Below are 55,141 nucleotides of genomic sequence, written 5' to 3'. Positions count from 1 at the left end.
GAAAAACCAGCGCCCGGAGCTGTGGCACAACTACAACGGCCAGATCAACAAGGGCGAAAGCATTCGCGTCTTCCCGCTCTCTAACTGGACCGAGCTGGATATCTGGCAGTACATCTATCTGGAAAACATCGAGATTGTTCCGCTGTACCTGGCCGCCGAGCGCCCGGTGCTGGAGCGCGACGGCATGCTGATGATGATTGACGACGATCGTATCGATCTGCAGCCGGGTGAAGTGATCAAAAAACAGATGGTCCGTTTCCGTACCCTCGGCTGCTGGCCGCTGACCGGCGCGGTGGAATCGAACGCGCAGACGCTGCCGGAGATCATCGAAGAGATGCTGGTGTCCACCACCAGCGAGCGACAGGGGCGCGTGATTGACCGCGACCAGGCAGGCTCCATGGAGCTGAAGAAACGTCAGGGTTATTTCTAAGGAGCCGCCATGAACACCACTATTGCTCAACAAATTGCCAACGAAGGCGGCGTGGAAGCGTATCTGCACGCCCAACAACATAAAAGCCTGCTGCGCTTTCTGACCTGCGGCAGCGTGGATGACGGGAAAAGTACCCTGATTGGCCGCCTGCTGCACGACACGCGCCAGATTTATGAAGATCAGCTCTCTTCCCTGCATAACGACAGCAAGCGTCACGGCACCCAGGGCGAAAAACTTGACCTGGCGCTGCTGGTGGACGGCCTGCAGGCGGAGCGCGAGCAGGGCATCACTATTGACGTGGCCTATCGCTATTTCTCCACCGAGAAGCGCAAGTTTATTATTGCCGACACCCCGGGGCACGAGCAGTACACCCGCAATATGGCGACCGGCGCATCCACCTGCGATCTGGCGATCCTGCTGATGGACGCCCGTAAAGGCGTGCTGGATCAAACCCGTCGCCACAGCTTTATCTCCACTTTGCTGGGGATCAAGCACCTGGTGGTGGCGGTCAACAAGATGGATCTGGTGAACTTCAGCGAAGAAAAATTCGAGGAGATCCGCCAGAGCTACCTGACCTTTGCCGAACAGCTGCCGGGCAACCTGGATATTCGCTTTGTGCCGCTCTCGGCGCTGGAAGGGGATAACGTCGCCTCCCAGAGCGCAAACATGCCGTGGTACAGCGGCCCGACGCTGCTGGAAGTGCTCGAAACCGTTGAAATTCATCGCGTGGTCGACACTCAGCCAATGCGCTTCCCGGTGCAGTACGTGAACCGTCCAAACCTCGATTTCCGCGGCTTCTCCGGCACTATTGCTTCCGGTTCCGTGAAGGTGGGGCAGCGCGTGAAGGTGCTGCCATCCGGCGTGGAGTCAGCAATTGCACGTATCGTGACCTTCGACGGCGATCTGCAGGAAGCCGGGGCAGGGGAAGCGGTCACGCTGGTGCTGAAAGACGAAATTGATATCAGCCGCGGTGACCTGCTGGTCGACGCGCAGGAGACGCTGGCGGCGGTGCAGGGCGCGTCCGTGGACGTGGTGTGGATGGCCGAACAGCCGCTGACCGCAGGCCAGAGCTACGACATCAAAATTGCGGGCAAGAAAACCCGCGCCCGCGTGGACGGCATTCAGTTCCAGGTGGACATCAACAACCTGACCCACCGTGATGTGAGCGAGCTGCCGCTGAACGGTATTGGCCTGGTGGATCTGACCTTCGACGAGCCGCTGGTGCTGGATCCGTATCAGCAGAACCCGGTGACGGGCGGGCTGATCTTTATTGACCGCCTGACCAACGTTACCGTCGGCGCGGGCATGGTGCGCGAGCCTAACGCGCAGGCGAGCGTGACCTCTGAGTTCAGCGCCTTCGAGCTGGAGCTGAACGCGCTGGTGCGTAAGCACTTCCCGCACTGGGGCGCCCGCGATCTGCTGGGAGGCAAGTAATGGCCGCCCATGATGAGAACGTCGTCTGGCATCCTCATCCGGTCACCGTCGCCCAGCGCGAACAGCTTCATGGCCACCGTGGGGTGGTGCTGTGGTTTACCGGGCTGTCTGGCTCCGGTAAATCCACGGTGGCGGGCGCGCTGGAAGAGGCGCTGCATCAGCAGGGAGTAAGTACCTACCTGCTGGATGGCGACAACGTGCGTCACGGCCTGTGCAGCGATTTGGGGTTCAGCGACGACGACCGCAAAGAGAACATTCGCCGGGTAGGTGAAGTCGCCAGCCTGATGGCAGACGCCGGGCTGGTGGTGCTGACGGCGTTTATCTCGCCACACCGCGCAGAGCGCCAGATGGTGCGCGAGCGCGTGGGTCAGGATCGCTTTATCGAAGTGTTTGTCGATACGCCGCTGGAGATCTGCGAAGCGCGCGATCCGAAAGGGCTGTACAAAAAAGCGCGTGCCGGCGAGCTGCGAAACTTCACCGGAATTGACTCGGTTTACGAAGCGCCTGAATCGCCTGAGATTCACCTGGAAGGTCAACAATTGGTAACAAATTTAGTAAGCCAATTATTAGACCTGCTCAGACGGGACGATATTATCAGATCCTGAGGCGGTATCGTTCGGGAGCTGTCTTCCCGAACGATGAGTCACGGTCACAGGATTAGCTATGCGCAACAGTGAAAACTACATTATCACCACCGGGTCGGAACCGTTAACCACCGACAATGAGACGACCTGGTCCTTCCCTGGGGCGATAGTCGGCTTTGCGTCGTGGTTACTGGCGCTGGGTATTCCGTTTTTGATCTACGGTGGTAACACCCTTTTCTTCTTTCTCTACACCTGGCCCTTCTTCCTGGCGCTGATGCCCGTTGCGGTCGTTGTCGGGGTTGCGCTGCACTCCCTTTTCAACGGCAAGCTCCTGTACAGTACGGTTATCACGATTGCCACCGTTGTCGTCATCTTTGGCCTGCTGTTTTTATGGCTAATGGGCTAACTTGCGACATAATTAAAACCCCGCAGTAGAGTCGAACGGAAAGTTATGGGATGATGATGCCGTTTTTTCAGGGGGCAGGATGGGTAAACTAACGCTGCTGTTGCTGGCTTTGCTGGTCTGGCTGCAATATTCGTTGTGGTTCGGTAAGAACGGGCTGCACGACTACAGCCGGGTGAGCGATGACGTCGCGGCTCAGCAGGCAACAAATGCCAAACTTAAGGCGCGTAACGATCAACTCTTTGCTGAAATTGATGACCTCAATGGCGGCCAGGAGGCGATTGAGGAGCGCGCACGCAATGAACTCAGTATGACTAAGCCGGGCGAAACCTTTTATCGTCTGGTTCCGGATGCGTCTAAACGCAATCAGGGCTCAGCACAAAACAATCGATAATCAGGCCCAGGATTACGACATGGCAGCAACTTTTTCGGACGTATGTGCCGTGGTGCCGGCCGCAGGTTTTGGCCGGCGCATGCAGACAGAATGTCCCAAGCAGTACCTCTCAATTGGCGATAAAACGATCCTTGAGCACGCCGTGGCGGCGCTGCTGGCGCACCCGCGGGTGACGCACGTGGTCATCGCCATCAGTCCCGGCGATGCCCGCTTTGCGCAGCTGCCGCTGGCAAACCACCCACAGATTACCGTAGTTGATGGCGGCGCCGAGCGCGCCGATTCCGTGCTGGCGGGCATTCAGGCTGCCGGAAGCGCCCAGTGGGTGCTGGTCCATGACGCGGCACGTCCGTGCCTGCATCAGGACGACCTGGCACGCCTGCTGGCGCTGAGCGAAACCAGTAAAGTGGGCGGCATTCTGGCCGCGCCGGTGCGCGACACCATGAAGCGTGCCGAGCCGGGCAAGCGTGCTATCGCCCACACCGTTGAGCGCGTCGACTTATGGCACGCGCTGACGCCGCAATTTTTCCCCCGCGAACTGCTCCACGACTGCTTAACGCGTGCCCTTAATGAAGGCGCGACCATCACGGACGAAGCCTCCGCGCTGGAGTATTGCGGTTTTCACCCCACGCTTGTTGAAGGGCGCGCTGATAATATAAAAGTGACGCGCCCGGAAGATTTACAGCTCGCGGAATTTTATCTTACCCGTTCGACCCATCAGGAGAAGGCATAATGCGAATTGGACACGGTTTTGATGTACACGCCTTTGGCGGAGAAGGCCCAATTATCATTGGCGGCGTACGTATTCCTTACGAAAAAGGGCTGCTGGCGCATTCTGATGGCGACGTGGCGCTGCATGCGCTGACCGACGCGCTACTCGGCGCTGCCGCGCTGGGTGATATCGGCAAGCTGTTCCCGGACACCGACCCGGCCTTTAAAGGGGCGGACAGCCGCGAATTGCTGCGCGAAGCGTGGCGCCGTATTCAGGCGAAAGGTTACACCCTCGGCAACGTCGACGTGACGATTATTGCCCAGGCCCCGAAAATGCTGCCGCACATTCCGCAGATGCGCGTATTTATCGCTGAAGATCTGGGCTGCCATATGGACGACGTCAACGTCAAAGCCACCACCACGGAGAAGCTGGGCTTTACCGGTCGTGGCGAAGGGATTGCCTGTGAAGCCGTGGCGCTGCTGGTGAAGGCGGCAAAATGACGGACTTCGATAACCTGACATACCTGCACGGTAAGCCGCAGGGGAACGGGGTGCTGAAAGCCAGCCCGGAAGATTTCCTCGTGGTTGAGGATCTGGGCTTTGAACCCGATGGCGAAGGCGAACATATCCTGGTGCGTATTCTGAAAAACGGCTGCAACACCCGCTTTGTGGCCGACGCGCTGGCAAAATTCCTCAAAATTCACGCCCGGGAAGTGAGCTTTGCCGGGCAGAAAGATAAACACGCTGTCACCGAGCAGTGGCTCTGCGCCCGCGTGCCCGGCAATGCGATGCCTGATTTAAGCAAATTTGAGCTTGAAGGCTGTAAGGTGCTGGAGTACGCCCGCCACAAGCGCAAGCTGCGCCTGGGGGCGTTGAAAGGCAACGCGTTTACGCTGGTGCTGCGCGAAGTGACCGATCGAGAAGACGTTGAAAAACGTCTCAACGCCATTAATGAACGCGGCGTTCCGAACTACTTTGGCGCGCAGCGCTTTGGCATTGGCGGCAGCAACCTGCAGGGCGCGCTGCGCTGGGCGCAAAGCGATGCGCCGGTGCGCGACAGGAATAAACGCAGTTTTTGGTTGTCGGCGGCCCGCAGCGCGTTGTTTAATCAGATTGTGAGCGAAAGGCTGAAAAAACCGGACGCGAATCAAGTTGTTGTTGGCGATGCGCTACAATTAGCGGGACGCGGAAGCTGGTTTGTGGCAACGGCCGAAGAAATGGCCGATGTGCAGTCGCGCGTGGATGCCAAAGCGCTGATGATTACCGCAGCTTTGCCGGGCTCAGGCGACTGGGGCACCCAGGGCGACGCGTTGAGCGCTGAGCAGTCCGCCGTGACGGATGCGCCGGAATTACAATCCTTGCTGGTGCGGGAAAAAGTCGAAGCAGCGCGCCGCGCGATGCTGCTCTATCCGCAGCAGTTAAGCTGGAACTGGTGGGATGACGTGACCGTCGAGTTACGCTTCTGGCTGCCGGCAGGTAGCTTTGCCACCAGTGTTGTCAGGGAACTAATCAACACCTCGGGTGATTATGCGAATATTGCTGAGTAACGATGACGGGATCCACGCGCCGGGCATTCAGACCCTGGCGAAGCACCTCCGTGAATTTGCGGATGTGCAGGTCGTGGCCCCCGATCGTAACCGCAGTGGAGCGTCTAACTCACTGACGCTGGAGTCGTCGCTTCGCACCTTTACCTTTGAAAATGGCGATATTGCCGTGCAGATGGGCACGCCGACGGACTGCGTGTTTCTGGGCGTGAACGCGCTGATGCGCCCGCGTCCGGATATCGTCGTCTCCGGCATTAACGCCGGGCCGAACCTCGGCGATGACGTGATTTACTCCGGAACGGTAGCGGCGGCAATGGAAGGGCGCCATCTGGGGTTCCCGGCGCTGGCGGTCTCGTTAAACGGCCACACGCACTACGATACCGCCGCCGCGGTGACCTGCTCGATCCTGCGGGCGCTAGGCCGCGAGCCGCTGCGTACCGGGCGCATTCTCAACATCAACGTGCCGGATCTTCCTCTCAATGAAATTAAGGGCATTCGCGTTACGCGCTGCGGAAGCCGGCATCCGGCCGATCAGGTGATCCCGCAGCAGGATCCTCGCGGCAACACGCTTTACTGGATCGGGCCTCCTGGCGATAAGTGCGATGCGGGTCCGGACACCGACTTTGCCGCCGTGGATGATGGCTATGTCTCGGTCACTCCGCTGCACGTAGATTTAACCGCGTATAGCGCGCATGATGTGGTGTCGGGCTGGCTGGATCGCGCAGGAGTGAACGCGCAATGGTAAGCAAACGTGTACAAACTCTTCTGGAACAACTTCGCGCACAGGGGATCCGCGACGAGCACGTGCTTGAAGCGCTCGCTCAGGTCCCGCGTGAGAAATTTGTAGACGAGGCGTTTGAACACAAAGCGTGGGAAAACGTAGCGCTGCCCATCGGGCAAGGCCAGACGATTTCGCAGCCTTATATGGTGGCGCGGATGACGGAGCTGCTGGAGCTCACGCCCGACTCACGCGTGCTGGAGATTGGCACCGGGTCGGGTTATCAGACCGCCATCCTGGCGCATCTGGTACACCATGTCTGTTCCGTAGAGCGGATCAAAGGTTTGCAATGGCAGGCGCGTCGTCGCCTGAAACAACTTGATTTACATAATGTTTCGACACGACACGGTGATGGATGGCAGGGTTGGCAGGCTCGCGCCCCGTTTGACGCTATCATCGTGACGGCGGCTCCGCCTGAAATTCCCGCAGCGCTCTTGTCGCAGCTGGATGAGGGGGGCATTCTTGTTCTGCCCGTCGGGGACGAGCAGCAGCTATTAAAGCGCGTTCGTCGGCGCGGCGGCGAGTATATTATCGACACCGTGGAAGCCGTGCGCTTTGTGCCTCTGGTAAAGGGGGAGTTGGCCTGAGACTCGGATTTATCCAGGGTTATTAAGGCAAATTCAGCGTATGGTGTGGCGCGAAAGATTCGTGTCATCACGGTAAATTTTAAGTCACTGGTAGTTAACACATTCCTGGGGGATAAATGAGCGCGGGAAGCCCTAAATTCACCATCAGCCGTGTTGCGGCATTATCACTGGTTTCGCTCTGGCTGGCAGGCTGTACAAGTTCCAACAACGCGCCTGCGCCCGTCAGTTCCGTCGGGGGAAACAGCGGCTCCGGTAACACGTCCAGCGGAATGTTGATCACGCCTCCGCCTAAAATGGGTACTGCTGCGCCGCAGCAAACACCACAAATTCAGCCTGTGCAACATCCTGTTACACAGCCAACGCAGATTCAGCCAGTTGAACAGCCTGTTCAGACCCAAAATGGCCGCATAGTCTATAACCGCCAGTATGGGAACATTCCGAAAGGCAGCTATACCGGCGGCAGCACCTATACCGTGAAGCGCGGCGATACGCTGTTCTACATTGCCTGGATCACCGGGAACGATTTCCGTGACCTCGCGCAGCGTAATAACGTCCAGGCCCCGTATGCTCTGGAAGTTGGCCAAACGCTCCAGGTGGGCAACGCAACGGGTACGCCACTGACGCCTGGTAATACGGTTTCAGCGGCCGATGTGACGGCTCAAAATAACAGCGTTAAGCCTGCACAAAAATCCACCACGGTGGTTGCTTCACAACCTGTAATTACGTATTCTGAGGATTCAGGTGATCAGACTGCTAACAAAATGTTGCCGAATAATAAAGGGACTGCGACTGTTGTCACAGCACCGACCACGGCACCTGTGGTTAGCTCTACTGAACCGACTGCAAGCAGTCAGAATGCCAGTTCGTCCATCACCGCATGGCGCTGGCCAACCGACGGCAAGATTATCGAGAACTTCGCAACCTCTGAGGGTGGGAACAAAGGGATCGATATCGCAGGCAGTAAAGGACAGGCTATCATCGCGACCGCAGACGGACGCGTTGTGTATGCCGGTAACGCGCTGCGCGGTTACGGTAATCTGATTATCATCAAACATAACGATGATTACCTGAGTGCCTACGCCCATAACGACACAATGCTGGTCCGGGAACAACAAGAAGTTAAGGCGGGGCAAAAAATCGCTACCATGGGTAGCACCGGAACCAGTTCTACACGCTTGCATTTTGAAATTCGTTACAAGGGGAAATCCGTAAACCCGCTGCAGTACTTGCCGCAGCGATAAATTGACGGGGCATGCCAGCCAGGGTGTCTCGTTCAGGGATCACGGGTAGGAGCCACCTTATGAGTCAGAATACGCTGAAAGTTCATGATTTAAATGAAGACGCGGAATTTGATGAGAACGGAGCAGAGGCTTTTGACGAAAAAGCCTTAGTAGAAGAGGAACCCAGTGATAACGATTTGGCTGAAGAAGAGCTGTTATCGCAGGGCGCCACACAGCGTGTACTGGACGCGACTCAGCTTTACCTTGGGGAGATTGGTTACTCCCCACTGCTAACGGCCGAAGAAGAAGTCTATTTCGCACGTCGTGCTTTGCGTGGTGATGTTGCCTCGCGTCGTCGCATGATCGAAAGTAACCTGCGACTGGTCGTGAAAATTGCCCGCCGTTACGGCAATCGTGGTCTGGCTCTGCTGGATCTGATTGAAGAGGGCAACTTAGGTCTCATCCGCGCAGTTGAGAAGTTTGACCCGGAACGCGGGTTCCGTTTCTCAACCTACGCGACCTGGTGGATTCGTCAGACCATCGAACGGGCTATTATGAACCAGACCCGTACGATCCGACTGCCGATCCACATCGTCAAAGAGTTGAACGTTTATCTGCGTACCGCGCGCGAGTTGTCCCATAAACTGGACCACGAGCCAAGCGCAGAAGAAATTGCCGAACAACTCGACAAACCGGTTGATGACGTAAGCCGTATGCTGCGTCTCAACGAGCGCATTACCTCGGTTGACACCCCGCTGGGTGGCGACTCCGAAAAAGCGCTGCTGGACATCCTGGCCGATGAAAAAGACAACGGCCCGGAAGACACCACGCAGGACGATGACATGAAGCAGAGCATCGTCAAATGGCTGTTCGAACTGAACGCCAAACAGCGTGAAGTGCTGGCACGTCGTTTCGGTTTACTGGGGTATGAAGCTGCGACACTGGAAGACGTCGGCCGCGAAATTGGCCTGACCCGTGAACGTGTTCGTCAGATTCAGGTAGAAGGTCTGCGCCGCCTGCGTGAAATCCTGCAGGGGCAAGGTCTGAATATCGAAGCGTTGTTCCGCGAATAAGCATCCTTTCGTCAAAAAAGGCCCGTCGTGAGACGGGCCTTTTTCTTTTGTGCTACGGCTGGGCCGTTTCGTGCAGCAGACGCCATGTAATCCCGCCGCCTTCCTGATTAAGCACCGCGGTTGACCAGCGCACGTTGACGGGCAGGTCCGGCCGGGTTTGCGTCTCCCGGTAGTGCAGTAGCGCGCCACGATCCCAGCGCTCGATCGTGGATAATTCGTCAATGACGATCTTCAGTCCGGGGCGGCTTCCTCGCTGACTGTGCAGAAAGTCCACAAGGCCGTGATAGTCGATATGAACGCCACCCGGTGGGATCATCAGAAAATCTGGCCGGAAACGGGCGAGCAGGGCGTCGGAGTCGCCTTCGCCTTTGCCTAACCAGTTTTCAAGCGCAATGTGGAGGTCGATAATGTCGTGTTCAAAAGGCGTCATGAATTCTCCTGTCGCAGCTGGGCGAGCACCTGCGTATTGTTAAGTCGGAAAACGTACAGTAAAGGCAATAGGGTCATGCCTGCGGCAAAAAGAAACATTCCGTGCCAGGCGGCGAGTGGCGCCAGATAACTCTGCGCCAGACTCAGCACCTCTGCCAGCAGCAGGGCACCGGCAAAAAAGCTCAACTGACGATTGAGATTCCACAGCGCGCTGGCATCCGGCATCTCTTCCCTGCGCGTTGTCAGAAAAGCGCTGCTCTGAGCGGTACTGCTGCACAGGCTTCCCCCCGCGCCCATCAGGGTAAACGCAACGACAGGAAGCAGCGTAGCCGAACTGACGTTAAGCAAAAGCAGAATGCCCGTCGCCTGCAGCAGGCAGCCGATAACAATCAGCGGCTGTGGGCCGATACGGTTAAAATAGCGTCCCGTCGCCGTGATGGCGATAAACGATGCCACGGACCACGGCAGCATGAGCATACCCGTTGCGGCTGGACTCATGTTCGCCTCGTGCTGAAGATAAAACATGCCCGTAACGTTCACCCCGATAAATACGCCAGGAACGCATACATAGACAAGCATGGCAAAACGCAAAAGCGGGTCCGCGAGCAACCGCAGGTTGAGCAGCCTGGCCGCTTTCATCGCGGGTATTTCATGTTTAAGCCACAGGCAGGCCAACACAAAGGTCACGATGGCCACCGGAAGCGTCGCGAAAAATATCCACCGCCAGCTTAGCATCTGCACCAGCAGGCCCCCGATAGCGGGGGAGCAGGCGGGAGCAAGCAGCGCGACCAGCATGACCGCCGAGGAGAGTCTGGCTCGCTCGTGAGGCTGAAACAGTTGCCAGGTCAGCGCCTGTCCGACGGGGATCAGTAAGCCACCGCCCACGCCCTGCAGCACGCGCCAGGCAATAAGGCTTTCCAGCGTTGCAGACAAGCCTGCCGCAGCAGAAGCCGCGCTGAACAGAAAAAGCGAGATCAGGATGACCCGCTTTGGTCCGAAGCGGCGCGTGAGCATGCTGCTAAACGGGATCGCCAGCGTCAGGCCGGCAATGTACCCGTTACTGACCCAGGCAAGCGCTGAAGGCGTGGCGTTAAGAGCTTGCGCCATCGCCGGAAAAGCGACGCTGGCAATAAACATGTTGATCAAATCAAGAAAAAAGCCCAGCAGATAGACAGCGGCGACTTTGCTGCGATATGTCATGGTGGATCCTCCCGTGAGGTGGCGTATCGTATCGACCCCGGAAGCACGGATAAACCTGACAAAGCGCGATATACTGTCAAAAAAATTTTGACGGTAAAAGGCGTAATGATGATTAACCTACAGCGGACGCAGATGTTTGTTGCGGTGGCCGATACCGGCAGCTTTACTGCCGCAGCCGATGCGCTGGGTCTGACAAAAGCCGTGGTCAGCTTCAATATTCGCCAGCTCGAAGCCGAGCTGGGGGTGACGCTGCTGCTGCGCTCCACCCGCCGCCTGACGTTAACCGAGGCGGGAGCGCTTTTTCATCAGCGCAGCGTGGCGCTTCTGAAGGACGCAGAACGGCTGCAGGATGATGTTCGCGCGAATCATGCAGGACTCACGGGGGAATTGCGGATCACCACCACGCCTGAGTATGGTTCGCGGGTCGTGGTACCGTTGCTGGCAAGGTTTAGCCAGCTGCACCCGGAGCTTCGCGTGCGTCATGTTTCGTCTTCACTCCATGCCGACCTGATCTCAGAGCGCTTTGACGTGGCTATTCGGTTGGGAACGCTTACCGACTCGCGCTACCACGCCGCATTGATTTCACATTTTTCCATCCTGCCCGTCGCGACGCCGGAATGGCGGATGAATCATCCGGTTGAATCGCTTGCACAGCTGGCGCAAGCCGACTGGATTATTCACGAGCGCTTAGCGTCGCCGCTGCGCTGGCAGGTGAAAGATGCCAGCGGTGCGCCTGAAATGCTTGAGATAAAAAAAGCGCCGCGCCTGTTTGCCGACAGCGCGCAGGCGCTTATGGCTTTTGCGCTCGCGGGAAGTGGCGTGGCGTTACTGCCGGAATGGCTGGTGCGCGATGCGCTTGATGCGGGAAAACTGGTCCCGGTTTTACCGGAATATACCTTCGCGCGGCAGGGCATCCACGCGGTTTATCCGGATGCCCGGCACGTGCCTGCGAAAGTGCGCACCTTTATTGATTTTATGCGCGCCAGGGTGAATTAATCGTGCATCATCTTTTTGATGAGCGCAGAGAACTGCTCCCGTTCGGCCTTATTAAGACGCCCTAAAAACGCCTCATCCACCTCGTTGCCGACCGGCTGGCAGTCTGCAAGCAGGGCTTCGCCTTCCGGCGTCAGGAAGACAAACCGGCGGCGCTTGTCTGCGGGATCGTGCTCGCGTTTGACCAGCCCGCGCGCCTCCATTCGGCTGAGCATCTCCGCCAGCGTCGCCTTCGTGCTGACCGCCACTTCGGTCAATGCCACCTGCTCAATGCCCGGGTGCTCGGCAATGGAGCGCATAACCGCATACTGCGGCTTGGTCAGTTCCGGCAGGGAATGTTGCCACTTAGCGGTATGCTGTTGAAAAAGCTGACGTAACAGGTGGAACGCCTCTTGTCTTAGTTCCATGAACACTCCGACAGAAAAAATCACCCCCTATGATAGCCGCTAAAGCCCGGGATGATAACGCGGGATTTTTTAGCAATTAATGTGATCGTGTACGAACGATCTTGTCAGTAGAGCGATCCGGGAGTAGTTTATCTGTAAATGTTCGTACACGAACAAAATGATTGAGGTGATGAATGAGATTGATCGTGGGAATGACAGGAGCAACGGGGGCTCCGCTGGGCGTGGCGCTGCTGCTGGCGCTGAGGGAAATGCCGGAGGTAGAGACCCATCTGGTCATGTCGAAGTGGGCAAAAACAACCATTGAGCTGGAAACGCCTTACAGCGTACAGGACGTTGCTGCGCTGGCTGACGTTGTTCACAGCCCGGCTGACCAGGCCGCCACCATCTCCTCCGGCTCGTTTCGCACCGACGGCATGATAGTCATTCCCTGCAGCATGAAAACGCTGGCGGGGATCCGCGCGGGCTACGCCGAAGGGCTGGTGGGCCGTGCGGCAGATGTGGTGCTGAAAGAGGGGCGCAAGCTGGTGCTCGTTCCCCGCGAAACGCCGCTCAGTACCATTCATCTGGAGAACATGCTGGCGCTTTCCCGCATGGGCGTGGCGATGGTGCCGCCCATGCCTGCGTATTACAACCACCCGCAAACCGCCGATGACATCACCCAGCATATCGTCACCCGTGTGCTCGACCAGTTTGGTCTGGAGCACAAAAAGGCGCGCCGATGGAACGGGTTGCGGGAGGCGAAACATTTTTCACAGGAGAACAAAGATGGCATTTGATGATTTGAGAAGCTTCCTGCAGGCGCTCGATGAGCAAGGGCAATTGCTGAAAATTGAGGAAGAGGTGAATGCGGAGCCGGATCTGGCGGCGGCAGCCAACGCCACAGGTCGTATTGGCGACGGCGCGCCCGCGCTGTGGTTCGACAATATTCGTGGCTTTACCGATGCCCGCGTGGTGATGAACACCATCGGCTCGTGGCAAAACCACGCCATATCGATGGGGCTGCCAGCGAATACCCCGGTAAAAAAACAGATCGACGAGTTTATTCGCCGCTGGGATAAATTCCCCGTTACGCCGGAGCGCCGCGCTAACCCGGCCTGGGCGCAAAATACGGTCGACGGTGAAGACATTAACCTGTTCGATATCCTGCCGCTGTTTCGCCTGAACGACGGTGACGGCGGTTTTTATCTCGATAAAGCGTGCGTTGTCTCGCGCGATCCGCTCGACCCGGACCATTTCGGCAAGCAGAACGTCGGGATCTACCGCATGGAGGTCAAGGGCAAGCGCAAGCTCGGCCTGCAGCCGGTACCGATGCACGATATCGCCCTCCATCTGCACAAAGCGGAAGAGCGCGGACAAGATCTGCCGATCGCGATTACTCTCGGCAACGATCCGATCATCACGCTAATGGGCGCGACGCCGCTGAAATACGATCAGTCCGAGTATGAAATGGCGGGCGCACTGCGTGAAAGCCCGTACCCGATTGCCACCGCACCGCTGACTGGCTTCGATGTGCCGTGGGGTTCTGAAGTGATCCTTGAAGGGGTGATTGAAGGCCGCAAGCGTGAAATCGAAGGGCCGTTCGGCGAGTTTACCGGACACTATTCCGGTGGCCGTAATATGACGGTGGTCCGTATCGACAAAGTTTCTTACCGCACCAAACCGATCTTCGAATCCCTTTACCTCGGCATGCCGTGGACCGAGATTGACTATCTGATGGGACCAGCCACCTGCGTGCCGCTTTACCAGCAGCTGAAGGCAGAATTCCCGGAAGTGCAGGCGGTGAACGCGATGTACACCCACGGTCTGCTGGCAATTATCTCCACCAAAAAACGCTACGGTGGTTTTGCCCGCGCGGTCGGTTTACGCGCCATGACCACGCCGCACGGTCTGGGCTACGTGAAGATGGTGATTATGGTGGATGAGGATGTCGATCCGTTCAACCTCCCGCAGGTGATGTGGGCGCTCTCATCGAAGGTCAATCCGGCAGGGGATCTGGTGCAGCTGCCGAACATGTCAGTGCTTGAACTCGACCCTGGCTCCAGCCCGGCGGGCATTACCGACAAACTGATTATTGATGCCACCACGCCTGTTGCACCGGACACCCGTGGCCACTACAGCCAGCCGGTACAGGATCTGCCTGAAACTAAAGCCTGGGCTGAAAAACTGACCGCGATGCTGGCAGCACGCCAATAAGGAGGAAAAGATGATTTGTCCACGTTGTGCCGATGAGCATATTGAAGTGATGGCGACGTCACCGGTGAAAGGGGTCTGGACCGTTTATCAGTGCCAGCATTGTCTTTATACCTGGCGCGATACCGAACCGCTGCGTCGTACCAGCCGCGAGCATTACCCGGAAGCGTTCCGCATGACGCAGAAGGATATTGATGAAGCACCGCAGGTGCCGACGATCCCGCCGCTGTTGTAATAATAGGCCCGGTAGCGCTGCGCTTACCGGGCCTACGGGTTTTGTAGGTCGGGTAAGGCGAAGCCGCCACCCGACAAAACTGACCGCAGAAAACTAAACCAGACTCTTCAACCGATAAATCCACTCCAGCGCCTGACGCGGCGTCAGTGAATCCGGGTCGAGGTTCTCCAGCGCTTCCACCGCAGGCGACGTTTCTTCCGGTGGCGCCAACAGCGACATCTGGGTGCCATCGATCTGCGTCGCCGCCGCATTCGGCGAGAGGCTTTCCAGCTCACGCAGCTTCTGGCGAGCGCGCTTGATCACCTCTTTTGGTACACCTGCCAGCGCCGCAACGGCCAGGCCATAACTCTTGCTCGCCGCGCCATCCTGCACCGTGTGCATAAAGGCAATGGTATCGCCGTGCTCCAGCGCATCAAGATGAACGTTAGCCACGCCTTCCATTTTCTCCGGCAGCTGCGTCAGCTCGAAGTAGTGGGTGGCGAACAGCGTCATGGCCTTGATTTTATTCGCGAGGCTTTCAGCACAGGCCCAGGCCAGTGACAGGCCGTCATAGGTTGAGGTTCCGCGTCCCACTTCGTCCATCAGCACCAGGCTGTGCTCCGTCGCGTTATGCAGAATATTAGCCGTTTCGGTCATCTCGACCATGAAGGTTGAGCGACCGCTCGCCAGATCGTCCGCTGCCCCAACGCGGGTGAAGATACGATCGATGGGGCCAATCTCCACTTTTTGCGCCGGGACGTAGCTGCCGATATAGGCGAGCAAAGCAATCAGCGCCGTCTGGCGCATATAGGTACTCTTACCGCCCATGTTCGGGCCGGTAATGATCAGCATTCTTCTCTGCGGCGAGAGGCTCAGCGGGTTGGCGATGAACGGTTCGTTCAGCACCTGCTCAACGACCGGGTGACGGCCTTCCGTAATGCGAATGCCGGGCTTGTCGGTAAAGGTCGGGCAGGTATAGTTCAGCGTTTCAGCTCGTTCTGCCAGGTTCACCAGCACGTCCAGCTCCGCCAGCGCGCTGGCGCTGAGCTGCAGGTCAGCAAGGTGCGGCATCAGCATGTCGAACAGCTCGTCATACAGCTGTTTTTCCAGCGCCAGGGCTTTACCTTTCGAGGTGAGTACTTTGTCCTCGTACTCTTTCAGCTCGGGAATGATGTAACGCTCGGCGTTTTTCAAGGTCTGACGACGTACGTAGTGAATCGGCGCCAGATGACTTTGCCCGCGGCTGATCTGAATGTAGTAACCGTGTACCGCGTTATACCCCACTTTCAGCGTGTCGAGCCCAAGACGCTCGCGTTCGCGAATTTCCAGCTTATCGAGATAGTCCGTCGCGCCGTCGGCCAGCGCGCGCCATTCGTCCAGCTCCTCGTTGTAGCCTGGGGCAATCACACCGCCGTCGCGCACCAGAACCGGAGGCGCATCAATAATGGCGCGCTCAAGCAGCTCGCGAAGTTCAGTGAATTCGCCCATCGTTTCGCGGAGTTTCTGTACCGGCGCGCTGTCAACGTCACTCAGCTGCGCACGCAGTTCCGGCAGCTGCTGGAAAGCATGACGCATCCGCGCGAGGTCACGCGGGCGCGCGGTGCGCAATGCCAGACGGGCCAGGATACGCTCCAGATCGCCCACCTGACGCAGGACCGGCTGCAGCTCGGTATAGCGATCCTGCAACGCAGCAATCGTCTGCTGGCGGCAAACCAGCGTATCGGTATCGCGAATCGGCATATGCAGCCAGCGTTTCAGCATGCGACTGCCCATTGGCGTCACCGTGCTGTCGAGCACCGACGCGAGCGTGTTTTCAACGCCACCTGCCAGGTTCTGGGTGATCTCCAGGTTACGGCGCGTGGCGGCATCCATGATGATGCTGTCCTGCTGGCGCTCCATGGTGATAGAACGGATATGCGGCAGGGCGGTGCGCTGGGTGTCTTTCACGTACTGCAGCAGGCAACCTGCGGCACACAGCCCGCGTGGAGCATTTTCCACGCCAAAGCCAATCAGATCGCGGGTACCGAACTGCAGGTTCAGCTGCTGGCGCGCGGTATCAATTTCGAATTCCCACAGCGGGCGACGGCGCAATCCGCGACGGCCTTCAATCAGCGCCATTTCGGCGAAGTCTTCGGCGTAGAGCAATTCTGCCGGGTTGGTGCGCTGCAGTTCGGCAGCCATCGTTTCGCGGTCAGCCGGCTCACTCAGGCGAAAACGCCCGGAGCTGATGTCCAGCGTGGCGTAGCCAAACCCTTTGCCGTCCTGCCACAGCGCCGCCAGCAGGTTATCCTGGCGCTCCTGAAGCAGGGCTTCATCACTGATGGTGCCTGGCGTGACGATGCGTACGACTTTGCGCTCAACCGGGCCTTTCGAGGTTGCCGGATCGCCGATTTGTTCGCAGATGGCAACGGACTCACCCTGATTCACCAGCTTGGCCAAATAGTTTTCAACCGCGTGGTGCGGGATACCGGCCATCGGGATGGGCTCGCCTGCGGATGCGCCACGTTTGGTTAGCGAGATGTCGAGCAACTGCGACGCACGTTTAGCATCGTCATAAAACAGCTCGTAAAAATCGCCCATGCGGTAAAACAGCAGGATTTCCGGATGCTGTGCCTTCAGCTTCAGGTACTGCTGCATCATCGGCGTATGTGCGTCGAAATTGTCGATTGTGCTCATGGAGTTATGATGTCCATTTCTTTGAAAATAAACCGTTTTGAGCGGCTCAGTGGCCGTTTGTTCGTTCTATTGTCGCATGAAAAAAAGGTACGGCGCAGAAAAATGTGGCGGCTTTACGAGGCGCCTTCAGACATTAACTCAATGACGATTTTTCCATGCTCAACGCCCACCCTGACCTGGGAGTTGGTGGTAAAGCCCGCCTTTTCAAGCCAGTCTCCTTTTAAGCTCAGCGCCGCATGCACGCTGTATCGCTTTGGTATCTTCGTTTTTCGATCCTCGTGACGTTTTCTGAAATATCCCACTTTTAAATGGCGGTAGGGTTTGCCGATCGCGATCTCTTTCATAGGGTCTCCAGACTATACGGACAACGGTCATTCCTGATGCCTGTATAAAATACCAGTGATTTTCAGGAGGTGCAGGGTTAATAGTGGAATCAGGCTTCAGAAAACGGAATGCAACACCTGAAATCCACAGTTTTAAAGTGTATTATTGATGCATCTTATTATTTGGTAAGTCGCTATGACCGGTAAACGCATATCACGTGAAAAAGAGACCATCGCGAAAATGATCGCGTTGTACGCAAAGCAGTGTCCACAGGCTTCTCAGGAAGCGGGGCATTATCAGGCGCTCAACGCGTATGCTGATAAGCGCCTGGATAAGTGCGTTTTTGGTGAAGAAAAGCCCGCCTGTAAACAATGCCCGGTGCACTGCTACCAGCCTGCCAGACGTGAAGAGATGAAGCAGATTATGCGCTGGGCAGGCCCGCGTATGTTATGGCGTCACCCCATTCTGACCGTCCGCCATCTGATGGATGACCGTCGTCCGGTGCCGGAACTGCCGGAGAAGTATCGACCGAAAAAGTGAACCGATCAGCTTCGTAGCGGGCGGCAAATCACGTTCAGGGCCAGCGCGCTGCAGAGTGGAAAGAGCGCCAGCAGCAGCCACGGGTAAATCGCCTGCGTTGAAGGCACCAGCGCGCGATCCAGCAGGCTGCCAAATAACAAATTTCCAGCCAGTACCGCAATGCCTCCGGCGGTGGAGAGTGCGCCATAGTGCGCGCCCAGCGTGGATTCATCGGCGAAACGCGGAATGAGATCTTTTGCCGAGGGCACCAGCAGCATCTGCCCCAGCGTCAGCAGCGTGACAAACGAGACCGAGGGCAGAAGCCGCAGCCAGCCTTCAGGCGGTTCTGTTGCCGCAAACATTGCCACGCTCGCAAAGGCGGCGGAAAGCAGCAAAAAGCCCACCGGAAGAATGTTTACCGCGCCCACGCGTCGGGCGAAACGCGCCAGCGGCAGCTGTAAGGTAATGATCAGAACGGAGGCCAGCATAAAAAGCGGGCCGAGATCTTTCTCGCTACCGCCGGAGCGCTGGATCTCCACCGGCAGCGCCAGATAGAGCTGGTTATAGCTTAACAGCCAGGAGCTGTAGGCAATGATAAAGGCGACAAAGCGCGGCTGGCGGAACGTCGTCCACCAGGGCACTATTTTTATCTTCTGTGAACGTTGCCCGGCAGCAGGCAGACAGAAGTAAAGCACCACTAGCGCAATGATAAAGACGCCTGCCCCCGCCAGCGCTACCTGGCGGAAGCCAAGCCCCGTTAGCAGAGCGCCAGCAACCGGGCCCAGTACCGCGCCGAGCTCCCCGCAGACGGCAAAGAGCGCAAACCACTCCGCCCGGCTTCGTTTCCCTTTCGCCTCGCTGTGGGTACCCGCTTTCGCCAGCAGAGCCTCAATTGAGGGAGAAAATAGCGCGCCTCCGACGCCCGTCAGACACGCGCCCAGAATAATCGGCCACAGCGATCCCCCGAAGGCCAGCAGCAGATAGCCTGAAACACGAACTATGCAGCCGCTGAGGATGATGACCTTCGCGCCAAACCGGTCCGAGAGCGCACCGCCAACGATAAACATCCCCTGCTGCGAGAACGTGCGCAGGCCCAGGATCAGCCCGATGAGCCCGCCGGAGAGCAGCATGTCGTCACGCAGAAATACCGCCAGGAAGGGAACGACGGCGTAAAAACCAATGTTAAAAACAAACTGGCTACCCAGTAAAACGGGCGGCCAGAGCGTGGTGGCGGGGCGAAGGGACATTGTCGATCACTCGTCCCTAAACGATAAAGTGAATGTGCTTTTTGCCATGAAACGGCGAGATCTCAATTTTGGTTTTGACCCGGAACACATCCCAAAGCAATGACTCGGATAAGATGTCCTGCGGCGTTCCGGTCGCCACAATTTGCCCCTTCTGCATCACAATCAGCGAGTCGCAGAACATTGAAGCGTGGTTGAGATCGTGGATGGCGACGATACTGGTAACGGGTAATTGGCTGATCAACTGCATCAGCTGCATCTGATGATGGATATCCAGGTGGTTGGTCGGTTCATCCAGCAGGATTTCGGTTGGCGTTTGCGCCAGCGCGCGGGCAATATGCACCCGCTGACGCTCGCCGCCGGACAGGCTCAGCCAGCCCTGCTCGCTGCGGTCCAGCATATCGACACGCTGCAGAGCCGCGGTGACGGTGTCGTCATCCTGCGCGCTCCAGTTAGAAAAAGGGGAGTGGTGCGGAATACGTCCAAGTTTGACCACGTCGCGCACGCGCATATTGGCGTCGGTCATCCCGTGCTGCTCAACGAACGCCACCCGGCGGGCAAGCTGCTTTTTGGCGATGCGGGAAATGTCCTGCCCGTCCAGGGTCACGCTGCCCGAATCCGGGCAACGCAGGCCTGCCAGGATACGCAAAAGGGACGATTTGCCGCAGCCGTTAGGACCAAGCAAACCCACCGTTTCGCCGCGTGAAACCTTCAGCGAGACACCATTGACGATAACTTTTTTGCCTACCTTCCAGGTAATATTTTCAGCGCAGATACTCATCACTTATTCCTTGAGCGGTAGATAATCACGGCAAAGAAAGGTACGCCCACCAGCGCGGTGACCACGCCGACGGGCAGGCTTTGCGGGGCAATCAGCATGCGCGAGGCGATATCGGCCAGCACCATCAGGATCGCCCCCGCCAGCGCGCTGGCAATCAGCAGCGTGCGGTGCAGCGGCCCGAACAGGAAGCGCATGACGTGCGGCACCACCAGCCCTACAAAGCCGATTGAGCCCGCCATGCTGACGATGGTCGCGGTGATCAGGGCCGTGGTGGTAAACAGGGCAAGACGCACCCAGGGCACGGCAATGCCTAAGGAGGCTGCCGCGTCATCACCAAAGGTAAAGGCGTCCAGCGCCCGGGAATAATAGAGGCAGACGGCAAGACCCGCCAGCACGACAACCAGCGCCAGCTGGAATTCCGGCCAGCGCACGCCGCTAAAGCTGCCCAGCAGCCAGAACATCACGTCGCGCGCCTGCTGCGCGCTGGCGGAGGTGCTGATGGTGTAGGCGGTAATGGCGTTGAAAAGCTGAGATGCAGCAACGCCTGCCAGAATGGTGCGTTCATTGCCGCCGCGCGCGCCGTTCGTCAGAAAGGCGACAAACGCAAAGGCGGCGAACGCCCCGGCAAACGCGCCCGCAGAGAGCGACACCGCGCCGGTGCCGATGCCCAGGACGACGACCGACACCGCCCCGGTTGAGGCACCCGCCGACACGCCGAGCACGTAAGGTTCCGCCAGCGCGTTCTTCAGCAGGCTTTGCAGCACGGCACCGCAGATGGCTAAACCGGCCCCGCAGCAGGCCGCCACCAGCGCGCGGCTCAGGCGAAAGTCCCAGATTACGCTCTCATAGATGCGGTTGAGCGGAACGTCGGTCAGCCCCAGCTTATTACCAATAGCGTAAAAGACGTTGGAGAGCGGAATCGACAGCTCGCCGACGCTGACGCCAAGAGCAATCACTAAAAACAGCAGGACAACGGCAAGCAGAGCGGAAGTGGTCAGGATCAGGCCCTGGCGGGCCTGAAGTACGGCTGCCGTCATCAGTTCAGCCCCAGTTTTCTGAGCTGTTCACCCACCTGTTCAGCACCGTAAATCGTACGAATCGTCGGGTTCATCGCCTGACCGTCCATCACCACGATATGGCCTTTTTTGACGGCATCAAGCTGGCTCACGGCAGGATCGCTTTTCAGGAATTTGATTTTCTCATCCGCGTTATCCAGCGCCCAGCGGTTGCGGTCCAGACTGGAGACGACAATCACATCAGGGTTCGCGGCAATAATACTTTCCCAGCCGACGGTCGGCCATTCGGTCTCAGCGGTAATGGCGTTATGGCCACCCAGCACGTTAGCAATAAAACCGGAGGCGCTATTTTTCCCGCCGACATAGGCATCTGCCGAAGGCGAGGCGCTTGAGAACCAGAAAACAAACGAGAGATCTTTTTTGTTTTTACCAAATTCCTGACGCAGGTCGGCCTCACGTTTTTTGAAATCAGCGATAACGGCCTGGCCGCGCGCTTCAACGTTGAAAATCTTCGCGAAATCTTCAATCTCTTTATAAAGGTACGTCATATCCCACAGCGTCTGGCGGCTGCCGTACATATCGCCTGCCGCTTTTTTGGTGGCGCACATGCCTGGAGATAAATAGCTGTTCACGCCGACGGTAGCCAGATCTTCACGTTTTGCGACCTTACTTTCCGGCCCAAGCAGCAGCGGCAGCTGTGCAGGAACAAAATCGGGGTTTTGCGCAAGGATGGATTCAAGAGTCGGAATTTCGACGGTCAGGGTTTTGATTTTTGCATTCTGCTCAGCCAGCTGCGGCAGCACTTTGGTCGGCCAGAAGGCACTGGCTTTGACCTTATCTTCCAGCCCCAGCAGGAGCAAAATTTCCACGGTGTTCTGACCGAGGGCCACGACGCGTTCCGGCGCTTTAGTGAATGTCTCTTTATAGCCACAGTTTTCAATCGTCAGAGGATATGTGGTTGCCAGAGCAGAACTGACCGACGCAATCGCCAGGCCTAACGCGCAGATGACCTTCTTCATGAAACGCTACCCTTCATTAATATTATTTTTGATGCAAATGAAACGCATTATTAAGGCGGAATTTTATACAGAGGAAAATATATTGTGTCAATGAGGGACAATTGCGCAGGGTGACGAAAAGCGGCGCCATAAGCGGCGCCGGAATGTCGGGTTAAAGCAGGCTCTCTTTATCGATTCCCAGACGCTTCATGCGAGAGAGCAGGGTAGTGCGTTTCAGCCCCAGCCGCTGAGCTGCGCCCTTCGGTCCGGCTACCACGCCGTTGGTCTCTTTCAGTACGCGCATAATGAGCTGATATTCATCTTCGCCTTCCTGCGCGACTTCTGCCGAAAGCGTGGGGGCTTCCTGAAGGGAGACTTCAGGCAAAGAGAGCTGCAGCACGTTCCCGCGCGTCAGCAGCACCGCGCGCTCAATGACGTTTTCCAGCTCGCGCACGTTCCCCGGCCACTCCATCGCCGAAAGGGTACGTAGCGTTTCGGCAGGAATACTGTCGATATTCCTCCCCATCCGGCGGGCAATCTTCGCGGTAAAGGCCTTCACCAGCAGCGGAATATCTTCCGGACGCTCGCGCAGCGGCGGCAGGCAGATCGGAAAGACGTTCAGGCGATAGTAGAGATCGCTGCGAAACTCGCGGTCGGCGACCATCTTTTTCAGGTCGCGGTTGGTGGCGGCAATCAGCCGCACGTCGGTCTGGATCAGCTTGTTGCTGCCGAGGCGCTCAAACTCCTGCTCCTGCAAAACGCGCAGCAGCTTGGGCTGCAGCTCCAGCGGCATATCGCCCACTTCGTCGAGGAACAGCGAGCTTTTATCCGCCAGTTCGAAACGGCCCAGCCGCTGGCTGCTGGCCCCGGTAAACGCGCCGCGCTCGTGGCCGAAGAGGTCACTTTCCAGCAGACCCGCGGGCATCGCCGCGCAGTTCATCTTCACCATCCGCCGGCTGTTGCGGTTGCTCAGGTTATGAATGGCGCGGGCTATCAGCTCTTTACCGGTGCCGGTTTCACCGAGGATCAGCACCGTGCTGTCGCTCTGGGCCACCATTTCCACCTGCTTGAGGACGCTGTACATGGCATCGCTGCGCCCGATGATTTCGCCAAACTCGCTGTCCACGTTGTTGAGCTGTTCGGTCAGGGCCAGGTTTTCGTCCACCAGCCGCTCTTTCAGGCGGTGGATCTCCTGATAGGCGAGGGCGTTATCCAGCGCGATGGAAATACGCTCGGCGATCTGGCGCAGCAGCTTCAGGTTGGCGGTGGTAAACACGGCTTCATCGCACTGCGCCAGTTTGAGCACCCCAAGCATGGTGCTGCCGGACATCAGCGGCAGCAGGCACAGGGTCTGAATTTTGTTGCCCCAGGTGTTAAACAGCATCCGCTCGTACGGCGCCACCGGGTCCTGCTCGCTAAGATTCAGCAGCAGGATCTCTTTGCTTTTAAACACCCGCTCAGAAAGGGTGCCCGCTTCGTCCACCTCGCTCTGCTCGTGCGCCGGATTGGCCTCATCAAGATAGTGGGTGGAGTAGATGTTCAGCTTGCCTTTGCGGTTCCCGCGTAGCGCGATGCTGATGGCGTCGATCCTGAAATAGTGGTGGATCTCCTTGGCGACTTCGCTGACCAGCTCGTCCATGTCGAGTCTTGAGAGTACGGCGTTGGTGATGGCGACCAGAATGCGGAAGTTATCGCGCTCGCGGCTCAGCAGGTCGTAATCCACGTTATTGGTGACGCGGCTTTGGATCTGCTCCGCGACGACGGCCACAATCTGCGTGAAGGTGTGCAGCCGCTCGTACTCCGCCTCGCTCCAGGGCTGGTCGGTATTGCGGATAAACTCGCAGCCGCCAAAAATATGGCCCTCCGCCGCCAGCGGCAGCATGCCGTAATGACCGAAAGGCTGATAGAGATTGCTCTCTGCCAGCCGCGGCCATGCCATCCGGAACTCTTCAAAATTGCAGTGCAGCACTTCAGGCCGGGAGAGAATGCGGCGCACCGGGCCGTGCGCGAGGTACGTTTCGTCTTCGTATTCAAACGTTTTGCCATTCTCGCGCGTGGAATAGTAGCTCGCGCGGTGCGTTCCGCTATGCCAGAGCACAATCGCCGCGCTGTCCGCCAGCGCTGATTGCCTGACCAGCCGCGTCAGGGCATCGCTCAGCGCGCCGAGATCGGGCTGTTGTAAAAGTGTGCGCGTGATGTCAAACAGGCCCTGCTGTCCAAGATCGCTCATCGGTGTATACGGCATTATTGCTTTCCAATAGAAACTGGCAAAAAAGAGACTTCACTGCTGACCGCTTATGGCGCGGTTCTAGCAAATTCGGGGTAACGGCTCAGCGTGCGGCAGATCCAGCGTGCGCTTCACGCCATAAAGTCCGGTCAGGCGCACCCCTTTGCGCTCAACCACGTCGCCAATGATGGCCGCGTCTTTCCCTAAGGGATGCGCTCTCAGCTGTTCAAGTACGGCTTCCGCCGCCGAACGTTCTACGCCGATCGCCAGCTTGCCCTCGTTGGCAAAGTTTAGCGGGTCAAGCCCTAAAAGCTCACACAGCCCCCGCACGGCAGGCTTAACGGGCAGGTCGCGCTCGCTCAGTTCAATCCCGCACCCGCTGCTTGCGGCGAACTCGTGGACAACGGCATTCACCCCGCCCCGGGTGGCGTCGCGCAGGGCTTTGATGCCCGGGATGTCGCGCAGCGTCTGGATAAGCGGGGTGAGCACCGCGCAGTCGCTGCGAAGCTCGCCGTCCAGCCCCAGGCCTTCGCGCAGGTTCAGGATGGTTGCCCCGTGGCAGCCCAGCGTGCCGGTTACCAGCAGCACGTCGCCCACCGAAAGCTGCTGCGCGCCCCAGTGAACGTCGGCGGGGATCGCCCCCATGCCGGCGGTGTTGACGAAGAGCTTATCGGCCGCGCCGCGCTGGACCACTTTGGTATCCCCGGTGACGATAGCAATCCCCGCCTCGCGGGCGGTGTGCGCCATGCTGTTGACCACTGCCGCAAGCGTCTCCATCGGTAATCCTTCTTCGAGGATAAATCCGCAGGAGAGGTAGCGCGGAATGGCGCCGCTGACGGCCACGTCGTTGGCCGTACCGCAGACGGCGAGCTTGCCAATATCGCCGCCCGGGAAGAATAGCGGGTCAATCACGTAGCTGTCGGTGGAGAACGCCAGCCGGTCGCCGTGTGCGGTGAGGGTTGAGAGCGCGATGCGCGCCTGATCCTCCTGCTCGGCGAGCCAGGGGTTATTAAAGGCCTCCATGAACAGCCGGTTAATCAGCTGCTGCATCGCCTGTCCACCGCTTCCGTGCGCCATTTCCACCGTGTTCATGCTTCACACTCCTGGTTGCGATACTGATACCACGCGGCGCATGCCCCTTCAGAGGAGACCATCAGCGCGCCAAACGCGGTTTGCGGGTTACAGGTGTTGCCAAATAGCGGGCAGTGATGAGGTTTGCATTTGCCGGTAAGCACCTCGCCGCAGCGGGACCGGGGATCGTCGCACACCTGCTGCGGCTGAAGGCGGAAGTGCGCTTCGGCATCAAATTCGCGATAGGCAGGCGTCAGGCGCACGCCGGATTCCGCAATCAGCCCCAGCCCGCGCCACTCGCTGTCGCCCTCAACGCTAAACACGTCGGCAATCGCCTGCTGCGCCCGTTCATTTCCCGCATCGGGCACCACGCGGCGGTACTGGTTTTCGACCGCGCTCAGGGACGCTATTTTCTGCTCAACCAGCATGGCTACGCCTTGCAGTAGATCAAGCGGTTCGAAACCAGCTACCACTAACGGACGATTGTACTGATCAGCGATAAAACCGTAGGCGTCTGTGCCAATCACCATGCTGACGTGGCCCGGCGCCAGAAACGCATCGATGCCGTTGTCTGGCTCTTCGAGCAGGCTGCGCAGCGTGGGAATGAGCGTAATATGCTGGCAGAAAAAGAAAAAATTAGTGACGTTGCGCGCTTTCGCCTGCTGCAGCGTGATGGCCGTAGCGGGCATGGTGGTTTCAAAACCCAGCCCGAAAAAGACGACCTTGCGCTCAGGGTTAGCCTCTGCCAGCGTCAGGGCATCCATCGGCGAGTAAACGATCCGCACGTCCGCGCCGCGCGCCTTCGCCTGCAACAGCGAGCCGTTTTTCCCCGGCACGCGCATCGCGTCGCCAAAGGTGCAGAAAATGACATCGGGCTGGCCGGCAATTTCGATGCAGCTGTCGATACGCCCCATCGGCAAAACGCACACCGGGCAGCCGGGGCCGTGAATAAACTCGATGTTCTCCGGCAGCAGCTGGTCGAGGCCAAACTTGAAGATGGCGTGCGTGTGCCCGCCGCACACTTCCATGATCCGCAGCGGCCTTTCGTTCGTGTAGTCCAGCAGCGCCGCGCGCGTTTTCAGATGTTCGATAAGCTGCATCACCTGTTCTGGCGCGCGGTATTCATCAACGTAACGCATAGGCTAGCACTCCTCGCCGTACAGGAGCGCGCCCACGTCCGGCTCCACGTCAAACATGTTTTGCAGCGCGTCCAGCGTGTCGCGGGCTTCCGCTTCGTTAATCACGCTCATCGCAAACCCCACGTGGACCAGCACCCACTGGCCGAGGCGCGACGCGCCCGTCTCATCGGTGCTGCCCACCAGCGTCAGGTCGACGTCGCGCAGGATGCCGCAAACCTCCACTTTGGCCTGATTGCCGTCGAGGGAATGGATTTGTCCCGGTACGCCTATGCACATCGTTCGCTCTCCAGCCAGTCCAGCCAGGCGGCCATGCCGTCGCCGCGCGTGGCGGAAACCAGCAGGATGTGAATGTCCGGGTTCACCTCGCGGGCATAGGCAAGGCACTTATCCACGTCGAAGTTCAGGTACGGCAGCAGGTCAACTTTGTTCAGCAGCATGAGGGAGGCGGCGGCGAACATGTGCGGGTACTTCAGCGGCTTGTCCTCTCCTTCAGTCACGGAGAGCACCGCCACTTTATGCCGTTCGCCGAGGTCGAAGCTTGCCGGGCATACCAGGTTACCGACGTTTTCGATAAACAGGATGCCGTTATCCGCCAGCGGCAGGCGAGGGGCGGCGTCGGCAATCATCTGCGCATCCAGGTGGCAGCCCTTGCCGGTGTTAACCTGAATGGCGGGCGTCCCGGTTTCGCGGATGCGCGCTGCGTCGTTAACGGTTTGCTGATCGCCTTCTATCACCGCGCAGGAGATGCGTTGGTTCAGCCGTTTGAGGGTTTCGGTCAGCAGGGTGGTTTTACCGGAGCCGGGGCTGGAGACCAGGTTGAGCACCAGCTGTTGACGCGCGGCAAAGCGGGCGCGGTTGCGGGCGGCAAGCTGGTTATTTTTGTCCAGCACGTCGATCTCCACCTCCAGCATCTGGCGCTGGCTCATGCCCGGCGCGTGGGTGCCCGCTTCGCCGTGGCCGTAATGCAGGTCGCCCGCGTCGGAACGCTGCGGCGCAAAGGTGATGCCGGTCAGGGCCGCCGCAGGACGCGGGGCAGGGGAAAAAGGCGCGGAGCGAAACGCGGAGTGGGGACGGTGTTCATCCCCTTCTATATACAGGTTGCCTTCGGCGCAACCGCAGGTGCTACACATACATTACTCCTTCTCGATTTCGAGGCGTTGGATCTGCATACCGTCATCCGCCACGATGCGAAGACCCGTGCTCTGACACTGCGGGCAGCGCTGAACCTTTGATGAGAGCAGGGTGACGTACTGCTGGCATTGCTCACACCAGCACTCCGCCTGCTGCTCGTCGATATGCAGCGCGCAGCCTTCCGCCAGCGTGCCGCGGCACACCAGCTCAAAACAAAAGTTCAGGGCGCTGGTCTCGACGCAGGAAAACGCCCCGACCTTCAGCCAGACGCCGGTGACGCGCTTCGCGTGGTTTTGCACTGCCTGCTGTTCGATAAGTTCCAGAGCCCGCTGGCAGAGGGTGATTTCGTGCATGACGCCTCCTCAATGATTTGCGCCAGTAAATGCAATAACGGTGCCAGCTTGATTTGCGTTACGGCGTGACGATGTCAGCGCTGTCGAAATGACACGTCGACACGGCGGCGTTGACAGTATCTTTTTTGATAAAAATCATTCAAATCAACACATTAAAAACTGGCACGGAATCTGCTTAACAGCCGCTATCTCCATAAACCGGATACCTTCTATGACTATTTGGGAAATTAGCGAAAAAGCGGATTACATCGCGCAGCGCCACCAGCAGCTTCAGGATCAGTGGCACCTCTACTGTAACTCTCTGGTTCAGGGGATCACCCTGTCAAAAGCCCGACTGCATCATGCAATGAGCTGTGCGGCGCAGGGGGATATGCGCTTTGTCCTGTTCGGTCATTTCACGGTCTTTGTGACCCTGGCAGACAGCTTTAACAGCCACACCATCGAGTACTACGTTGAGAATAAAGAGGGTGAAAAACAACGTATTGCGCAGGCGCAGCTGATGGCCGACGGCATGGTCGACGGCTACGTCAGCAACCGCGATCGCCAGCAGGTACTTGAGCACTATCTGGAGAAAATCGCGCCGGTTTACAACGGTCTCTACGCCGCGGTTGAGCACGACTTGCCGGTCGACCTCAAACAGCTCGTCGCGGGAAAGGCCCCCGCAAATCTTGCCAGATAACCGAATGTCGAAAAGTGTCGATGAGACAGTTTTTCGTCGTCAAAAATGACCATCACCAGAGGATTGCCCGGTGAACCGTTTTGTAATTGCTGACTCGACGGTCTGTATTGGCTGTCGGACCTGTGAGGCGGCGTGTTCGGAAACGCACCGCCTGCACGGGCTGCAGTCCATGCCGCGCCTGCGCGTCATGCGTAATGAGAAAGAGTCTGCCCCGCAGCTCTGCCACCACTGTGAAGATGCCCCGTGCGCGGGCGTCTGTCCCGTCAATGCCATCACCCGCGTCGATGGCGCGGTCCAGCTGAACGAAAGCCTGTGCGTGAGCTGCAAGCTGTGCGGCATCGCCTGCCCGTTCGGTGCCATTGAATTCTCCGGCAGCCGCCCGCTGCATATCCCGGCGAACGCCAATACCCCGAAAGCGCCGCCTGCGCCACCGGCTCCGGCACGCGTGAGCACGCTGCTGGACTGGGTGCCCGGCATCCGCGCTATTGCGGTGAAGTGCGATCTGTGCAGCTTTGACGAACAGGGTCCGGCCTGCGTGCGGACCTGCCCGACCAAAGCGCTGATCCTGGTTAACATCCGCGATATCGCCCGCACCAGCAGGCGCAAGCGCGAGCTGACCATTAATACCGACGTCGGCGATCTTTCGCTTCTGCAGGCGCTAAACGAGGGGGCGAAATGAACGCGATATTTATGATTAACAGCGCCGTGGCGTACTTTGCCGCTGCCGCCGCGCTGGCGCTGGTGTTCTCTTTCCATAAAACCCTGAGCGGCTGGATAGCCGGTATCGGCGGGGCGGTCGGCAGCCTGATGACGCTGGCGGCGGGCGGTGTCGCCCTGCTCGGCGGACAATCCGTAGAAACACTCATGCCGCTGATTCGCCATACCGTGGCGATTACGCCGCTGAACGCCATCTGGCTGGTGACCTTTGGCCTGTGCGGGCTGTTTATCAGCCTGTTCAATATTGACTGGCACCGCCATCAGCAGACCAAAGCCAACGGCCTGCTGGTCAATCTGCTGATGGCCGCCGCGGTCTGCACGGTTATCGCCAGCAACCTCGGCGCGCTGGTGGTGATGGCCGAAATCATGGCGCTGTGTGGCGTGTTCCTGACCGGCTGCAGCGCCTCCGGCAAGCTGTGGTTTGCGCTCGGACGCCTCGGCACGCTGCTGCTGGCGCTGGCCTGCTGGCTGGTGTGGCAGCGTTTCGGCACCCTGGACTTTGCCGCGCTTAACGGCCAGCCGCTGGGGAACGACGTCTGGCTGCTGGGCGCAGTCGGCTTTGGCCTGCTGGCCGGGATTATCCCGCTGCACGGTTGGGTCCCGCAGGCGCACGCGAATGCCTCTGCACCCGCCGCCGCGCTGTTTTCGACGGTGGTAATGAAGGTCGGTTTGTTCGGTATCCTGACGATTACCCTGACGGGCGGTCAGCCGCCGCTGTGGTGGGGGGTAGCGCTGCTGATTGCGGGGATGATCACCGCCTTTGTCGGCGGGCTGTACGCCCTGATGGAGCACAACATCCAGCGTCTGCTGGCCTATCACACCTTGGAAAACATCGGCATCATCCTGCTCGGCATGGGCGCGGGCGTCACCGGGCTGGCGCTCAACCAGCCGGCGCTGATTGCCGCCGGGTTTATCGGCGGTCTGTATCACCTCGTCAACCATAGCCTGTTCAAGAGCACCCTGTTTCTCGGCGCGGGCAGCGTCTGGTTCCGCACCGGCCATCGCGATATCGAAAAGCTCGGCGGGATTGGCAAAAAGATGCCGATGATTTCACTCGCCATGCTGGTGGGGCTGATGGCGATGGCCGCGCTGCCGCCGCTGAACGGCTTTGCCGGAGAGTGGGTGATCTATCAGTCCTTCTTCGCGCTCGGCCAGAGCGACGCGTTTATCGCGCGGCTGCTCGGCCCGCTGCTGGCGGTGGGTCTGGCGATTACCGGGGCGCTGGCGGTGATGTGCATGGCGAAAGTCTATGGCGTCACCTTCCTCGGCGCGCCGCGCACCCGTGAAGCGGAGAACGCCTGCTGCGCCCCGGTACTGATGGCCACCAGCGTGGTCGTGCTGGCGCTGTGCTGCATTGCGGGCGGGGTTGCCGCGCCGTGGCTGCTGCCGCTGCTGGGCCACGCCGTTCCGCTGCCGCTGGCGACGGCGCATACCGTTGTCTCCCAGCCGATGATGGCGCTGCTGCTGATCGCCGGGCCGCTCCTGCCGTTCGTGCTGATGCTGTTCTTCAGACGCGACCGTCTCGCCTCCCGTTCGCGCGTCGCGGCGTGGGCCTGCGGCTACGAACACGAGCCGTCGATGGTCATTACCGCCCACGGTTTTGCCATGCCGGTGAAGGAGAACTTCGCCGCCGTGCTGAAGCTGCGCCAGTGGCTTAACCCGCAGGGCTGGGTGCCGGGCTGGCAGAGTGCTGCCGTGCCCGTGCTGTTCCGCCGACTGGCGCTGATCGAGCTGGCGGTGCTGGTGGTGATTGTGATTTCACGAGGAGCCTGACATGAGTCTTTTACTGGCAATTCTTCAGGCGCTGGTGCTGTTCGCCGTCGCGCCGCTGCTGTCGGGCATCACGCGCGTGGCGCGCGCCCGAATGCACAACCGTCGCGGGCCTGGCGTGCTCCAGGAGTACCGCGATCTCTTCAAACTGCTCTCCCGCCAGAGCGTCGCGCCGGATGCCGCGGGCTGGGTGTTCCGCCTGACGCCGTTCGTGATGGTCGGCGTGATGCTCACCATCGCCACCGCGCTGCCGGTGGTCACGGTAGGCTCGCCGCTGCCGGTGCTCGGCGATCTGATTACGCTCATCTACCTCTTCGCCATCGCGCGCTTCTTCTTTGCGATTGCGGGCCTGGACACCGGCAGCCCGTTTACCGGCATCGGCGCCAGCCGCGAGGCGATGCTCGGCGTGCTGGTGGAGCCGATCCTGCTGCTGGGGCTGTGGGTAGCCGCGCAGGTTGCAGGTTCGACCCACATCAGTTTTATCACCGACACCGTTTACCACTGGCCGGTGGCCCGCTCCATCCCGCTCGTGCTGGCACTCTGCGCCTGCGCGTTCGCCACGTTTATTGAGATGGGCAAGCTGCCGTTCGATCTCGCGGAAGCGGAGCAGGAGCTGCAGGAAGGGCCGCTTACCGAGTACAGCGGCTACGGCTTCGCGGTGCTGAAGTGGGGCATCAGCCTTAAGCAATTGGTGGTGTTGCAGATGTTTGTTGGCGTTTTCTTCCCGTGGGGGCAGATGACGCACTTCTCTGTGGGTGGCCTGCTGCTGGCCGTGGTGGTTGCCGCCCTCAAGCTGCTGGTCGGCGTGCTGGTCATCGCCCTGTTTGAAAACAGCATGGCGCGCCTGCGTTTTGCGGCAACCTCGCGCATCACCTGGGCCGGTTTTGGTTTTGCATTTTTAGCGTTCGTCTCCTTGCTGGTGGCGTGATTAAAGAGAGTGTTTATGTCTGAAGAAAAGAAAGGTCAGCAGTATCTCGCCGCGTTGCATCAGGCTTTCCCCGGCGTGGTGCTGGATGAGTCCTGGCAAACCAAAGATCAGATCACCATTACCGTGAAGGTGAACTACCTGCCGGAAGTGGTGGAGTTTCTCTATTACCAGCAGGGCGGCTGGCTGTCGGTGCTGTTCGGTAACGACGAGCGTCAGCTGTGCGGTAACTACGCGGTGTACTACGTGATGTCGATGGAGCAGGGCGAGAAGTGCTGGCTCACCGTGCGCGTCGAAGTCGACCCGAATAAGCCGGAATACCCGTCCGTGACGCCGCGCGTGCCTGCCGCTGTCTGGGGCGAGCGCGAGGTGCGCGACATGTACGGCCTGGTGCCGGTCGGCCTGCCGGACGAGCGTCGTCTGGTGCTGCCGGACGACTGGCCGGATGAACTCTATCCGCTGCGCAAGGACAGCATGGATTACCGCCAGCGTCCGGCCCCGACCACCGACAGCGAAACCTACGAGTTCATCAACGAGCTGGGCAGCAAGAAGAACAACGTGGTGCCGATCGGCCCGCTGCACGTCACCTCCGACGAACCGGGCCACTTCCGCCTGTTCGTCGACGGCGAGAATATCATCGACGCCGACTACCGCCTGTTCTACGTCCACCGCGGCATGGAGAAGCTGGCGGAAACCCGCATGGGCTACAACGAGGTCACGTTCCTCTCTGACCGCGTGTGCGGCATCTGCGGCTTCGCCCACAGCACCGCCTACACCACCTCGGTGGAGAACGGCATGGGGATCGTGGTGCCGGAGCGCGCGCAGATGATCCGCGCCATTCTGCTGGAGGTGGAGCGCCTGCACTCGCACCTGCTGAATCTCGGCCTTGCCTGCCACTTCGTCGGCTTTGACTCCGGGTTTATGCAGTTCTTCCGCGTGCGCGAAGCGTCGATGAAGATGGCGGAGATCCTCACCGGGGCGCGTAAAACTTACGGCCTGAACCTGATCGGCGGGATCCGCCGCGACCTGCTGAAAGACGACATGATCAAGACCCGCCAGCTGGCGCAGCAGATGCGCCGGGACGTGCAGGAGCTGGTGGACATGCTGCTCAGCACGCCAAACATCGAGCAGCGCACCGTCGGGATTGGTCGCCTCGATCCGGAAATTGCCCGCGACTTCAGCAATGTCGGCCCGATGGTGCGCGCCAGCGGCCACGCCCGTGACACCCGCGCCGATCACCCGTTCGTCGGCTACGGCCTGCTGCCGATGACCGTGCACAGCGAACAGGGCTGCGATGTTATTTCTCGCCTCAAGGTGCGTATCAACGAGGTCTACACCGCCCTGAACATGATCGACTTCGGCCTGGACAACCTGCCGGGCGGTCCGCTGATGGTGGAGGGCTTCACCTACATTCCAAACCGCTTTGCCCTCGGCTTTGCCGAAGCGCCGCGAGGGGATGATATCCACTGGAGCATGACCGGCGACAATCAGAAGCTCTACCGCTGGCGCTGTCGCGCGGCGACCTACGCCAACTGGCCTACCCTGCGCTATATGCTGCGCGGTAACACGGTCTCTGACGCGCCGCTGATCATCGGCAGCCTCGATCCATGCTACTCCTGCACCGACCGCATGACGGTGGTGGACGTGCGCAAGAAGAAAAGCCAGGTAGTGCCGTACAAAGAGCTTGAGCGCTACAGCATCGAGCGCAAGAACTCGCCGCTGAAATAAGGACACGCCATGTTTACCTTTATCAAAAAAGTAATCAAAACCGGCGCGCAGACCAGCAGCTATCCGCTGGAGCCGATCCCGGTGGATAAAAACTTTCGCGGCAAGCCGGAGCACAACCCGCAGCAGTGCATCGGCTGCGCGGCCTGCGTCAACGCCTGCCCGTCGAACGCCTTAACGGTGGAAACGGACCTCAAAACCGGCGAGCTGGCCTGGCAGTTTAACCTCGGGCGCTGCATCTTCTGCGGCCGCTGCGAGGAGGTCTGTCCGACGGTCGCCATTCGACTTTCCCAGGAGTACGAACTGGCGGTGTGGAAAAAAGAGGATTTTCTCCAGCAGTCGCGCTTCGCGCTGTGCAATTGCCGCGTCTGCAAGCGTCCGTTCGCCGTGCAAAAAGAGATCGACTACGCCATCGCGCTGCTGCAGCACAACGGCGACGCCCGCGCGGAGCATCACCGCGAAAGCTTCGAAACCTGCCCGGAGTGCAAACGTCAGAAGTGCCTGCTGCCGTCCGACCGCATTGATATTACCCGCCATATGAGAGAGGCCAGCTGATGGAAAACTTACTCGGCCCGCGCGACGATAACGGCATTCCGGTGCCGCTGACGGTGGAGGAGTCCATCGCCAGCATGAAGGCGTCGCTGCTGAAAAAAATCAAACGCTCGGCCTACGTTTACCGCGTGGACTGCGGCGGCTGCAACGGCTGTGAGATCGAGATCTTCGCCACCCTGTCGCCGCTATTTGACGCCGAGCGCTTCGGCATCAAAGTGGTACCGTCCCCGCGTCATGCGGACATTCTGCTGTTTACCGGGGCGGTGACCCGCGCTATGCGATCGCCCGCGCTGCGCGCCTGGCAGTCCGCGCCGGATCCGAAAATCTGCATCTCCTACGGCGCCTGCGGCAACAGCGGCGGCATCTTCCACGATCTTTACTGCGTCTGGGGCGGCACCGACAAAATCGTGCCGGTGGATGTCTATATTCCGGGCTGCCCGCCGACGCCTGCCGCCACGCTGTACGGCTTTGCGATGGCGCTCGGCTTGCTGGAGCAGAAGATCCACGCCCGCGCCCCTGGCGAGATCGACAACCAGCCCGCGGCCATTCTGCATCCGGACATGGTGCAGCCGCTGCGCGTGAAGGTCGACCGCACGGCGCGCAGGCTGGCGGGCTATCGCTACGGGCGTCAGATTGCCGACGATTACCTGCGCCTGCTGAGCCAGGGCGACCATCAGGTGGCGCGCTGGCTGGAAGCGGAAAACGATCCGCGTCTCAATGAGATCGTGGCAAACCTGAACAGCATTGTGGATGAGGCGCGTATCCGATGAGTGAAACGGTGGTGTTCAGCCAGCTGAGCCGTAAGTTTATTGATGAGAACGATGCCACGCCGGATGCGGCGCAGCAGGTGGTCTATTACAGCCTGGCGATTGGGCACCACCTCGGGGTGATCGACTGTCTGGAGGCGGCGCTAACCTGCCCGTGGACGGAATACCTGACGTGGATCGCCACGCTGGAGGAGGGCAGCACCGCGCGGCGCAAGATGGAGGGCGTGCCGAAGTATGGCGAGATCGTCATCGACGCCAACCATATCACGATGCTCGCTAACGCCTTTGACGCGGCGCTCGGCAGGCAAACCCCGGCGCAGCAGGCTTGGAGCAAAACGCTGCTCGGCATGCTGCACGATATTCATCAGGAGAGCGCCATCTACCTGATGGTGAGGAGATTACGTGACTGACGTTTTACTGTGTGTCGGCAACAGCATGATGGGCGACGACGGCGCGGGCCCGCTGCTGGCGGAGATGTGCGCCGCAAAACCGCAGGGCGACTGGGTGGTGATTGACGGCGGCAGCGCGCCGGAAAACGATGTGGTCGCCATTCGCGAGCTGCACCCGGAAAGGCTGCTAATCGTCGATGCCACCGATATGGGGCTGAACCCGGGCGAAATCCGCCTGATTGATCCGGACGACATCGCCGAGATGTTTATGATGACCACCCACAATATGCCGCTGAACTACCTGGTCGATCAGATTAAAGACGACGTGGGCGAGGTGCTGTTTTTAGGAATTCAGCCGGACATTGTCGGCTTTTATTACCCGATGACGCCGCCGGTGAAGGCGGCGGTGGAAGAGGTGTATTCGCGGCTGGCGGAGTGGGTTGGGGATGGAGGGTTTTCTCCGCTCTGAGCAGTGCCGGGTGGCGGCTACGCCTTACCCGGCCTACAAAACCGTAGGGTCGGTAAGCGTAGTGCCACCGGGCAACTGGCTACGCCAGATCCGCCCCGTTACTCGCAATCACCTTCTTATACCACCAGAACGACTTCTTGCGCTTTCTCTCCAGCGTCCCGTTGCCGGCATCATCGCGGTCAACGTACACAAACCCGTAGCGCTTACTCATCTCGCCCGTTGAAGCCGACACCAGGTCGATGCAGCCCCAGGTGGTGTAGCCCATCAGCGGCACGCCGTCCTCAATCGCATCGCCCATTGCGCGGATATGCTCGCGCAGGTAGCTGATGCGGTAGTCGTCGTTAATCTCGCCGTTTTCATCAATGACGTCCTTCGCTCCCAGGCCGTTTTCCACCAGGAACAGCGGCTTCTGGTAGCGGTCGTACATCATGTTCATGGTGATACGCAGGCCGAGCGGATCGATGCCCCAGCCCCACTCGCTTACCTGAATATGCGGGTTACGCAGGGACTTCACGATGTTTGCCGCGCTGGTGTTGCCCGCGTTCATGTCCGCCGACGCGCAGCGCGAGGCGTAATAGCTGAACGAGACAAAGTCGACGGTATTTTTCAGCAGTTCGTCATCGCCTGGGTCTTTCACAATCACGACGCCTTTCTCGCGGAACACGCGGGCGGAGTAGGCCGGATAGCTGCCGCGCGCCTGCACGTCGATAAAGAACAGGTTCTCGCGGTCTTTCTCCAGCGCCATCCACACGTCTTCCGGTTTGCAGGAGTACGGGTAGAAGTTACCGCCCGCCAGCATGCAGCCGACCTGGTTTTCCGGGTTCACCTCGTGAGCAATTTTGGTCGCCAGCGCGCTCGCCACCAGTTCGTGGTGTGCGGCCTGGTATTTCACCTGATCTTCGTTTTCACCTTCCTCAAACACCAGCCCCGCGCCGGAAAACGGGCTGTGAAGCATGATGTTGATTTCGTTGAAGGTCAGCCAGTATTTCACCAGCCCGTTAAATTCCTCGAAGCAGGTGCGGGCGTAGCGGGCGAAGAAATCGACCATCTTACGGTTGCGCCAGGAGCCGTACTCCGTCACCAGGTGCATCGGCACGTCGAAGTGGCAAAGCGTTACCAGCGGCTCAATGTTGTACTTTTTACACTCCTCGAACACCGCGCGGTAGAAGGCGATGCCCTCTTTATTCGGCAGCGGCTCGTCGCCGTTCGGGTAGAGGCGGCTCCAGGCAATCGAGGTGCGGAACACCGTAAAGCCCATCTCCGCCATCAGAGCGATGTCTTCTTTATAGCGATGGTAAAAATCAATCGCCTCGTGGCTCGGGTAGAACTCGTCCTCACGCAGCGAAAAACGCTTTTCCTTACCCAGCTTCACCGCCAGGCGGTTCGCGCCGTGGGGGATCATATCGACCGTCGTCAGTCCTTTGCCGCCTTCACGGTAAGCACCTTCACTCTGGTTGGCGGCAAGCGCGCCGCCCCATAAAAATCCTTGTGGAAAAACAGACATTCTTACCTCGCTTTCAATTTATGCTTTTGCTGCGTTGTTCTGCACCGGTGCGGTCTGCAGGGCGCGCGCTTTTTCAGCCTCGTCTTCGACCGGGATATCCTCAAACCCTAACAGCAGGGTCAGAACAAATGACAGCACCACGGCCAGCCCCATTACGCCAAACACCCAGACGATGGTCATCGGGTTGGCCGGGTCGAAGAACTGCACGCTGGTAAACAGCCCCGGCGCCGCCATTGAGTGGCTGGCAAGGCCTGCCATACCCGCCACCGCGCCGCAGATAAAGCCGCTGATCAGGCTCGCAATCAGCGGACGCTTCAGGCGTACCGCTACGCCGTACAGGGCCGGTTCAGAGATCCCCGCCATGATGGCGGAGGCCGCCGCGGCCAGCGCCGTCTGGCGCAGTTCCGGGTTTTTCGTTTTCCATGCCACCGCCAGCGACGAGCCGCCGAGCGACAGGTTGGCGCCGATTTCTGACGGCATCACCATTCCTTCTTTGCCCGTTTCGGCAATGGTCTGAATGATGGTCGGCGTAAACACGCGGTGCATCCCGGTCATCACCAGCAGTGGCCACAGTGCGCCCATGATGGCGACGGAGAGCCAGCCCAGGTAGCCGTGAATGGTGTAAACCAGCGCGGAGATGGCGCTACCGATCCAGATCCCCAGCGGGCCAATCAGCACGATGGCGAGCGGGGCGGCAATCAGCACGATCAGCATCGGCTTGAGGAAGTTTTTCGTCACCGCCGGGGTGATGCGATCCACCCAGCGTTCGATGTACGACAGGCACCAGGTCATCACCAGCGCCGGGATGACGGTGTAGGTGTATTTCACCGCCGTCACCGGGATAAAGGCGAACTCAACGTGCTCGCCCTGTGCCGCTTTCGCCATCAGTTCGATAAAGCTCGGGTGCACCAGCACGCCCGCGATGGCAATCGCCAGCGACATGTTGGTTTTAAACTTCACCGCCGCCGAGGCCGCTACCATCAGCGGCAGGAAGAAGAACGCCCCGTCGCCAATGACCGTCAAAATGGTGAGCGTCGGCGCGCCTTTTTCCAGCACGCCAGTCATTTCGAGGATCATCGCCAGCAGCTTGACCATCGAACCGCCGATGATCGCCGGGATCAGCGGCGACATGGTGCCGATCAGCGCGTCGAGGATCCCGGCACCAATGCGGCGTAACGTCAGCTTCTGCGGGCCTTCCGGTACCACGGGCTGCAGGTCAACGGGCAGCAGGCTCACTACTTCGCGGTACGCCTGTGAAACCGTGTTGCCAATAATCACCTGGCACTGGTTGTCGTTACGCACCACGCCAAGCACGCCGCTGATGCTTTTCAGGCGCGCAACGTCGGTAAGATTTTCGTCTTTCAGAACGAAACGCAGGCGCGTCATGCAGTGGGTGACGGCGACGATGTTCTCTTTGCCGCCCAGCGCGCTGATAACGTCGTTTGCCAGCGCAGCGTAGTTTTTGGCCATCGGATCTGTTCCTGTTATCGTTGTGTGAAATGTAGGAAACCGGTTCCACATAATCATCATGAGTTTCTTTTGTTGAAACAAGACCGCTTTTTGGACATTTTTTCTTTTCGTGATGAAGATCGCAGTGGGGTGTTGAAAGCGTGACGTCGTCGCTGCGACAATTTTTTCGCGGTGCAGTACACTGCCCGCATGAGTTTCGGATGGAAGAACAATATGACCACGATGCTGGAAGTGGCGAAGCGGGCAGGCGTATCGAAAGCGACGGTCTCCCGGGTGTTGTCGGGCAACGGCTACGTTAGCCAGGAGACCAAAGACCGGGTTTTTCAGGCCATTGAAGAGAGCGGCTATCGCCCGAACTTGCTGGCGCGAAACCTGGCGACCAAACGCACCCAGACGCTTGGGCTGGTAGTGACCAACACCCTGTATCACGGCGTCTACTTTAGCGAGCTGCTGTTTAACGCCGCGCGGATGACGGAAGAAAAAGGGCGGCAGCTGATCCTCGCCGACGGCAAGCACAGCGCCGAAGAAGAGCGCGAGGCGATCCAGTATCTGCTGGATATGCGCTGCGATGCGGTAATTATCTACCCGCGTTTTCTGAGCGTGGAAGAGCTGGACGAGCTCGTCGAGAAATGCGAGCAGCCGATTATGGTGCTTAACCGCCGCCTGCGGAAAAACAGCAGCCACAGCGTCTGGTCCGATCATAAAGCGTCGTGTCAGGACGCGGTTTCGCAGCTGATCGCGAAAGGCCACCGGGAGATTGCCTTTATCACCGGTTCGCTGGATTCCCCCACCGGGGTTGAACGTCTTTCCGGTTACAGGGATGCGCTGGCGCAGCACGGTATTGCTGCGCGTGACGCGCTTATCGCCGAAGGGAAGTGGAACCCGGCCAGCGGCGCGGCGGCGGTCACTCAACTCCTCTCCCGCGGCGAACCGTTTACCGCGCTGGTGGCGAGCAACGACGATATGGCGATCGGCGCCATCAAGCAGCTGCACGACAGCGGGGTCGCCACCCCGGACGCGGTGTCCGTTATCGGCTTTGACGACGTGGCGATTGCGCCCTACATCGTGCCGTCGCTCTCCAGCGTGCGTATTCCGGTGACGGCGATGATCCAGGAGATCGTCAGTCGCCTGATTTTCATGCTCGACGGCGGAGAGTTCAAATATCAGCAAACCTTTTCTGGCGAGCTTGTCCTGCGCGACTCCGTTACCGATGGTCCGCACCGCTGACGTCGACATCTGTCATCGTCACTAATGACGATGACAGAAACGCTGCGTTTTTATTATTCTTAAAAATCAGTGTGTTAAATATTGGCACGGTTTATGAATAGCTTCGCGCATAACAGTTATGCCGGAGAAGCAGATGAACCGTTTTATTATGGCCGATGCCAGCAAGTGCATTGGTTGCCGTACCTGTGAAGTGGCGTGCGTGGTTTCCCACCAGGCGGAGCAGGATTGCGCCTCTCTCACTCCCGATACCTTCCTGCCGCGCATTCACGTCATTAAAGGTGTGAATATTTCCACCGCCGCCATCTGTCGCCAGTGCGAAGATGCGCCGTGCGCGAACGTCTGCCCGAACGGGGCGATTAAGCGCGAGAAGGGCTTTGTGCACGTGATGCAGGAGCGCTGCATTGGCTGCAAAACCTGCGTGGTGGCCTGTCCGTATGGCGCGATGGAGGTGGTTGTCCGCCCGGTGGTGCGCAACAGCGGCATGGGGCTGAGCGTGCGGGCGGAGAAAGCCGAAGCCAATAAATGCGATCTTTGCTATCACCGCGAAGCCGGCCCGGCCTGTATGGAGGCCTGCCCGACGCACGCGCTGGTCTGCGTGGATCGTGACAAGCTTGAGCAGATGAGCGCAGAAAAACGCCGTCGCGCGGCGTTCGACACCTCGTCATCGCTGCTGTTTTAAGCTGCGATGAGCGTTAACGGCGTACTGCTTCGGGTGCGCGGCAAAGTGCAGGGCGTAGGGTTTCGGCCCTTCGTCTGGCAGCTGGCGCACCGGCTGAAGCTTGTGGGCGATGTCTGCAACGACGGAGAGGGTGTCCTGGTGCGTCTCGCGGGTAATGGGGGGGACTTTACCGCGAGGCTGCATCAGGACTGCCCACCGCTGGCACGCATCGATCGCGTTGAAACGCAGCCGTTCACCTGGGCGGACATGCCTGAGGACTTTACCATCCGCCACAGCGATCGCGGGGCGATGGATACGCAAATCGTGCCGGATGCCGCCACCTGCCCGGCGTGTCTGGCTGAAATGCGCGATCCCCGCGAGCGCCGCTATCGTTACCCGTTTATCAACTGCACCCACTGCGGGCCGCGGTTTACCATTATCCGCGCCATGCCGTACGACCGTCCGGCCACGTCGATGGCCGCATTCCCGCTCTGCGCGCCGTGCGAAACCGAGTACCGCAACCCGGCCGACCGCCGCTTCCACGCCCAGCCGGTGGCCTGCCCGGACTGCGGGCCGCAGCTGGAATGGCGAGCCGGAGATGCTGTTGCCATACGCGAGTCGGCTTTACGCGCGGCGGTGGCGATGCTGAAAGGCGGCGGCATTGTCGCGGTGAAAGGGCTGGGCGGTTTCCACCTCGTTTGCGACGCGCTGGATCCGCAGGCGATACAGAAACTGCGAATGCGCAAGCAGCGCCCGACGAAGCCGCTGGCGGTGATGCTACCGGATGCGGACGATCTGCCGGAGACGATACAGACGCTGTTACGCTCGCCCGCGGCACCGATCGTGCTGACGCCGAAAGCTTCGCTTCCCGCGTTTCCCGAGGAAATTGCCCCAGGGCTCGACTGCGTAGGCGTGATGCTGCCCGCGAACCCGCTCCAGCATCTTTTGCTGATGGACTGCCGGCGCCCGCTGGTGATGACCTCCGGCAACCTCTGCGGCAGGCCGCCTGCCGTCACCAACGCGCAGGCGCTGGAGGAGCTCGGCGGCATCGCGGACGGCTTCCTGCTGCACAACCGCGACATCCTGCAGCGCATGGATGATTCGGTGATGGATCGGGATGGCGCTATCCTGCGTCGTGCCCGGGGTTTTGTGCCCGATGCCGTCACGTTGCCCGCGGGTTTTGAGAATATCCCCGCCATGCTGTGCACCGGTGCAGAGATGAAAAACACCTTCTGCCTGGTGCGCGGCAACCAGGCGGTGCTGAGCCAGCACTTTGGCGATCTGAGCGATGAGGGCGTAGAGGCGCAGTGGCGCAGCGCACTCTCGACGATGCAGGACATCTACGCTTTCCAGCCTGATAAGCTGGTGTGCGATGCCCATCCGGGGTATCGCGCGCGCCGGTGGGCGCAGGAGCAGGCGCTGCCCGTCGAAACCGTGCTACATCATCACGCTCACGCGGCGGCGTGCCTGGCGGAGAACGGCTGGCCGCTCGACGGCGGAGACGCTATCGCTCTGACGCTGGACGGGATCGGCATGGGCGAGAACGGCGCGCTGTGGGGCGGAGAGTGCCTGCGGGTGAACTATCTCGACTGCGAACGGCTCGGCGGCCTGCCTGCCGTGGCGCTGCCGGGCGGCGATCTGGCGGCAAAACAGCCGTGGCGTAATCTGCTCGCCCACTGCCTGGCGTTTGTCCCGGACTGGCAACGCTACCCGGAAACGCGAGCGGTTCAGCGCCACAGCTGGCCGCTGCTGGCAACGGCGATCCAGCGTGGTATCAACGCGCCGCAGGCGTCGTCCTGCGGTCGTTTGTTTGACGCGGTCGCCTGCGCGCTGGGCATCGACGCGCAGCGCTACGAAGGCGAGGCAGCGTGCAGGCTGGAAGCGCTGGCATCGCAGTGCGCGGGCGTCGACCATCCGGTGACGCTGGATGCGGGTAACCTCGCGCTTTTCTGGCAGCAGTGGCTGGCCTGGCAGGCTGAGCCGTGCGAGCGCGCGTGGGCGTTTCACGACGCGCTGGCAAAAGGGCTGGCAGAACTCGCCGCGCTCCATGCCCGACGCTTATCGCTGTCGACAATCTGTCTCAGCGGCGGCGTGTTGCACAACCGTCTGCTGCGCGCGCGCCTGCGTCATTATCTTTCTGACTTTACGCTTCTTTTTCCTTCGCACCTGCCTGCAGGTGACGGAGCGATCTCCTTCGGGCAGGCGGTGATTGCCGCTGCCCGGTCATGTTCAAAAAGGATTTAAAATGTTACGACTGTTACGCAACGAACCTCGCGCCGCGCTTCTGCTGCTGGCTCTGGTAATGGCAAACCTGCTGGCCTGGGGATGGGCATGGCACTCTTTTAGCGGCAGCACGGCGCTGATGGCCGCCAGCCTGCTGGCGTGGTGCTACGGGCTGCGCCATGCCGTGGATGCCGACCACATCGCGGCCATTGATACCGTGACGCGTAAGATGATGCAGCAGGGCAAACGCCCGTGCGGGGTGGGGGCGTGGTTCTCGCTGGGGCACTCCACCATCGTGGTGCTGGCCTCCATTGCCATCGCCGCCACCGCCACGGCGTTTCAGAAAAACATGGAATGGTTCCACGAAACCGGCAGCCTGATTGGCACTGCGGTATCCGCCACTTTCCTGCTGGCGATGGCGCTGGTGAATATGGTGATCCTGCGCGGCGTCTGGCGCAGTTTCCAGGCGCTGAAAAAGGGCCAGACGGTGCAGGGTGACGTCACGCTGCCTGCCCAGGGGGGCGTTATGAACTGGCTGTTCGGTAAAACCTTCCGCCTCGTCAATAAAAGCTGGCAGATGTATCTGGTAGGCTTCCTGTTTGGCCTCGGGTTTGATACTGCGACGGAAATCGGCGTGCTCGGGATCTCTGCTGCCAGCGCTTCCAGCGGGATGTCGGTGTGGTCAATCATGATCTTCCCGGCGCTCTTCGCCAGCGGCATGGCGCTGGTGGATACGCTCGACAACCTGCTGATGGTCGGTGCCTACGGCTGGGCGTTTAACAAACCACAGCGCAAGCTCTACTACAACATGACCATCACCGGCACCTCCGTGGTGGTGGCGCTGTTTATCGGCGGGCTGGAAGCGCTGGGTCTGCTGATGGACAAATTCGCCCTCAGCGGCAGCGTCTGGGATCTGATCGGCGCGGTGAACGACAACCTGGGCAACGCCGGGTTTGTGGTGGTCGGGTTGTTTGTCGCCTGCTGGCTGATCTCCATGGTCAACTACCGCTGGCGCGGCTACGACGCGCTGGTCGTACATTCCTGAGTTGTCGCTAAATAAATTGAGTTTATTAATAAAAATCGCCATGATGATGTTCAAAATAAGCGAGTAAGCATTGATTTTGGGTGTGGAAATGAAATTCGTATCTTTTTGTTTATCTTAATTTTAGATTTAGAATGTTCATATAAATTATCATTTAATGGATTATGGCGATGATTTACCTTATTTGTATTTATCTTGCTAATAGATTGCGCAAAAAAAAGCCCCGGGACATCGGGGCTGCGGACAATAAAATCCAAAGGTTAAGTCAGCGTGGCAGAAGACTCCGGGTTAAGCGGGCAGCGATTTCAGCAGAGCGAAAGCCTCCTTCATCCGATCCTCGCTGACCACGAAGGCGTGTACCTGACCGTCGACATCCACACCGCGCGCGATCATTCCCTGCGGTTCGAGGGTAATTTGCCAGTTCAGATCCTGACGCTGCGTTTCACCTGCAAGATGCAGCGGCAATTCCGGCGTTTTGACCTTTACCAGCATGGCGGGTAATTTCAGCGGCGCGCTGCCGCCGAGCAGGTTTTTTGCCAGATACATGGCGCTTAATTGTATCGGCTGCAGGAAGGGCAGCACCTGGCCGTTAATTTCCGCGCAGTCGCCCAGGGCATAAATATCCGGCCGCGTGGTTTGCAGGTAGCTATTTACCTTCACGCCGCGGTTTATTTCAGCCCCTGCGCGATGCGCCAGCGCGGTTTCCGGGCGCAGGCCCGTCGCGGCAACCACCGCATCCACTTCTACGCTGCGGCTTCGGTCGAGCGTGGCACGGATACCGCCTTCGGTTTTGCTCAGGCTTTGTAGCTGCGATTTCAACATCAGATGCACGCCCATATCGGTGAGACGATGCTGTAAGCGACTGCTTACTTCTGCGGGCATCAGCGCCGACAGAATGCTGGCCGCGTGGTCAACCAGGGTCACGGATTTTCCCGCCCGACAGAAGTCCATCGCCAGCTCGGTGCCGATCAGCCCGCCGCCGACGATCATCACTCTGGCGGCATCGCGTAGCCGGGTTTCGCTGGCCTGATACTCCTGCTGGCTGTTGAGGGTAATCATCAGCTCGCGGCCTTCAACCGGCGGCACAAACGCAGATGCCCCGGTCGCCAGCACCAGCCTGTCGTACTGCCAGGTTTTCGCTTTCGCTTTTACCACGTGGGCGTCGGCATCGATATCGGTGACCCAGGTGTACGGAAACAGACGCAGGTTGAACTGCTCCGCGAACTCCCCCGCCGTCTGGCGGGTGAGGTCATCGGCGCGCTGATTCTGGCTAATGACGTGGCTTAAATCAGGCTTGTTGTACTCGTCCATGCTGTCGGCGGCGATCAGCGTCAACGGCACGTTTGCATCCTGTTTGCGGATATTTTTCACCAGCTGGCGGGCAGCAAAGCCCGAGCCGATGATAACGATGCCGTTGCTCATTTTGCCTCCGTTGCCAGTTCATCAAAGACGTCTTTGCCGAGGGAGCATTCCGGGCAGAGGAAGCTGTCCGGCACCTCGCTCCACGGCGTGCCCGGGGCAACATCCTGCAGCGGTTCGCCAAGCTCAGGATCGTAGATCCACTGGCAGACGCTGCACTGCATGCGCGGACCGAGATCGGCGTTGGCTGCCGCAGAACAGGTTTGTGGCTGTTCCGCAGGTTTTGCGGTGACTTCAGGAAGCGGGGCGAGCGCCCACTGACGGGCGATGTCGCGGCCATGCTGGCGGCAGATTTCCAGCGCGTCGATATCCGGACGCCATTTCGCCTTCAGGCTCATGGACATCTCAAAACCCGCATCCTGTAAACGGGTGGAAAGACGGTCTACCGCGCCGCCGCTCCAGCCGTGAGAGCCAAAGGCGCTGGCGCGTTTGTTACGAAAGCGCAGGCCGGTCATCTCTTCCACCAGGCCGGCAATCTTCGGCATCATCACGTTATTCATGGTGGAGGTACCCACCAGCACGCCCTTAGAGCGGAACACGTTGGTCAATACCTCATTCTTATCGCTGCGCGCCACGTTGAAGATTTTCACCGCCACGTTCGGGTCAACTTCATTGATCCCCTGGGCAATCGCGTCCGCCATCATGCGGGTGTTGTTGGACATGGTGTCGTAGAAGATAGTGATGCGGTCTTCCTGGTAATCCGCGGCCCATTTCAGGTACAGCTCGACGATCTGGGTGGGGTTTTCACGCCACACCACGCCGTGGGAGGTGGCAATCATATCTACCGGCAGGTTGAAGCCGAGGATCTCGGTAATTTTAGGCGTCACCAGGCGGCTGAACGGAGTCAGGATATTGGCGTAGTAGCGCTGACACTGTTCGAACAGCTCGGTCTGATCCACTTCATCATTAAACAGGCGTTCGTCGCAGTAGTGCTGGCCGAAGGCGTCGTTGCTGAACAGCACCGCGTCGCCGGTCATGTAGGTCATCATGCTGTCCGGCCAGTGCAGCATCGGGGTTTCGACGAAGATCAGCTGCTTGCCGTTGCCGATATCCAGCGTGTCGCCGGTTTTTACGGTGTGGAAGTTCCACTCCGGATGGTGGTGGTGGCCGTTAATTGAATCAATGGCGTTGGTGGTGCAGTAGATTGGGGTATCCGGAATGTGGGACATCAGCTCGGTCAGCGCCCCGGCGTGGTCCTCTTCCGCATGGTTGATGATGATGTAGTCGATGTCATTCAGGTCGATTTCACCGCGCAGGTTCTGCACGAACTCACGGCTGAATTTGTGATCGACGGTATCGATCAGGACGTTTTTACCTTCGCGGATGAGATAGCTGTTGTAGCTGCTGCCGCGCAGCGTTTTGTATTCCGTCCCGTGGAAATCGCGCACTTCCCAGTCACGTTGACCCACCCAATGAATGTTATTTTTAACCAGAATAGACATAGCAACCTCTACGTAATATAGCATTTTCAAATAAGATGGTTTGCTTATATCAAGTTGCGTGCCAACTTTTAATATATTGATTTTGCTTAATTAATTTTTTCACGATCCGTAATGGGTAGTCATTATGACTATCAATAACAGTGTCAATATGACAACATGGGTTGTCAAAATGACAGCGAGGTCAAAATGAGCTTTTCCGTAGACGTGCTGGCGAAGATCGCCATTGAGCTGCAAACCGGTATCGGCCATCAGGACCGCTTTCAGCGCCTGATCTCCACGCTGCGCCACGTGCTGGATTGCGATGCATCGGCGCTGCTGCGTTACGAAGGGCGGCAGTTTATTCCGCTGGCTATCGACGGCCTGGCGAAGGACGTACTCGGGCGGCGCTTTACGCTGGAGGGCCACCCGCGTCTGGAAACCATCGCCCGCGCGGGCGACGTGGTGCGTTTCCCGGCAGACAGCGATCTGCCCGATCCGTACGACGGTCTGATTCCGGGGCAGGAGAGCCTGAAGGTGCACGCCTGTATTGGCCTGCCGCTGTTCGCCGGGCAGAATCTGATTGGCGCATTAACCCTCGACGGGATGTCGCCGGATCAGTTCGATACCTTCAGCGACGAAGAGCTACGGCTGATTGCCGCGCTGGCCGCCGGGGCGCTGAATAATGCGCTGCTGATAGAGCAGCTGGAGAGCCAGAATATTCTTCCCGGCAGCCCGGCGGCGTTTGAGCAGGTGGCGCATACGGAGATGATCGGCCTTTCGCCCGGCATGGCGCAGCTCAAAAAAGAGATTGAGATTGTCGCCGCGTCCGATCTGAACGTGCTGATCTTCGGAGAGACCGGTACCGGTAAGGAGCTGGTGGCGAAGTCCATCCATGAAGCTTCGCCGCGCGCGGTCAACCCGCTGGTGTACCTCAACTGCGCCGCGCTGCCGGAAAGCGTGGCGGAGAGCGAGCTGTTCGGTCACGTCAAAGGGGCGTTTACCGGGGCCATCAGCAACCGCAGCGGCAAGTTTGAAATGGCCGATAACGGCACGCTGTTTCTTGATGAGATTGGCGAGCTTTCCCTTTCACTTCAGGCCAAGCTGCTGCGCGTATTGCAGTACGGCGACATCCAGCGCGTGGGGGATGACCGCAGCCTGCGGGTGGACGTGCGGGTCCTTGCTGCGACCAACCGGGATCTGCGCGAAGCGGTGCTGGCCGGGCAGTTCCGCGCCGACCTGTTCCATCGCCTGAGCGTGTTCCCGCTGTCCGTGCCGCCGCTGCGCGAGCGCGGAGACGACGTGGTGCTGCTGGCGGGTTATTTCTGCGAACAGTGCCGTCTCAAAATGGGGCTGTCCCGCGTGGTGCTTAGCCCGGGGGCGAGAGCGCATCTGCTCAGCTACGGCTGGCCGGGCAACGTGCGCGAGCTGGAGCATGCGATTCACCGCGCGGTGGTGCTGGCGAGGGCGACGCGCTCGGGGGATGAAGTGGTGATTCATGCGCGCCATTTTGCGCTGCATGAGGAAAATGCCCCGACCGTGAAGCCTGCTGTGCCTGAGAGCGCAATCGAAAACCTGCGCGAAGCGACGGAAGAGTTTCAGCGTCAGATGATTACCCGCGCGCTGGAGCAGAATAACCGCAGCTGGGCGGCGTGCGCGCGGGCGCTGGAGATGGACGTCGCCAACCTGCACCGGCTGGCGAAGCGTCTTGGGCTGAAGGGTTAAATAATCCCGGCCTGGTAGAAGTCCTGCAGGTTGATAGCGCCGCACAGCCTGCCATGCTCGTCCACCACCGGTGCGGCGGTGATTTTGCGCTTCATCAGCACCTCTTTGGCTTCAATGGCGCGGCTGTCGGCGTTGAGCGTCAGCCCGCCTTTGGTCATGGCGTCAGACACGTTTGTTTCCAGCCTGCCGCCGCCCACCAGCCAGCGGCGCAGGTCGCCGTCGGTGAACACGCCCTTCACGCTCCCGTTGTCATCGCACACCGCAACCAGCCCCAGACCGGTGCGGCTCAGCTCCAGCATCGCGTCCATGACGCTGGTATCGAGTTTGACCTGCGGAATCGCATCGTCGGTGCGCATCAGGTGGTGAACCTTGTTGAGCAGGCGTGCCCCGAGTGCACCCGCCGGATGCGAACGGGCGAAATCTTCTTCGTTAAAGCCGCGCGCCTGCATCACCGCCATTGCCAGCGCGTCGCCCATCATCAGGGTGTTAACGGTGCTGGAGGTCGGAGCGAGGTGCATCGGACAGGCTTCACGCTCAACGGAAATATCCAGCGTCGCTTTGGCGGCCAGCGCCAGCGGCGAGCGGGGTTTCCCGGTCATCGCCAGCAGGGCGACAGATTTTTCCTGCAGGCGCGGAATAATCAGATCCAGCTCTTTGGCCGAACCGGAGTAGGAGATAAACAGCATCACGTCGCGGCTTTCGATCATCCCGAGATCGCCATGCAGCGCCTCTGCCGGATGCACGAAGAACGCCGGGGTACCGGTGCTGGCGAGCGTCGCGGCAATCTTCTTGCCGATATGGCCAGATTTACCGATGCCCGCCACAATCACTTTGCCTTCGCAGTGGATAATGGTGTTGGCGGCGCGGACAAAATCCTCGCCCAGACGTTCCGGCAGGCGGCTGGCTTCCTGCAGCTCCAGCATCAGCGTCTGGCGGCCCGTTTCTAACAGAAAATCACTCATCTCTTTCTCCGGTTACGATCACGTCGATCCCTTTCTCTTCCAGCGCTTTTTTGAACGCCGGATCGATACCCGCGTCGGTAATCAGCTTATCAACGCTTTCGAGGCTACAGACAATATTGGGGCTTTTGCGGCCAAACTTCGACGAGTCGGCCATTAAAATCACTTCCCGCGCGGCGTTGCACATGGCTTTACTGACGCTGAACACCTCGTTAAACGTCGTGACGCCTGCGTTCAGGTCGATGCCGTCGGTGCCCATAAACAGTTTATCGAAGCTGAAGTGGTCGAAAGCGTTCTCCGCCAGCTGGCCGTGAAAGGACGCCGATTTTTTGCGGAAGGTGCCGCCGGGCATCAGGATGGTCTGCTCGCTGTCGAACTCCGACAGCGCGTTGACGATATGCAGGCTGTTGGTCATCACCGTAATGTTGTTAAAGCGGCTGAGCAGGGGGATCATCTGCAGGACGGTACTGCCTGCGTCGAGGATGATGGAATCGCCGTCCTGGATAAATTTCACGGCGGCTTCGGCAATCAGCGCTTTCTGGTGGGTATTGATCAGCGTTTTGTGATCGATTGGCGGGTCCGCTTCGTCCTTGTTGAGCACCACGCCGCCGTAGGTGCGAATAACGGCGCCAGAGTTTTCGAGCAATACCAGGTCCTTGCGTATTGTCGTGCCGGTGGTGTCAAAGTAGTGGGCCAGATCCTCTACCGAGCATTTTCCCTGCTTTTGCAGATGCTCGAGAATGGCCGCCTGCCGCTGACGTGGTTTCATAGGCGCTTCGTTCCTTAGGTTGCGAAATGATAATTTCGCAAGTCTATAACTTTCACAACGAAATTATCCATGTTTCAGATTGAGCGCTAATGATAGTGCATTCTGACAGAGTGAATCATGGGGAAAGATCACATCAGGCTGCAATTCCTGTAACAAGAGGCCGTTGATTGCCTGGATTTTGGCCGGACGGGCAAATACCGTCATGCCACGCATGAGGAGGGAATCGCACACCCGGTCGTGCTTGTCCAGCGCTACGGCGACGACCACGCGCGGTTTAAAGCGTCCGCCGGAACGCCCGACGCCGACGCGGCCCTTCTGACACAGCGCATCAAACGCGCGGTTAAACTGGTGGATCTGCCAGCCGCCAAACGCCATCTGGCACAGCCAGGCGAGGGCAGCGACGGTGATGAGTGCGGTTACCATATCGACTCCTTGTTTTGTTCCCTCTCCCGGTGGGAGAGGGTTAGGGTGAGGGCATCAGGCCGCTCGATCAGAACATCACCTGCCCACCGGTCACGTTAATCGACTGCCCGGTGCAGTACGACGCTTTCGGACTGGCGTAAAACAGCAGCATGTTCAGCACGTCCTGATAGTCACACCCGCGCTTCAGCGGCACTTTATCGATGTAGTACTGCTCCACTTCCTCAGCCTTGATGCCGAGCTTGGTGGCGTACTGCGGCAGCAGGGACTGGAACATCGGCGATTTCAGCAGGTTGCCCAGCATCAGCGAGTGCACGGTAATCCCGTATTCGGCCAGATCCAACGCCAGGGACTGCGTCAGCCCCACGCCGCCAAACTTCGCCGCGCTGTACCCAGAGTTGTGCTTGCTGCCCACTTTCCCGGATTTTGAGTTGATCTGAATGATGCGCCCCTGAATGCCGTCGCGGATCATCAGACGGGAAAACTCGCGGGCACAGAGGAAATAGCCCACCAGATTCACCTGCAGCGAACGGTCAAAATCCCCCAGTTCGAAATCGCTGATAAACGCCGCTTTCGCAATCCCCGCGCTGTAGACCAGCAGATCGGTGCGCCCAAAAATCTCGTCCACGCCGCGGGCCAGCGCCATCACGCTCTGCTCGCTGGTGGCGTCCGCACCAAACCCGTACGCCATCCCTTCGCCAAACTCGGTGTTAATGGTGTCCGCCACGCGGGCGGCTTTTTCACTCTGAATGTCCACTACCGCCACGCGGTAACCTTCTGCGGCAAGCCCACGGCAGAGGAACTCGCCTAAGGTTTGTCCCCCACCAATGACAACGGCAACCTGACTCATGTGACTCTCCTTAATTACGCAACAAATTTTAACGTGCAGCCTGGGGTGACAGACTGCGGAACCGGGCCATCCACGTGAACCGTACCGGGGTATTCCGCCTGCGGCTGGCCGTCGAAGCGCAGGGTGATGTGGCCGAGCTCGCGCAGGTTTTGTTCGGCCACGTCGCCGACGGCGGTGACGGCATAGCGCGCCTCGCCCAGCTCCAGTTGGCTTCCGGCCTTCAGCTCGCCGTTCAGTTCGCCGTGGCAGTGGATAAAGCAAAACTCTTCGATATCCGCCGGAGCGCCTTCGCGGAAGGTGATCAGCATCTGGTCGCTCAGCGCGTCCGCAGCGCTCTGGCCGATGCGGGTAATGGTGGTCTGGTAAATGACGTTCATTGCAGGAACCTCTTATTGATAGATAAAGCCGGAGACAAACCAGGCAATCAGCACCGTCGGCGCGCCCGTCAGGAAGCGGCTCACCAGCACGGACGGCACGCCCACGCGCACGGTGTCCTGGCGCGCTTCGGCCAGCGACAGACCCACGGGGATGAAGTCGCACGCCGCCTGGGCGTTAATGGCAAACAGGGCGGGCAGGGCGAGGTGCGGAGGAATGTTCCCCAGTCCAATCTGCACGCCAATCAGCACGCCGATGACCTGGGCAATCACCGCGCCCGGGCCGAGGAACGGCGACAGCAGCGGGAAGGAGCAGATCAGCGCCAGCGTCACCAGCCCGAGCGGGTGGCTGGCGAGCGGGGCGAGGCCGTGGGCAATCCAGTCGCCCAGGCCGGACGCCATGATGATGCCGATCAGCGCCGAGACGAACGCCATAAACGGCAGAATCGTTTTCAGCACCGTATCGATAGTGTCGCGCCCGGACTGGAACAGCACCGCCACGGCGGAGCCCATCCCCATCCCGACCTTTGCCAGCAGGCCGTCGCTCTGCTCGGTGATCTTCTTGCTGGTGTCGTACTCGCGCGGGGCTGCTTTTTGCGGCGCGGCAGTGCCATTCACCAGAGTGATGTTGTCCTCCTTCACGCCCGAGACATAAATGTCCTCCAGGATGTACTGCGCCAGCGGGCCGGATTTCCCGGTAGAATGAATATTCACCGTCGGAATGCGGCGCTTCGGATAGATGCCGCAGCGCAGCGTGCCGCCGCAGTCAATCACCGCCACGCCGATGTCCGCTTCCGGCGGCTCGCCTTCTTTAAAGCCGTCAACCGCTTCCCAGCCGGTCAGCTCGCGCAGCTTGTCGACAATCGCCGGGCGCGTGCCCGCGGTGATGTAGACGATCTTTTTGCCTTCGGTGGCGTCGAACTCCAGCGGGCCGCCCCAGCCGCCCGTGCCTTTCTCAATGCGGATCCGGTTCATGCTGTCGCTCCTGAAAGATGGACCTTCTGTTCAAGCTGGATGCCCATTTTTTTCTCGAAAATAGCGGTGGTGAGGTCAGTCACCCAGCCGCGGAAGAAGTTGGTCACCAGGCCAACCAGCAGGTAGCTCACCGCCAGCGGGCCGAGCGGCAGGCCAAGCGTGGTAAGGCCGCTGGCGATCCCGAGGTAGACAAACAGCTCTCCGGGGTTGATGTGCGGGAACAGGCCGTTCATCGAGTGGCAGCTGTAGGAGGCGGCGGCGTAGTAGCTCGGCTTGTACTTTTCCGGCATAAAGCGGCCGAGGCTTAAGGTCATCGGGTTACAGAAAACAAAGGTGCCGATGAATGGCAATATCAGGTAGCGGGACAGCGGGTTACCGGCGCAGCGCTGGGCAAAGCGTTCGATGCGCTGCTGGCCGATAAAGTTGATCAGCGCGTTCATGATCACCAGCAGGCTGATCAGCAGGGGCAGGATCCCGGTCACCATGCCGGTGAACACTTCTCCGCCTTTCTGAAACAGCCCGATGAACCACTCGGCGCCGTGGGTGATGGTCTCTATCATTCTTCTCTCCTGTGGGGCTTTTTTGTTTTTGTATAACTGCGGCTAATAATAATCACTTTGAAAGGTTTTAAAGTGTTAGTTAGATCTCACAATGAAAGAAAAATGTATTATTTTGAAAGTTAATTGATGAGGTGAATGATTTTCGGTGGAAAAAAGCGCGGATTTGCGTTGTGGAGGCGCGTACCGCTTCCTTGAGGTGTTGCGGATGCTTTACCATACTGGGTTCTTATCGAACCCGTTAAATGGATGTCTCATGTTCAAGCGTCGTTATGCAGCGCTGTTGCCTGCGCTTATCCTGCTGTCTGCCTGTAGCAGCAAACCTAAGACCGAAGCCGTTCAGCAAACGGCGGGCGCGCCTTCCGGGGGATTCCTGCTGGAGCCGCAGCACAATATGATGCAGATGGGAGGCGACTTCGCGAATAACCCGGCGGCCGAGCAGTTCATCGATAAAATGGTGAGCAAACACGGTTTCGACCGCCAGCAGCTGCATGAAATTTTGTCTCAGGCGAAGCGTCTGGACTACGTTCTGCGCCTGATGGACAGGCAGGCACCATCCGCCCAGGTGCCGAGCGGGCCGAACGGCGCATGGCTGCGCTACCGCAAACAGTTTATTACCCCGGACAACGTGCAAAACGGCGTGGCGTTCTGGAACCAGTATGAAGATGCGCTCAACCGCGCGTGGCAGGTTTATGGCGTGCCGCCGGAAATCATCGTCGGGATTATCGGCGTAGAGACCCGCTGGGGGCGCGTGATGGGCAAAACCCGCATCCTCGACGCACTGGCGACACTCTCCTTTAACTACCCGCGCCGCGCGGAGTATTTCTCTTCCGAGCTGGAAACCTTCCTGCTTATGGCGCGCAACGAGCAGGACGATCCGCTCGATCTGAAAGGGTCATTTGCCGGCGCGATGGGTTACGGCCAGTTTATGCCGTCCTCCTATAAACAGTATGCCGTCGACTTTAACGGGGATGGTCACATTAACCTGTGGGATCCGGTGGATGCCATCGGCAGCGTGGCGAACTACTTCAAAGCGCACGGCTGGACGCCGGGCGGCCAGGTTGCCGTGCAGGCGAACGGCGAAGCGTTTGGTCTGGAAAACGGCTTTAAAACCAAATACAGCGTTGCACAGCTGACGGCGGCAGGCTTAACGCCAACCCAGCCGCTGGGCAATGTTGACCAGGTGAGCCTGCTGCGTCTGGACGTGGGAACTGGCTACCAGTACTGGTACGGCATGCCGAACTTCTACACCATCACCCGCTACAACCATAGCACCCACTATGCGATGGCGGTGTGGCAACTGGGGCTGGCGGTATCGCAGGCTCGCGTCCCGGCGGCGTCGCCGTTTAGTCAGTAACTCGCCTTATTCCGCCCTCTCCCTGTGGGCTGAGGAATCCCCACAAAATAATACTTGCTCGGACAACCCCCTCTCCCTTGAGGGAGAGGGCTGGGGTGAGGGGGAACATACGGCTCTGGTGGTCATTCCGTTCA

At 59.3% G+C, this 55,141-nt stretch carries 58 protein-coding genes (1 of these 58 cut by a window edge); 32 read left to right on the top strand and 26 right to left on the bottom strand.

Features of this window, described 5'->3' with window-relative positions; translation table 11 throughout:
• The 12 genes from cysD to rpoS all read left to right on the top strand — a co-directional run.
• Positions 1–430, top strand: partial view of a sulfate adenylyltransferase subunit CysD gene (cysD, locus tag IM299_RS20950; RefSeq protein WP_008499613.1) — the end only. 479 nt of this gene lie to the left of the window's left edge; 430 of the gene's 909 nt are visible here — the last part of the coding sequence; the start codon falls outside the window, past its left edge; its stop codon occupies positions 428–430.
• A 9-nt stretch (positions 431–439) separates the two neighbouring features.
• On the top strand, positions 440–1,864 hold the full coding sequence (gene cysN, locus IM299_RS20945; protein ID WP_045261235.1) for a sulfate adenylyltransferase subunit CysN: 1,425 nt from the start codon (positions 440–442) through the stop codon (positions 1,862–1,864).
• The gene (cysC, locus tag IM299_RS20940; RefSeq protein ID WP_028014242.1) at positions 1,864–2,469 is read left to right on the top strand and encodes an adenylyl-sulfate kinase; all 606 of its coding nucleotides are present in this window, start codon (positions 1,864–1,866) and stop codon (positions 2,467–2,469) included. The genes cysN and cysC overlap by 1 nt, the downstream gene beginning before the upstream one ends.
• A 58-nt stretch (positions 2,470–2,527) precedes the next feature.
• Complete coding sequence (locus IM299_RS20935; RefSeq protein WP_028014241.1) at positions 2,528–2,854, top strand: DUF3561 family protein; 327 nt, start codon at positions 2,528–2,530, stop codon at positions 2,852–2,854.
• A gap of 79 nt (positions 2,855–2,933) precedes the next feature.
• The gene (gene ftsB, locus IM299_RS20930) at positions 2,934–3,245 is read left to right on the top strand and encodes a cell division protein FtsB (RefSeq protein WP_003862095.1); all 312 of its coding nucleotides are present in this window, start codon (positions 2,934–2,936) and stop codon (positions 3,243–3,245) included.
• A 19-nt stretch (positions 3,246–3,264) separates the two neighbouring features.
• The gene (ispD, locus tag IM299_RS20925; protein WP_028014240.1) at positions 3,265–3,975 is read left to right on the top strand and encodes a 2-C-methyl-D-erythritol 4-phosphate cytidylyltransferase; all 711 of its coding nucleotides are present in this window, start codon (positions 3,265–3,267) and stop codon (positions 3,973–3,975) included.
• Positions 3,975–4,454, top strand: a complete 480-nt coding sequence (ispF, locus tag IM299_RS20920) for a 2-C-methyl-D-erythritol 2,4-cyclodiphosphate synthase (protein ID WP_006811766.1) — start codon at positions 3,975–3,977, stop codon at positions 4,452–4,454. The genes ispD and ispF overlap by 1 nt, the downstream gene beginning before the upstream one ends.
• Positions 4,451–5,500, top strand: coding sequence for a tRNA pseudouridine(13) synthase TruD (gene truD / locus IM299_RS20915; protein ID WP_193358043.1), 1,050 nt, complete (start codon positions 4,451–4,453; stop codon positions 5,498–5,500). The genes ispF and truD overlap by 4 nt, the downstream gene beginning before the upstream one ends.
• Complete coding sequence (gene surE, locus IM299_RS20910; protein ID WP_041908434.1) at positions 5,481–6,242, top strand: 5'/3'-nucleotidase SurE; 762 nt, start codon at positions 5,481–5,483, stop codon at positions 6,240–6,242. The genes truD and surE overlap by 20 nt, the downstream gene beginning before the upstream one ends.
• Complete coding sequence (locus IM299_RS20905; protein WP_028014237.1) at positions 6,236–6,862, top strand: protein-L-isoaspartate(D-aspartate) O-methyltransferase; 627 nt, start codon at positions 6,236–6,238, stop codon at positions 6,860–6,862. Before surE ends, IM299_RS20905 begins: the two co-directional genes overlap by 7 nt.
• Positions 6,863–6,978: 116 nt before the next feature.
• Positions 6,979–8,103 (top strand): murein hydrolase activator NlpD, encoded by a 1,125-nt coding sequence (gene nlpD, locus IM299_RS20900; RefSeq protein ID WP_041908436.1) that lies wholly within the window; start codon positions 6,979–6,981, stop codon positions 8,101–8,103.
• A 59-nt stretch (positions 8,104–8,162) separates the two neighbouring features.
• Entirely contained in the window at positions 8,163–9,155 is a 993-nt protein-coding gene (rpoS, locus tag IM299_RS20895) for an RNA polymerase sigma factor RpoS (RefSeq protein ID WP_013098493.1), read from the top strand.
• Between the two features lie 52 nt (positions 9,156–9,207).
• On the opposite strand, the gene IM299_RS20890 is transcribed toward rpoS, so the two are convergent.
• The gene (locus IM299_RS20890; RefSeq protein ID WP_041908440.1) at positions 9,208–9,585 is read right to left on the bottom strand and encodes a DUF4440 domain-containing protein; all 378 of its coding nucleotides are present in this window, start codon (positions 9,583–9,585) and stop codon (positions 9,208–9,210) included.
• A complete protein-coding gene (locus tag IM299_RS20885) occupies positions 9,582–10,784 on the bottom strand; it encodes an MFS transporter (RefSeq protein ID WP_193358042.1) in 1,203 nt (400 codons plus the stop codon). The genes IM299_RS20890 and IM299_RS20885 overlap by 4 nt, the downstream gene beginning before the upstream one ends.
• A gap of 108 nt (positions 10,785–10,892) precedes the next feature.
• Here IM299_RS20885 and IM299_RS20880 point away from each other — a divergent pair, with 108 nt between their 5' ends.
• Positions 10,893–11,780, top strand: a complete 888-nt coding sequence (locus tag IM299_RS20880; RefSeq protein ID WP_045261239.1) for a LysR family transcriptional regulator — start codon at positions 10,893–10,895, stop codon at positions 11,778–11,780.
• On the opposite strand, the gene IM299_RS20875 is transcribed toward IM299_RS20880, so the two are convergent.
• Positions 11,777–12,184: a MarR family winged helix-turn-helix transcriptional regulator gene (locus tag IM299_RS20875; protein ID WP_028014232.1), complete on the bottom strand. Its 408-nt coding sequence runs from the start codon at positions 12,182–12,184 to the stop codon at positions 11,777–11,779. The two genes, IM299_RS20880 and IM299_RS20875, sit on opposite strands and share 4 nt — an antisense overlap.
• 173 nt (positions 12,185–12,357) lie before the next feature.
• Between IM299_RS20875 and IM299_RS20870 the strand changes: the two genes are divergently transcribed.
• From IM299_RS20870 to IM299_RS20860, 3 genes are read left to right on the top strand one after another with little or no spacing between them, the layout of a single operon-like run.
• Positions 12,358–12,960: a non-oxidative hydroxyarylic acid decarboxylases subunit B gene (locus IM299_RS20870; RefSeq protein ID WP_028014231.1), complete on the top strand. Its 603-nt coding sequence runs from the start codon at positions 12,358–12,360 to the stop codon at positions 12,958–12,960.
• The gene (locus tag IM299_RS20865; protein ID WP_041908445.1) at positions 12,950–14,377 is read left to right on the top strand and encodes a non-oxidative hydroxyarylic acid decarboxylases subunit C; all 1,428 of its coding nucleotides are present in this window, start codon (positions 12,950–12,952) and stop codon (positions 14,375–14,377) included. The genes IM299_RS20870 and IM299_RS20865 overlap by 11 nt, the downstream gene beginning before the upstream one ends.
• A gap of 10 nt (positions 14,378–14,387) precedes the next feature.
• A complete protein-coding gene (locus IM299_RS20860; protein WP_003862116.1) occupies positions 14,388–14,609 on the top strand; it encodes a non-oxidative hydroxyarylic acid decarboxylases subunit D in 222 nt (73 codons plus the stop codon).
• Between the two features lie 93 nt (positions 14,610–14,702).
• On the opposite strand, the gene mutS is transcribed toward IM299_RS20860, so the two are convergent.
• Together mutS and IM299_RS20850 are read right to left on the bottom strand one after the other, a co-directional pair.
• Positions 14,703–17,264, bottom strand: a complete 2,562-nt coding sequence (mutS, locus tag IM299_RS20855) for a DNA mismatch repair protein MutS (RefSeq protein WP_041908448.1) — start codon at positions 17,262–17,264, stop codon at positions 14,703–14,705.
• Positions 17,265–17,377: 113 nt separating this feature from the next.
• The gene (locus IM299_RS20850; protein WP_041908449.1) at positions 17,378–17,608 is read right to left on the bottom strand and encodes a SymE family type I addiction module toxin; all 231 of its coding nucleotides are present in this window, start codon (positions 17,606–17,608) and stop codon (positions 17,378–17,380) included.
• A gap of 175 nt (positions 17,609–17,783) precedes the next feature.
• Here IM299_RS20850 and IM299_RS20845 point away from each other — a divergent pair, with 175 nt between their 5' ends.
• The gene (locus tag IM299_RS20845) at positions 17,784–18,128 is read left to right on the top strand and encodes a nitrous oxide-stimulated promoter family protein (protein WP_047364429.1); all 345 of its coding nucleotides are present in this window, start codon (positions 17,784–17,786) and stop codon (positions 18,126–18,128) included.
• 5 nt (positions 18,129–18,133) lie between these two features.
• On the opposite strand, the gene IM299_RS20840 is transcribed toward IM299_RS20845, so the two are convergent.
• The 10 genes from IM299_RS20840 to hypA form a co-directional block, all read right to left on the bottom strand.
• Positions 18,134–19,354: an MFS transporter gene (locus IM299_RS20840; RefSeq protein ID WP_048956597.1), complete on the bottom strand. Its 1,221-nt coding sequence runs from the start codon at positions 19,352–19,354 to the stop codon at positions 18,134–18,136.
• Between the two features lie 16 nt (positions 19,355–19,370).
• The gene (locus IM299_RS20835) at positions 19,371–20,132 is read right to left on the bottom strand and encodes an ABC transporter ATP-binding protein (RefSeq protein ID WP_048956599.1); all 762 of its coding nucleotides are present in this window, start codon (positions 20,130–20,132) and stop codon (positions 19,371–19,373) included.
• Entirely contained in the window at positions 20,132–21,169 is a 1,038-nt protein-coding gene (locus tag IM299_RS20830; protein ID WP_028014224.1) for an iron ABC transporter permease, read from the bottom strand. The genes IM299_RS20835 and IM299_RS20830 overlap by 1 nt, the downstream gene beginning before the upstream one ends.
• Positions 21,169–22,167, bottom strand: a complete 999-nt coding sequence (locus IM299_RS20825) for an ABC transporter substrate-binding protein (protein WP_028014223.1) — start codon at positions 22,165–22,167, stop codon at positions 21,169–21,171. Before IM299_RS20825 ends, IM299_RS20830 begins: the two co-directional genes overlap by 1 nt.
• 151 nt (positions 22,168–22,318) lie before the next feature.
• On the bottom strand, positions 22,319–24,391 hold the full coding sequence (gene flhA / locus IM299_RS20820; RefSeq protein ID WP_028014222.1) for a formate hydrogenlyase transcriptional activator FlhA: 2,073 nt from the start codon (positions 24,389–24,391) through the stop codon (positions 22,319–22,321).
• A gap of 63 nt (positions 24,392–24,454) precedes the next feature.
• On the bottom strand, positions 24,455–25,465 hold the full coding sequence (gene hypE / locus IM299_RS20815; RefSeq protein WP_193358041.1) for a hydrogenase expression/formation protein HypE: 1,011 nt from the start codon (positions 25,463–25,465) through the stop codon (positions 24,455–24,457).
• Positions 25,462–26,583: a hydrogenase formation protein HypD gene (hypD, locus tag IM299_RS20810; protein WP_193358040.1), complete on the bottom strand. Its 1,122-nt coding sequence runs from the start codon at positions 26,581–26,583 to the stop codon at positions 25,462–25,464. Before hypD ends, hypE begins: the two co-directional genes overlap by 4 nt.
• Positions 26,584–26,586: 3 nt before the next feature.
• On the bottom strand, positions 26,587–26,859 hold the full coding sequence (locus IM299_RS20805; RefSeq protein WP_047364419.1) for a HypC/HybG/HupF family hydrogenase formation chaperone: 273 nt from the start codon (positions 26,857–26,859) through the stop codon (positions 26,587–26,589).
• The gene (hypB, locus tag IM299_RS20800; protein WP_193358039.1) at positions 26,850–27,713 is read right to left on the bottom strand and encodes a hydrogenase nickel incorporation protein HypB; all 864 of its coding nucleotides are present in this window, start codon (positions 27,711–27,713) and stop codon (positions 26,850–26,852) included. Before hypB ends, IM299_RS20805 begins: the two co-directional genes overlap by 10 nt.
• A 3-nt stretch (positions 27,714–27,716) precedes the next feature.
• On the bottom strand, positions 27,717–28,067 hold the full coding sequence (gene hypA / locus IM299_RS20795; RefSeq protein WP_028014217.1) for a hydrogenase maturation nickel metallochaperone HypA: 351 nt from the start codon (positions 28,065–28,067) through the stop codon (positions 27,717–27,719).
• 211 nt (positions 28,068–28,278) lie between these two features.
• On the opposite strand from hypA, the gene hycA reads away from it, so the two are divergent.
• The 9 genes from hycA to hycI all read left to right on the top strand — a co-directional run bounded on the left by hycA (position 28,279) and on the right by hycI (position 36,060).
• Positions 28,279–28,746, top strand: a complete 468-nt coding sequence (gene hycA, locus IM299_RS20790; RefSeq protein ID WP_048956606.1) for a formate hydrogenlyase regulator HycA — start codon at positions 28,279–28,281, stop codon at positions 28,744–28,746.
• A 70-nt stretch (positions 28,747–28,816) separates the two neighbouring features.
• Entirely contained in the window at positions 28,817–29,425 is a 609-nt protein-coding gene (locus IM299_RS20785; RefSeq protein ID WP_028014215.1) for a 4Fe-4S dicluster domain-containing protein, read from the top strand.
• The gene (gene hycC / locus IM299_RS20780) at positions 29,422–31,236 is read left to right on the top strand and encodes a formate hydrogenlyase subunit 3 (protein ID WP_193358038.1); all 1,815 of its coding nucleotides are present in this window, start codon (positions 29,422–29,424) and stop codon (positions 31,234–31,236) included. The genes IM299_RS20785 and hycC overlap by 4 nt, the downstream gene beginning before the upstream one ends.
• A gap of 1 nt (position 31,237) precedes the next feature.
• Positions 31,238–32,161 (top strand): respiratory chain complex I subunit 1 family protein, encoded by a 924-nt coding sequence (locus IM299_RS20775; protein ID WP_048956609.1) that lies wholly within the window; start codon positions 31,238–31,240, stop codon positions 32,159–32,161.
• Between the two features lie 15 nt (positions 32,162–32,176).
• Positions 32,177–33,886, top strand: a complete 1,710-nt coding sequence (gene hycE, locus IM299_RS20770; protein ID WP_193358037.1) for a formate hydrogenlyase subunit HycE — start codon at positions 32,177–32,179, stop codon at positions 33,884–33,886.
• Between the two features lie 9 nt (positions 33,887–33,895).
• The gene (locus IM299_RS20765) at positions 33,896–34,438 is read left to right on the top strand and encodes a formate hydrogenlyase complex iron-sulfur subunit (protein WP_041908477.1); all 543 of its coding nucleotides are present in this window, start codon (positions 33,896–33,898) and stop codon (positions 34,436–34,438) included.
• The gene (locus IM299_RS20760) at positions 34,438–35,205 is read left to right on the top strand and encodes an NADH-quinone oxidoreductase subunit B family protein (RefSeq protein WP_028014210.1); all 768 of its coding nucleotides are present in this window, start codon (positions 34,438–34,440) and stop codon (positions 35,203–35,205) included. Before IM299_RS20765 ends, IM299_RS20760 begins: the two co-directional genes overlap by 1 nt.
• A complete protein-coding gene (locus IM299_RS20755) occupies positions 35,202–35,612 on the top strand; it encodes a formate hydrogenlyase maturation HycH family protein (protein ID WP_193358036.1) in 411 nt (136 codons plus the stop codon). Before IM299_RS20760 ends, IM299_RS20755 begins: the two co-directional genes overlap by 4 nt.
• The gene (gene hycI, locus IM299_RS20750) at positions 35,605–36,060 is read left to right on the top strand and encodes a hydrogenase maturation peptidase HycI (RefSeq protein ID WP_126817298.1); all 456 of its coding nucleotides are present in this window, start codon (positions 35,605–35,607) and stop codon (positions 36,058–36,060) included. Before IM299_RS20755 ends, hycI begins: the two co-directional genes overlap by 8 nt.
• Positions 36,061–36,139: 79 nt before the next feature.
• Here hycI and IM299_RS20745 read toward each other — a convergent pair whose 3' ends face one another.
• Both IM299_RS20745 and ascF read right to left on the bottom strand, forming a co-directional pair.
• Complete coding sequence (locus IM299_RS20745) at positions 36,140–37,564, bottom strand: 6-phospho-beta-glucosidase (protein WP_193358035.1); 1,425 nt, start codon at positions 37,562–37,564, stop codon at positions 36,140–36,142.
• Positions 37,565–37,582: 18 nt separating this feature from the next.
• Positions 37,583–39,034 (bottom strand): PTS cellobiose/arbutin/salicin transporter subunit IIBC, encoded by a 1,452-nt coding sequence (gene ascF, locus IM299_RS20740; protein WP_045261256.1) that lies wholly within the window; start codon positions 39,032–39,034, stop codon positions 37,583–37,585.
• Positions 39,035–39,247: 213 nt separating this feature from the next.
• On the opposite strand from ascF, the gene IM299_RS20735 reads away from it, so the two are divergent.
• The 4 genes from IM299_RS20735 (at position 39,248) to IM299_RS20720 (ending at position 44,187) form a co-directional block, all read left to right on the top strand.
• Positions 39,248–40,261 carry a LacI family DNA-binding transcriptional regulator gene (locus IM299_RS20735; RefSeq protein ID WP_032644912.1) on the top strand — a complete coding sequence of 338 codons (1,014 nt, stop codon included), beginning with the start codon at positions 39,248–39,250 and terminating at the stop codon, positions 40,259–40,261.
• Between the two features lie 133 nt (positions 40,262–40,394).
• Positions 40,395–40,940, top strand: coding sequence for an electron transport protein HydN (gene hydN, locus IM299_RS20730; RefSeq protein ID WP_008499565.1), 546 nt, complete (start codon positions 40,395–40,397; stop codon positions 40,938–40,940).
• A gap of 6 nt (positions 40,941–40,946) precedes the next feature.
• Positions 40,947–43,163, top strand: a complete 2,217-nt coding sequence (hypF, locus tag IM299_RS20725) for a carbamoyltransferase HypF (RefSeq protein ID WP_193358034.1) — start codon at positions 40,947–40,949, stop codon at positions 43,161–43,163.
• A 1-nt stretch (position 43,164) separates the two neighbouring features.
• Positions 43,165–44,187 carry a HoxN/HupN/NixA family nickel/cobalt transporter gene (locus IM299_RS20720; RefSeq protein ID WP_193358033.1) on the top strand — a complete coding sequence of 341 codons (1,023 nt, stop codon included), beginning with the start codon at positions 43,165–43,167 and terminating at the stop codon, positions 44,185–44,187.
• 285 nt (positions 44,188–44,472) lie between these two features.
• On the opposite strand, the gene norW is transcribed toward IM299_RS20720, so the two are convergent.
• Both norW and norV read right to left on the bottom strand, forming a co-directional pair.
• A complete protein-coding gene (norW, locus tag IM299_RS20715) occupies positions 44,473–45,606 on the bottom strand; it encodes an NADH:flavorubredoxin reductase NorW (RefSeq protein WP_193358032.1) in 1,134 nt (377 codons plus the stop codon).
• Positions 45,603–47,045: an anaerobic nitric oxide reductase flavorubredoxin gene (norV, locus tag IM299_RS20710; protein WP_193358031.1), complete on the bottom strand. Its 1,443-nt coding sequence runs from the start codon at positions 47,043–47,045 to the stop codon at positions 45,603–45,605. The genes norW and norV overlap by 4 nt, the downstream gene beginning before the upstream one ends.
• Before the next feature lie 186 nt (positions 47,046–47,231).
• On the opposite strand from norV, the gene norR reads away from it, so the two are divergent.
• Positions 47,232–48,746 (top strand): nitric oxide reductase transcriptional regulator NorR, encoded by a 1,515-nt coding sequence (gene norR / locus IM299_RS20705; protein WP_048960108.1) that lies wholly within the window; start codon positions 47,232–47,234, stop codon positions 48,744–48,746.
• Here the strand turns inward: norR and gutQ are convergent.
• From gutQ to srlA, 7 genes are all read right to left on the bottom strand, one after another.
• Positions 48,743–49,708, bottom strand: coding sequence for an arabinose-5-phosphate isomerase GutQ (gene gutQ, locus IM299_RS20700; RefSeq protein ID WP_193358030.1), 966 nt, complete (start codon positions 49,706–49,708; stop codon positions 48,743–48,745). The genes norR and gutQ overlap by 4 nt on opposite strands.
• Entirely contained in the window at positions 49,701–50,474 is a 774-nt protein-coding gene (locus tag IM299_RS20695; RefSeq protein ID WP_010434430.1) for a DNA-binding transcriptional repressor, read from the bottom strand. The genes gutQ and IM299_RS20695 overlap by 8 nt, the downstream gene beginning before the upstream one ends.
• 63 nt (positions 50,475–50,537) lie before the next feature.
• Positions 50,538–50,897 carry a transcriptional regulator GutM gene (gene gutM, locus IM299_RS20690; RefSeq protein WP_193358029.1) on the bottom strand — a complete coding sequence of 120 codons (360 nt, stop codon included), beginning with the start codon at positions 50,895–50,897 and terminating at the stop codon, positions 50,538–50,540.
• A 67-nt stretch (positions 50,898–50,964) separates the two neighbouring features.
• On the bottom strand, positions 50,965–51,744 hold the full coding sequence (srlD, locus tag IM299_RS20685) for a sorbitol-6-phosphate dehydrogenase (RefSeq protein WP_023294411.1): 780 nt from the start codon (positions 51,742–51,744) through the stop codon (positions 50,965–50,967).
• Between the two features lie 14 nt (positions 51,745–51,758).
• Positions 51,759–52,121: a PTS glucitol/sorbitol transporter subunit IIA gene (gene srlB, locus IM299_RS20680; RefSeq protein ID WP_041908503.1), complete on the bottom strand. Its 363-nt coding sequence runs from the start codon at positions 52,119–52,121 to the stop codon at positions 51,759–51,761.
• A gap of 12 nt (positions 52,122–52,133) precedes the next feature.
• Positions 52,134–53,093, bottom strand: a complete 960-nt coding sequence (locus IM299_RS20675) for a PTS glucitol/sorbitol transporter subunit IIB (RefSeq protein WP_045261264.1) — start codon at positions 53,091–53,093, stop codon at positions 52,134–52,136.
• Entirely contained in the window at positions 53,090–53,653 is a 564-nt protein-coding gene (gene srlA, locus IM299_RS20670; RefSeq protein WP_003862164.1) for a PTS glucitol/sorbitol transporter subunit IIC, read from the bottom strand. Before srlA ends, IM299_RS20675 begins: the two co-directional genes overlap by 4 nt.
• A 253-nt stretch (positions 53,654–53,906) precedes the next feature.
• Here srlA and mltB point away from each other — a divergent pair, with 253 nt between their 5' ends.
• Entirely contained in the window at positions 53,907–55,007 is a 1,101-nt protein-coding gene (gene mltB, locus IM299_RS20665; RefSeq protein ID WP_168733281.1) for a lytic murein transglycosylase B, read from the top strand.
• Positions 55,008–55,141: the final 134 nt, after the last annotated feature.

Origin of the sequence: Enterobacter cloacae complex sp. P47BA (genome assembly GCF_014930485.1) — a bacterium.
GTDB classification, from domain to species: Bacteria; Pseudomonadota; Gammaproteobacteria; order Enterobacterales; family Enterobacteriaceae; genus Enterobacter; species Enterobacter bugandensis.
Note: the sequence above shows the minus strand (reverse complement) of the source record. Positions and strands in the feature narration are given on the sequence as shown.

What these genes read in the sequence shown, in the direction of transcription:
- IM299_RS20905 (WP_028014237.1), top strand. Translation starts at nt 6,236, where the DNA reads ATGGTAAGCAAACGTGTACAAACTCTTCTGGAACAACTTCGCGCACAG.
- IM299_RS20760 (WP_028014210.1), top strand. Translation starts at nt 34,438, where the DNA reads ATGGAAAACTTACTCGGCCCGCGCGACGATAACGGCATTCCGGTGCCG.
- norR (WP_048960108.1), top strand. Translation starts at nt 47,232, where the DNA reads ATGAGCTTTTCCGTAGACGTGCTGGCGAAGATCGCCATTGAGCTGCAA.
- IM299_RS20880 (WP_045261239.1), top strand. Translation starts at nt 10,893, where the DNA reads ATGATTAACCTACAGCGGACGCAGATGTTTGTTGCGGTGGCCGATACC.
- IM299_RS20765 (WP_041908477.1), top strand. Translation starts at nt 33,896, where the DNA reads ATGTTTACCTTTATCAAAAAAGTAATCAAAACCGGCGCGCAGACCAGC.
- IM299_RS20745 (WP_193358035.1), bottom strand. Translation starts at nt 37,564, where the DNA reads ATGTCTGTTTTTCCACAAGGATTTTTATGGGGCGGCGCGCTTGCCGCC.
- IM299_RS20825 (WP_028014223.1), bottom strand. Translation starts at nt 22,167, where the DNA reads ATGAAGAAGGTCATCTGCGCGTTAGGCCTGGCGATTGCGTCGGTCAGT.
- srlD (WP_023294411.1), bottom strand. Translation starts at nt 51,744, where the DNA reads ATGAGTCAGGTTGCCGTTGTCATTGGTGGGGGACAAACCTTAGGCGAG.
- IM299_RS20735 (WP_032644912.1), top strand. Translation starts at nt 39,248, where the DNA reads ATGACCACGATGCTGGAAGTGGCGAAGCGGGCAGGCGTATCGAAAGCG.
- norW (WP_193358032.1), bottom strand. Translation starts at nt 45,606, where the DNA reads ATGAGCAACGGCATCGTTATCATCGGCTCGGGCTTTGCTGCCCGCCAG.
- hycA (WP_048956606.1), top strand. Translation starts at nt 28,279, where the DNA reads ATGACTATTTGGGAAATTAGCGAAAAAGCGGATTACATCGCGCAGCGC.
- hypA (WP_028014217.1), bottom strand. Translation starts at nt 28,067, where the DNA reads ATGCACGAAATCACCCTCTGCCAGCGGGCTCTGGAACTTATCGAACAG.
- hycC (WP_193358038.1), top strand. Translation starts at nt 29,422, where the DNA reads ATGAACGCGATATTTATGATTAACAGCGCCGTGGCGTACTTTGCCGCT.
- IM299_RS20755 (WP_193358036.1), top strand. Translation starts at nt 35,202, where the DNA reads ATGAGTGAAACGGTGGTGTTCAGCCAGCTGAGCCGTAAGTTTATTGAT.
- IM299_RS20805 (WP_047364419.1), bottom strand. Translation starts at nt 26,859, where the DNA reads ATGTGCATAGGCGTACCGGGACAAATCCATTCCCTCGACGGCAATCAG.
- IM299_RS20695 (WP_010434430.1), bottom strand. Translation starts at nt 50,474, where the DNA reads ATGAAACCACGTCAGCGGCAGGCGGCCATTCTCGAGCATCTGCAAAAG.
- IM299_RS20835 (WP_048956599.1), bottom strand. Translation starts at nt 20,132, where the DNA reads ATGAGTATCTGCGCTGAAAATATTACCTGGAAGGTAGGCAAAAAAGTT.
- gutQ (WP_193358030.1), bottom strand. Translation starts at nt 49,708, where the DNA reads ATGAGTGATTTTCTGTTAGAAACGGGCCGCCAGACGCTGATGCTGGAG.
- hycE (WP_193358037.1), top strand. Translation starts at nt 32,177, where the DNA reads ATGTCTGAAGAAAAGAAAGGTCAGCAGTATCTCGCCGCGTTGCATCAG.
- IM299_RS20865 (WP_041908445.1), top strand. Translation starts at nt 12,950, where the DNA reads ATGGCATTTGATGATTTGAGAAGCTTCCTGCAGGCGCTCGATGAGCAA.
- IM299_RS20935 (WP_028014241.1), top strand. Translation starts at nt 2,528, where the DNA reads ATGCGCAACAGTGAAAACTACATTATCACCACCGGGTCGGAACCGTTA.
- gutM (WP_193358029.1), bottom strand. Translation starts at nt 50,897, where the DNA reads ATGGTAACCGCACTCATCACCGTCGCTGCCCTCGCCTGGCTGTGCCAG.
- IM299_RS20830 (WP_028014224.1), bottom strand. Translation starts at nt 21,169, where the DNA reads ATGACGGCAGCCGTACTTCAGGCCCGCCAGGGCCTGATCCTGACCACT.
- hypD (WP_193358040.1), bottom strand. Translation starts at nt 26,583, where the DNA reads ATGCGTTACGTTGATGAATACCGCGCGCCAGAACAGGTGATGCAGCTT.
- IM299_RS20885 (WP_193358042.1), bottom strand. Translation starts at nt 10,784, where the DNA reads ATGACATATCGCAGCAAAGTCGCCGCTGTCTATCTGCTGGGCTTTTTT.
- IM299_RS20775 (WP_048956609.1), top strand. Translation starts at nt 31,238, where the DNA reads ATGAGTCTTTTACTGGCAATTCTTCAGGCGCTGGTGCTGTTCGCCGTC.
- hypE (WP_193358041.1), bottom strand. Translation starts at nt 25,465, where the DNA reads ATGAACACGGTGGAAATGGCGCACGGAAGCGGTGGACAGGCGATGCAG.
- IM299_RS20675 (WP_045261264.1), bottom strand. Translation starts at nt 53,093, where the DNA reads ATGAACCGGATCCGCATTGAGAAAGGCACGGGCGGCTGGGGCGGCCCG.
- IM299_RS20890 (WP_041908440.1), bottom strand. Translation starts at nt 9,585, where the DNA reads ATGACGCCTTTTGAACACGACATTATCGACCTCCACATTGCGCTTGAA.
- rpoS (WP_013098493.1), top strand. Translation starts at nt 8,163, where the DNA reads ATGAGTCAGAATACGCTGAAAGTTCATGATTTAAATGAAGACGCGGAA.
- norV (WP_193358031.1), bottom strand. Translation starts at nt 47,045, where the DNA reads ATGTCTATTCTGGTTAAAAATAACATTCATTGGGTGGGTCAACGTGAC.
- srlA (WP_003862164.1), bottom strand. Translation starts at nt 53,653, where the DNA reads ATGATAGAGACCATCACCCACGGCGCCGAGTGGTTCATCGGGCTGTTT.
- ascF (WP_045261256.1), bottom strand. Translation starts at nt 39,034, where the DNA reads ATGGCCAAAAACTACGCTGCGCTGGCAAACGACGTTATCAGCGCGCTG.
- IM299_RS20875 (WP_028014232.1), bottom strand. Translation starts at nt 12,184, where the DNA reads ATGGAACTAAGACAAGAGGCGTTCCACCTGTTACGTCAGCTTTTTCAA.
- IM299_RS20720 (WP_193358033.1), top strand. Translation starts at nt 43,165, where the DNA reads ATGTTACGACTGTTACGCAACGAACCTCGCGCCGCGCTTCTGCTGCTG.
- IM299_RS20870 (WP_028014231.1), top strand. Translation starts at nt 12,358, where the DNA reads ATGAGATTGATCGTGGGAATGACAGGAGCAACGGGGGCTCCGCTGGGC.
- IM299_RS20840 (WP_048956597.1), bottom strand. Translation starts at nt 19,354, where the DNA reads ATGTCCCTTCGCCCCGCCACCACGCTCTGGCCGCCCGTTTTACTGGGT.
- IM299_RS20850 (WP_041908449.1), bottom strand. Translation starts at nt 17,608, where the DNA reads ATGAAAGAGATCGCGATCGGCAAACCCTACCGCCATTTAAAAGTGGGA.
- hypB (WP_193358039.1), bottom strand. Translation starts at nt 27,713, where the DNA reads ATGTGTAGCACCTGCGGTTGCGCCGAAGGCAACCTGTATATAGAAGGG.
- hypF (WP_193358034.1), top strand. Translation starts at nt 40,947, where the DNA reads ATGAGCGTTAACGGCGTACTGCTTCGGGTGCGCGGCAAAGTGCAGGGC.
- IM299_RS20860 (WP_003862116.1), top strand. Translation starts at nt 14,388, where the DNA reads ATGATTTGTCCACGTTGTGCCGATGAGCATATTGAAGTGATGGCGACG.
- cysN (WP_045261235.1), top strand. Translation starts at nt 440, where the DNA reads ATGAACACCACTATTGCTCAACAAATTGCCAACGAAGGCGGCGTGGAA.
- cysC (WP_028014242.1), top strand. Translation starts at nt 1,864, where the DNA reads ATGGCCGCCCATGATGAGAACGTCGTCTGGCATCCTCATCCGGTCACC.
- IM299_RS20845 (WP_047364429.1), top strand. Translation starts at nt 17,784, where the DNA reads ATGACCGGTAAACGCATATCACGTGAAAAAGAGACCATCGCGAAAATG.
- ispF (WP_006811766.1), top strand. Translation starts at nt 3,975, where the DNA reads ATGCGAATTGGACACGGTTTTGATGTACACGCCTTTGGCGGAGAAGGC.
- mltB (WP_168733281.1), top strand. Translation starts at nt 53,907, where the DNA reads ATGTTCAAGCGTCGTTATGCAGCGCTGTTGCCTGCGCTTATCCTGCTG.
- nlpD (WP_041908436.1), top strand. Translation starts at nt 6,979, where the DNA reads ATGAGCGCGGGAAGCCCTAAATTCACCATCAGCCGTGTTGCGGCATTA.
- truD (WP_193358043.1), top strand. Translation starts at nt 4,451, where the DNA reads ATGACGGACTTCGATAACCTGACATACCTGCACGGTAAGCCGCAGGGG.
- surE (WP_041908434.1), top strand. Translation starts at nt 5,481, where the DNA reads ATGCGAATATTGCTGAGTAACGATGACGGGATCCACGCGCCGGGCATT.
- hydN (WP_008499565.1), top strand. Translation starts at nt 40,395, where the DNA reads ATGAACCGTTTTATTATGGCCGATGCCAGCAAGTGCATTGGTTGCCGT.
- srlB (WP_041908503.1), bottom strand. Translation starts at nt 52,121, where the DNA reads ATGAACGTCATTTACCAGACCACCATTACCCGCATCGGCCAGAGCGCT.
- ispD (WP_028014240.1), top strand. Translation starts at nt 3,265, where the DNA reads ATGGCAGCAACTTTTTCGGACGTATGTGCCGTGGTGCCGGCCGCAGGT.
- flhA (WP_028014222.1), bottom strand. Translation starts at nt 24,391, where the DNA reads ATGCCGTATACACCGATGAGCGATCTTGGACAGCAGGGCCTGTTTGAC.
- ftsB (WP_003862095.1), top strand. Translation starts at nt 2,934, where the DNA reads ATGGGTAAACTAACGCTGCTGTTGCTGGCTTTGCTGGTCTGGCTGCAA.
- mutS (WP_041908448.1), bottom strand. Translation starts at nt 17,264, where the DNA reads ATGAGCACAATCGACAATTTCGACGCACATACGCCGATGATGCAGCAG.